Origin of the sequence: Microbacterium sp., assembly GCF_049661145.1 — a bacterium.
Taxonomy (GTDB): Bacteria; Actinomycetota; Actinomycetes; order Actinomycetales; family Microbacteriaceae; genus Microbacterium.
The window spans coordinates 1-49140 of sequence record NZ_JBASZT010000403.1 but is presented as its reverse complement, the minus strand read 5'-3'; the positions used below and the strand labels follow the sequence as shown (position 1 = coordinate 49140).

General features: G+C 68.5%; 48 protein-coding genes, 3 tRNA genes and 1 other RNA gene. 25 read left to right on the top strand and 27 right to left on the bottom strand.

Annotation, left to right across the window (positions count from 1 at the left end; genetic code table 11):
- A partial coding sequence (sucB, locus tag WBP48_RS16845) for a 2-oxoglutarate dehydrogenase, E2 component, dihydrolipoamide succinyltransferase (RefSeq protein ID WP_424441892.1) occupies positions 1 to 1013 on the top strand: 1013 nt, incomplete at its 5' end.
- Positions 1014 to 1029: 16 nt separating this feature from the next.
- Here sucB and WBP48_RS16840 read toward each other — a convergent pair.
- A complete protein-coding gene (locus WBP48_RS16840; RefSeq protein ID WP_424441891.1) occupies positions 1030 to 2373 on the bottom strand; it encodes a hypothetical protein in 1344 nt (447 codons plus the stop codon).
- Positions 2374 to 2510: 137 nt separating this feature from the next.
- On the opposite strand from WBP48_RS16840, the gene WBP48_RS16835 reads away from it, so the two are divergent.
- Positions 2511 to 3221, top strand: a complete 711-nt coding sequence (locus tag WBP48_RS16835) for a DUF4191 domain-containing protein (protein WP_424441890.1) — start codon at positions 2511 to 2513, stop codon at positions 3219 to 3221.
- A gap of 21 nt (positions 3222 to 3242) precedes the next feature.
- Here WBP48_RS16835 and WBP48_RS16830 read toward each other — a convergent pair whose 3' ends face one another.
- Positions 3243 to 3596 carry an RDD family protein gene (locus WBP48_RS16830; RefSeq protein ID WP_424441894.1) on the bottom strand — a complete coding sequence of 118 codons (354 nt, stop codon included), beginning with the start codon at positions 3594 to 3596 and terminating at the stop codon, positions 3243 to 3245.
- A gap of 178 nt (positions 3597 to 3774) precedes the next feature.
- Between WBP48_RS16830 and glnA (WBP48_RS16825) the strand changes: the two genes are divergently transcribed.
- Positions 3775 to 5199: a type I glutamate--ammonia ligase gene (glnA, locus tag WBP48_RS16825; protein ID WP_424441889.1), complete on the top strand. Its 1425-nt coding sequence runs from the start codon at positions 3775 to 3777 to the stop codon at positions 5197 to 5199.
- A gap of 380 nt (positions 5200 to 5579) precedes the next feature.
- Here the strand turns inward: glnA (WBP48_RS16825) and WBP48_RS16820 are convergent, their stop codons facing one another.
- The gene (locus WBP48_RS16820; protein ID WP_424441888.1) at positions 5580 to 6041 is read right to left on the bottom strand and encodes an SRPBCC family protein; all 462 of its coding nucleotides are present in this window, start codon (positions 6039 to 6041) and stop codon (positions 5580 to 5582) included.
- Positions 6042 to 6097: 56 nt separating this feature from the next.
- On the opposite strand from WBP48_RS16820, the gene WBP48_RS16815 reads away from it, so the two are divergent.
- Genes WBP48_RS16815 through WBP48_RS16805 form a run of 3 tightly spaced genes read left to right on the top strand, consistent with a single transcriptional unit; the run spans position 6098 to position 8303 of the window.
- Complete coding sequence (locus WBP48_RS16815; RefSeq protein WP_424441893.1) at positions 6098 to 6613, top strand: MarR family winged helix-turn-helix transcriptional regulator; 516 nt, start codon at positions 6098 to 6100, stop codon at positions 6611 to 6613.
- A 40-nt stretch (positions 6614 to 6653) separates the two neighbouring features.
- Complete coding sequence (locus WBP48_RS16810; RefSeq protein ID WP_424441887.1) at positions 6654 to 7436, top strand: MerR family transcriptional regulator; 783 nt, start codon at positions 6654 to 6656, stop codon at positions 7434 to 7436.
- Between the two features lie 33 nt (positions 7437 to 7469).
- Positions 7470 to 8303 carry a CPBP family intramembrane glutamic endopeptidase gene (locus tag WBP48_RS16805; RefSeq protein ID WP_424441886.1) on the top strand — a complete coding sequence of 278 codons (834 nt, stop codon included), beginning with the start codon at positions 7470 to 7472 and terminating at the stop codon, positions 8301 to 8303.
- Between the two features lie 375 nt (positions 8304 to 8678).
- On the opposite strand, the gene WBP48_RS16800 is transcribed toward WBP48_RS16805, so the two are convergent.
- Entirely contained in the window at positions 8679 to 9101 is a 423-nt protein-coding gene (locus tag WBP48_RS16800; protein ID WP_424441885.1) for a winged helix-turn-helix transcriptional regulator, read from the bottom strand.
- A gap of 103 nt (positions 9102 to 9204) precedes the next feature.
- Between WBP48_RS16800 and WBP48_RS16795 the strand changes: the two genes are divergently transcribed.
- From WBP48_RS16795 to WBP48_RS16785, 3 genes are read left to right on the top strand one after another with little or no spacing between them, the layout of a single operon-like run.
- Entirely contained in the window at positions 9205 to 10269 is a 1065-nt protein-coding gene (locus WBP48_RS16795) for an LLM class flavin-dependent oxidoreductase (RefSeq protein WP_424441884.1), read from the top strand.
- Entirely contained in the window at positions 10266 to 11318 is a 1053-nt protein-coding gene (locus tag WBP48_RS16790) for an LLM class flavin-dependent oxidoreductase (RefSeq protein WP_424441883.1), read from the top strand. Before WBP48_RS16795 ends, WBP48_RS16790 begins: the two co-directional genes overlap by 4 nt.
- The gene (locus WBP48_RS16785; protein WP_424441882.1) at positions 11315 to 11950 is read left to right on the top strand and encodes an NADPH-dependent F420 reductase; all 636 of its coding nucleotides are present in this window, start codon (positions 11315 to 11317) and stop codon (positions 11948 to 11950) included. The genes WBP48_RS16790 and WBP48_RS16785 overlap by 4 nt, the downstream gene beginning before the upstream one ends.
- 12 nt (positions 11951 to 11962) lie before the next feature.
- Here WBP48_RS16785 and WBP48_RS16780 read toward each other — a convergent pair whose 3' ends face one another.
- The 3 genes from WBP48_RS16780 to WBP48_RS16770 are packed head-to-tail and all read right to left on the bottom strand — an operon-like array spanning position 11963 to position 12996.
- Positions 11963 to 12145: a hypothetical protein gene (locus WBP48_RS16780; RefSeq protein ID WP_424441881.1), complete on the bottom strand. Its 183-nt coding sequence runs from the start codon at positions 12143 to 12145 to the stop codon at positions 11963 to 11965.
- A gap of 54 nt (positions 12146 to 12199) precedes the next feature.
- Positions 12200 to 12661 (bottom strand): SRPBCC family protein, encoded by a 462-nt coding sequence (locus tag WBP48_RS16775; RefSeq protein ID WP_424441880.1) that lies wholly within the window; start codon positions 12659 to 12661, stop codon positions 12200 to 12202.
- The gene (locus WBP48_RS16770; protein WP_424441879.1) at positions 12658 to 12996 is read right to left on the bottom strand and encodes an ArsR/SmtB family transcription factor; all 339 of its coding nucleotides are present in this window, start codon (positions 12994 to 12996) and stop codon (positions 12658 to 12660) included. The genes WBP48_RS16775 and WBP48_RS16770 overlap by 4 nt, the downstream gene beginning before the upstream one ends.
- 152 nt (positions 12997 to 13148) lie before the next feature.
- Between WBP48_RS16770 and WBP48_RS16765 the strand changes: the two genes are divergently transcribed.
- From WBP48_RS16765 to WBP48_RS16750, 4 genes are read left to right on the top strand one after another with little or no spacing between them, the layout of a single operon-like run.
- Positions 13149 to 14732, top strand: coding sequence for a sensor histidine kinase (locus WBP48_RS16765; protein ID WP_424441878.1), 1584 nt, complete (start codon positions 13149 to 13151; stop codon positions 14730 to 14732).
- The gene (locus WBP48_RS16760; RefSeq protein WP_424441877.1) at positions 14729 to 16189 is read left to right on the top strand and encodes a hypothetical protein; all 1461 of its coding nucleotides are present in this window, start codon (positions 14729 to 14731) and stop codon (positions 16187 to 16189) included. Before WBP48_RS16765 ends, WBP48_RS16760 begins: the two co-directional genes overlap by 4 nt.
- 26 nt (positions 16190 to 16215) lie before the next feature.
- Entirely contained in the window at positions 16216 to 17736 is a 1521-nt protein-coding gene (locus WBP48_RS16755) for a sensor histidine kinase (protein ID WP_424441876.1), read from the top strand.
- On the top strand, positions 17727 to 18371 hold the full coding sequence (locus WBP48_RS16750) for a response regulator transcription factor (RefSeq protein WP_424441875.1): 645 nt from the start codon (positions 17727 to 17729) through the stop codon (positions 18369 to 18371). The genes WBP48_RS16755 and WBP48_RS16750 overlap by 10 nt, the downstream gene beginning before the upstream one ends.
- A 40-nt stretch (positions 18372 to 18411) precedes the next feature.
- On the opposite strand, the gene WBP48_RS16745 is transcribed toward WBP48_RS16750, so the two are convergent.
- Genes WBP48_RS16745 through WBP48_RS16735 form a run of 3 tightly spaced genes read right to left on the bottom strand, consistent with a single transcriptional unit; the run spans position 18412 to position 22989 of the window.
- Positions 18412 to 21411, bottom strand: a complete 3000-nt coding sequence (locus WBP48_RS16745; RefSeq protein ID WP_424441874.1) for a bifunctional [glutamine synthetase] adenylyltransferase/[glutamine synthetase]-adenylyl-L-tyrosine phosphorylase — start codon at positions 21409 to 21411, stop codon at positions 18412 to 18414.
- Positions 21412 to 21416: 5 nt separating this feature from the next.
- Complete coding sequence (gene glnA / locus WBP48_RS16740; RefSeq protein ID WP_424441873.1) at positions 21417 to 22754, bottom strand: type I glutamate--ammonia ligase; 1338 nt, start codon at positions 22752 to 22754, stop codon at positions 21417 to 21419.
- Positions 22755 to 22803: 49 nt separating this feature from the next.
- Complete coding sequence (locus WBP48_RS16735; protein ID WP_424441872.1) at positions 22804 to 22989, bottom strand: SPOR domain-containing protein; 186 nt, start codon at positions 22987 to 22989, stop codon at positions 22804 to 22806.
- Positions 22990 to 23061: 72 nt separating this feature from the next.
- On the opposite strand from WBP48_RS16735, the gene ppgK reads away from it, so the two are divergent.
- The gene (gene ppgK / locus WBP48_RS16730) at positions 23062 to 23880 is read left to right on the top strand and encodes a polyphosphate--glucose phosphotransferase (protein ID WP_424441871.1); all 819 of its coding nucleotides are present in this window, start codon (positions 23062 to 23064) and stop codon (positions 23878 to 23880) included.
- Positions 23881 to 23889: 9 nt separating this feature from the next.
- Here ppgK and rnpB read toward each other — a convergent pair.
- The 3 genes from rnpB to WBP48_RS16715 all read right to left on the bottom strand — a co-directional run bounded on the left by rnpB (position 23890) and on the right by WBP48_RS16715 (position 26778).
- Positions 23890 to 24265: RNase P RNA component class A (gene rnpB, locus WBP48_RS16725), an RNA gene on the bottom strand.
- A 45-nt stretch (positions 24266 to 24310) separates the two neighbouring features.
- Entirely contained in the window at positions 24311 to 26089 is a 1779-nt protein-coding gene (locus WBP48_RS16720) for a bifunctional 3'-5' exonuclease/DNA polymerase (RefSeq protein WP_424441870.1), read from the bottom strand.
- Positions 26047 to 26778: a zinc ribbon domain-containing protein gene (locus tag WBP48_RS16715; RefSeq protein WP_424441869.1), complete on the bottom strand. Its 732-nt coding sequence runs from the start codon at positions 26776 to 26778 to the stop codon at positions 26047 to 26049. The genes WBP48_RS16720 and WBP48_RS16715 overlap by 43 nt, the downstream gene beginning before the upstream one ends.
- A gap of 68 nt (positions 26779 to 26846) precedes the next feature.
- Here WBP48_RS16715 and WBP48_RS16710 point away from each other — a divergent pair.
- Both WBP48_RS16710 and WBP48_RS16705 read left to right on the top strand, forming a co-directional pair.
- Positions 26847 to 26922 (top strand) — tRNA-Val (locus WBP48_RS16710).
- A 115-nt stretch (positions 26923 to 27037) separates the two neighbouring features.
- Entirely contained in the window at positions 27038 to 27496 is a 459-nt protein-coding gene (locus WBP48_RS16705) for a hypothetical protein (RefSeq protein WP_424441868.1), read from the top strand.
- Between the two features lie 68 nt (positions 27497 to 27564).
- On the opposite strand, the gene WBP48_RS16700 is transcribed toward WBP48_RS16705, so the two are convergent.
- Entirely contained in the window at positions 27565 to 28047 is a 483-nt protein-coding gene (locus WBP48_RS16700) for a nuclear transport factor 2 family protein (protein WP_424441867.1), read from the bottom strand.
- Complete coding sequence (locus WBP48_RS16695; protein ID WP_424441866.1) at positions 28044 to 28916, bottom strand: oxidoreductase; 873 nt, start codon at positions 28914 to 28916, stop codon at positions 28044 to 28046. Before WBP48_RS16695 ends, WBP48_RS16700 begins: the two co-directional genes overlap by 4 nt.
- Before the next feature lie 93 nt (positions 28917 to 29009).
- Here WBP48_RS16695 and WBP48_RS16690 point away from each other — a divergent pair, with 93 nt between their 5' ends.
- Complete coding sequence (locus WBP48_RS16690) at positions 29010 to 29948, top strand: LysR family transcriptional regulator (protein WP_424441865.1); 939 nt, start codon at positions 29010 to 29012, stop codon at positions 29946 to 29948.
- A 72-nt stretch (positions 29949 to 30020) separates the two neighbouring features.
- Here WBP48_RS16690 and WBP48_RS16685 read toward each other — a convergent pair whose 3' ends face one another.
- The gene (locus WBP48_RS16685) at positions 30021 to 30656 is read right to left on the bottom strand and encodes a GyrI-like domain-containing protein (protein ID WP_424441864.1); all 636 of its coding nucleotides are present in this window, start codon (positions 30654 to 30656) and stop codon (positions 30021 to 30023) included.
- 253 nt (positions 30657 to 30909) lie between these two features.
- Between WBP48_RS16685 and aceE the strand changes: the two genes are divergently transcribed.
- From aceE to WBP48_RS16655, 6 genes are all read left to right on the top strand, one after another.
- Positions 30910 to 33654: a pyruvate dehydrogenase (acetyl-transferring), homodimeric type gene (aceE, locus tag WBP48_RS16680; RefSeq protein WP_424441863.1), complete on the top strand. Its 2745-nt coding sequence runs from the start codon at positions 30910 to 30912 to the stop codon at positions 33652 to 33654.
- A gap of 8 nt (positions 33655 to 33662) precedes the next feature.
- Positions 33663 to 34883: a PucR family transcriptional regulator gene (locus tag WBP48_RS16675; protein WP_424441862.1), complete on the top strand. Its 1221-nt coding sequence runs from the start codon at positions 33663 to 33665 to the stop codon at positions 34881 to 34883.
- 95 nt (positions 34884 to 34978) lie between these two features.
- On the top strand, positions 34979 to 35899 hold the full coding sequence (locus tag WBP48_RS16670) for an ACP S-malonyltransferase (protein WP_424441861.1): 921 nt from the start codon (positions 34979 to 34981) through the stop codon (positions 35897 to 35899).
- Entirely contained in the window at positions 35896 to 36930 is a 1035-nt protein-coding gene (locus WBP48_RS16665; protein WP_424441860.1) for a beta-ketoacyl-ACP synthase III, read from the top strand. Before WBP48_RS16670 ends, WBP48_RS16665 begins: the two co-directional genes overlap by 4 nt.
- Positions 36931 to 37056: 126 nt before the next feature.
- Positions 37057 to 37305: an acyl carrier protein gene (locus WBP48_RS16660; RefSeq protein ID WP_424441859.1), complete on the top strand. Its 249-nt coding sequence runs from the start codon at positions 37057 to 37059 to the stop codon at positions 37303 to 37305.
- 53 nt (positions 37306 to 37358) lie between these two features.
- Positions 37359 to 38597, top strand: a complete 1239-nt coding sequence (locus WBP48_RS16655) for a beta-ketoacyl-[acyl-carrier-protein] synthase family protein (RefSeq protein WP_424441858.1) — start codon at positions 37359 to 37361, stop codon at positions 38595 to 38597.
- 161 nt (positions 38598 to 38758) lie between these two features.
- Here the strand turns inward: WBP48_RS16655 and WBP48_RS16650 are convergent, their stop codons facing one another.
- The 3 genes from WBP48_RS16650 to WBP48_RS16640 form a co-directional block, all read right to left on the bottom strand.
- On the bottom strand, positions 38759 to 39268 hold the full coding sequence (locus WBP48_RS16650; protein ID WP_424441857.1) for a DUF3145 domain-containing protein: 510 nt from the start codon (positions 39266 to 39268) through the stop codon (positions 38759 to 38761).
- Positions 39269 to 39390: 122 nt separating this feature from the next.
- Positions 39391 to 39464 (bottom strand) — tRNA-Ile (locus WBP48_RS16645).
- 14 nt (positions 39465 to 39478) lie between these two features.
- Positions 39479 to 40573: a DMT family transporter gene (locus WBP48_RS16640; RefSeq protein ID WP_424441856.1), complete on the bottom strand. Its 1095-nt coding sequence runs from the start codon at positions 40571 to 40573 to the stop codon at positions 39479 to 39481.
- A gap of 178 nt (positions 40574 to 40751) precedes the next feature.
- On the opposite strand from WBP48_RS16640, the gene def reads away from it, so the two are divergent.
- A complete protein-coding gene (gene def / locus WBP48_RS16635) occupies positions 40752 to 41318 on the top strand; it encodes a peptide deformylase (protein ID WP_424441855.1) in 567 nt (188 codons plus the stop codon).
- 33 nt (positions 41319 to 41351) lie between these two features.
- Here def and WBP48_RS16630 read toward each other — a convergent pair.
- From WBP48_RS16630 to dusB, 5 genes are all read right to left on the bottom strand, one after another.
- Positions 41352 to 41424: transfer RNA gene (locus tag WBP48_RS16630), tRNA-Asn, on the bottom strand.
- An 82-nt stretch (positions 41425 to 41506) separates the two neighbouring features.
- Positions 41507 to 42280, bottom strand: coding sequence for an ATP-binding cassette domain-containing protein (locus tag WBP48_RS16625; protein WP_424441854.1), 774 nt, complete (start codon positions 42278 to 42280; stop codon positions 41507 to 41509).
- Between the two features lie 61 nt (positions 42281 to 42341).
- The gene (dnaG, locus tag WBP48_RS16620; protein ID WP_424441853.1) at positions 42342 to 44219 is read right to left on the bottom strand and encodes a DNA primase; all 1878 of its coding nucleotides are present in this window, start codon (positions 44217 to 44219) and stop codon (positions 42342 to 42344) included.
- On the bottom strand, positions 44219 to 45589 hold the full coding sequence (locus WBP48_RS16615; RefSeq protein WP_424441852.1) for a deoxyguanosinetriphosphate triphosphohydrolase: 1371 nt from the start codon (positions 45587 to 45589) through the stop codon (positions 44219 to 44221). Before WBP48_RS16615 ends, dnaG begins: the two co-directional genes overlap by 1 nt.
- The gene (dusB, locus tag WBP48_RS16610; protein ID WP_424441851.1) at positions 45582 to 46745 is read right to left on the bottom strand and encodes a tRNA dihydrouridine synthase DusB; all 1164 of its coding nucleotides are present in this window, start codon (positions 46743 to 46745) and stop codon (positions 45582 to 45584) included. Before dusB ends, WBP48_RS16615 begins: the two co-directional genes overlap by 8 nt.
- A 63-nt stretch (positions 46746 to 46808) precedes the next feature.
- Here dusB and WBP48_RS16605 point away from each other — a divergent pair, with 63 nt between their 5' ends.
- The gene (locus WBP48_RS16605; RefSeq protein ID WP_424441850.1) at positions 46809 to 47312 is read left to right on the top strand and encodes a glutathione peroxidase; all 504 of its coding nucleotides are present in this window, start codon (positions 46809 to 46811) and stop codon (positions 47310 to 47312) included.
- Positions 47313 to 47319: 7 nt separating this feature from the next.
- On the opposite strand, the gene WBP48_RS16600 is transcribed toward WBP48_RS16605, so the two are convergent.
- The 3 genes from WBP48_RS16600 to WBP48_RS16590 all read right to left on the bottom strand — a co-directional run.
- Entirely contained in the window at positions 47320 to 47994 is a 675-nt protein-coding gene (locus tag WBP48_RS16600; RefSeq protein WP_424441849.1) for a DsbA family oxidoreductase, read from the bottom strand.
- Positions 47995 to 48023: 29 nt separating this feature from the next.
- Entirely contained in the window at positions 48024 to 48836 is an 813-nt protein-coding gene (locus tag WBP48_RS16595; protein WP_424441848.1) for an isoprenyl transferase, read from the bottom strand.
- Positions 48833 to 49140, bottom strand: a 308-nt coding sequence (locus WBP48_RS16590; RefSeq protein ID WP_424441847.1) for a DNA repair protein RecO C-terminal domain-containing protein, incomplete at its 5' end; no start/stop codon positions are given. The genes WBP48_RS16595 and WBP48_RS16590, both read right to left, overlap by 4 nt.

The window sequence follows — 49140 nt, the reverse complement described above, 5'->3', positions numbered from 1 at the left end:
CCCCAGCACCGGCGCCGGCTCCCTCTCCTGCTGCAGCTCCCGCGCCGGCTCCGGCACCCGCGCCGACTCCCGCGCCTGCGGCCGCGGCGGACGACGAGGTCACGACCTATGTCACCCCATTGGTGCGACGTCTGGCGCAACAGCAGGGCATCGACCTGGCCACGGTCACCGGCACGGGGGTCGGCGGCCGTATCCGCAAGGAGGACGTCCTCAAAGCCGCCGAAGCCACCAAGGCCGGCCAGAGCGCTCCGGTTACCACTTCGGCGCCGGCCGCGCCGGCTGCCGTGGAGGTGTCGCCGTTGCGCGGCACGACCCAGCCGATGTCACGTCTGCGCAAGGTGCTCGCCGAGCGGGCCGTCGCTTCGATGCAGCAGACGGCGCAGCTGACAACGGTCGTCAAGGTGGATGTCACGAAGGTCGCGGGTTATCGCAGTGCGGTGCAGGCCGACTTCGTCGCCAAGACCGGAGGTAAGCTGTCGTTCCTTCCGTTCTTCGTGCTTGCCGCCGCCGAGGCCCTGCAGGCATACCCCGTCATCAACGCGACCGTCAACGGTACGGACATCGTGTACCCGGCGACCGAGAACATCTCGATCGCCGTCGACACCGAGCGTGGACTGCTCACGCCGGTGCTGAGAGACGCCGGCGGCAAGTCTCTCGCCGACATCTCGAAGGAGATCGCTGATCTCGCCGCGCGCACGCGCGACAACAAGCTGAAGCCCGACGAGTTGGCGGGCGGAACGTTCACGGTCACGAACACCGGTTCGCGCGGCGCGTTGTTCGACACCCCGGTCGTCTTCCTGCCGCAGTCGGCGATCCTGGGCACCGGTGCCGTCGTCAAGGAACCTGGCGTCGTGAGGGTCGACGGCGTCGACGCGATCGGCATCCGTTCCTACGTCTATCTCGCACTTTCCTACGATCACCGGATCGTCGACGGCGCCGACGCGGCGCGCTTCCTCGGGGCTGTCAAGACGCGACTCGAGACCGCACAGTTCGAGGCCAATCTGGGCGTCTGATCTGCAGGTCCACGGCTCAGGGCTGGTCCGCGAGGTCATAGACGTCGCGGACCAGCCCTTTTCCGTCGACCGTGACCAGCACGAGAACCTGTGATGGTCTGTCCGGTGCGTCGACGCGGTAGACCGCGACGCCGCCGTACTCATCCAGCAGCGTTGCGGTCCGGTCGGCCGCTCCACCGCTGGCGACTCCCGTCGGAACCGGCGTCGCGGGATCTTCGAGCACTTCGCAGATCGCCGGCGCTTCGCGCGCGCACGTGTCGAGCGCGGCAAGCGCACGCACTGCGGGTCCCGAAGACCCCTCACTCGGTGACGCGGTCGGTGTCGTCTCCGCGGTCGTCTCGACGGCGCCGGAGTCGTCGTCGATGTGCACATGGGGCGAGGATGCCGTGGCATCGGAGCTCTGCGGAACAACGGCTTCTGCCGGGTCCTCCTCATGCGGCAGAGCAAGTCCGCCCGCCACGGTGATCACACCGACCGCCGCGGCCACGATCAGCGGCGCGCGGCGCCGAGGCGGTCGCACCGTGCGATCTGCATGAGCGGGGCGCACCGCCGGGCGTCGCCGCGGCGGATCGGTGGGCCTTCTTCGCCGGCGCATGCCGGCGAACACGCTCGTCGCCGCCCCTGTCACCGAGCGCACGCCCTGAGCCGCGCGGTCGACGACATCGTCGTCGACGAACCGTGCGTACCACAGTGGTGTCGGCTTCGGGTGCGGGTCCGCAGCGCTGCTGAGCGAGCGGGCGCGCCTCGGCATCGGTTCGACGGCAGCCGGGGCGAGACGACGAATCAGCGGTGCCGGCTCGGCGGCGTCGAACAACAGATCCTCGCAGCGCTCGACATCGCGCTCGATGAGCGGGCCGGCAGACAGGGCGCGGACGACCTCGGCGAGGGCGTCGGCCAGTGGGCCTCGCGCGTCCTCGGCAAGCTCCGCCAGCACGGAGAGAGCAGTATCCACCCAGGGGGCAGCGCCGCCTGCAGCGAGGACGGGTCTGCCATCGGCATCCACCCACCACGTTCCGGTCTCGATGCCGACACTCTGCGCCGTCGTCGCCGCGCGCAGGATGCTGACGGCGATCGTGACCGCCTCCCCCGGGGTCGGCGGCACTCCAGCAACTCGGCGTGCCAGCGGAGCGTCGCACGGGAGCAGAAGAGCCATATGACCGCCGTCGACGCGCGCGATGTCGTGCGGTATCAGGATGTGGGAGTCCAAGGGCACCTGCCATACCTCCATCGGGAGAGCATCGACGCGGACCCAGACCATCGGTGGGTCGCCGGCGCGCAGGATGCCGGGGTAGGGCGCTTCATCGGGGCGCAGCCGCCGTAGGGCCGGAGGCGGTTCGATCGGAGACTGTGATGGGCTCATCCCCCGAGTGTGCGACGCGTGGGCACGCCGTGGTGGTGGATCGGCAAGAACTGTGGACAACCGTGCAGACTGCGGCCGTGTGCAGAAGGCGACGGACACCGCCATGCGGCATCGGCGGCGCCGGTAGGCTTGATGCCATGGCCTCCCGCAGTACCGCACCCGAGAAGCGTCCCGGCTTCTTCTCGCAGCTCCGCTCCCTGTACACCTTCACGAAGGCCGAGTTCTCGTGGCTGCCGTGGGTGCTCATCGCCGTGCTCCTGGTCGGCATCGGCATCGGCGTGGCCGTCGGGTTCCTGATCCCGCCCGTCGCGTTGTGGAGCATTGTTCTCTGGGGCGTGACCGGACTCATGTTCGGCCTGTTGGGCGCCATGATCTTGCTGACACGGCTGTCCACGCGCGCGATGTACATCAAGCTCGATGGTGTGCCGGGGGCAGCCGGTCACGTGCTGTCGACCTCGCTCGGCCGCAGTTGGGTGGCCTCCGACACGCCCGTGGGCGTGAATCCCAAGTCGCAGGACGCCGTGTACCGAGTTATCGGCCGTGGCGGTGTCGTGATCGTCGGAGAAGGCGCCCGCGGGCGGCTGACACGGCTCGTGAACGACGAGAAGATGAAAGTGCAGCGCGTCGCCTCGGGCGTACCGATCAACGTGTTGTATCTCGGCCACGGTGAGGGCGACGTACCGATCTCGAAGCTGGCAGGGACGATCAAGTCGCTGCCGAAGAAAGTCGATCGCGCGACCATGGCGGCCGTCGTCAAGCGTGTCGACTCGGTGTCGCAGTCGGTGACTTCGCTGCCGATCCCGAAGGGCATCGACCCTATGCGAGCCCGCGCCCCGCGCCCGCGGTAGTGCCCACCCGCGGCCGCGGACTCAGGAACGGACGAGAACTGTTCCTGCCCCCTTGTCGTGGAGGCCGCGCTGATCGGCATCCCAGATGACCGCCGGAATCACCAGGACGAGCAGCGTCGTTCGTACGATCGGGCGCCAAAGACCGACCCAGCCGCCGTCGAGCGGGCGTAGACGCAGGCCGACGAGGCGGTGCCCGGGACTGCCGCCGAGGGTCGGCAGAAAGAGTATCTGGACTGCGGAGAAGATCGCGAGAGTCGCAATCGAGTCGTAGGCGAAGAAGGCTACGGAGACGATCACCGCCGCGGCCCAGTCGATCGCAAGCGCCGCGATCCGCCGTCCCGGACGTGCGATGCTCCCGGGACCCGACTCGGGCATCCCCAGGCGCTCGCCAGGATAGCTGTGGTCGATAGCGTCCGCCGTCACCGGATCAGCCTACCCGCGGCGCCGTAACATCCCCGAAACACGAGCGATACTGCCGGGCAACCGGCCGCCGATAACTTCAATGGGAGCCTGGCCCCGTCAGGCGTGTTCCGCACCCGATCTTGGAGACTGCATGTTCAAAGATTCATCCGAGGTGCTCGCGTACATCAAGGACGAGGACGTCAAGTTCCTCGACATCCGTTTCACGGATCTGCCTGGTGTGCAGCAGCACTTCAACATCCCCGCTTCGACTGTCGACGAGGAGTTCTTCACGGTCGGCCAGCTGTTCGACGGCTCGTCGATCCGCGGCTTCGCCAACATCCACGAGTCGGATATGCAGCTCATCCCGGATGTCACGACGGCGTACCTCGATCAGTTCCGTGAGGCGAAGACCCTCATCATGATCTTCGACATCTACAACCCGCGCACGGGTGAGATCTACCACAAGGATCCGCGTCAGGTCGCCAAGAAGGCGATCAAGTACCTGGAGTCCACCGGCATCGCCGACACCGCGTTCTTCGCTCCCGAGGCAGAGTTCTACATCTTCGACGACGTCCGCTACGAGGTGAAGCAGAACTCCAGCTTCTACAGCGTCGACTCCGAGGAAGGCGCGTGGAACACCGGCCGCGTCGAAGAGGGCGGCAACCTCGCCAACAAGACCCCGTACAAGGGCGGCTACTTTCCCGTCAGCCCGGTCGACAAGACGGCGGACCTCCGCGACGACATCACGCTCAAGCTCATCGAGGCGGGATTCATCCTGGAGCGCTCGCACCACGAGGTGGGCACCGGTGGTCAGCAAGAGATCAACTACCGCTTCGACACGATGGTGCACGCGGCCGACGACATCCTGAAGTTCAAGTACATCGTCAAGAACGTTGCTGAGGCGTGGGGCAAGGTCGCTACCTTCATGCCCAAGCCGCTGTTCGGCGATAACGGCTCGGGCATGCACACGCACCAGTCGTTGTGGCTTGACGGCAAGCCGCTCTTCTATGACGAGAAGGGCTACGGCGGGCTCTCCGACGTCGCTCGCTGGTACATCGGCGGCCTGCTCGCCCACGCCCCGTCGGTGCTCGCCTTCACCAACCCGACGCTGAACTCGTACAAGCGTCTCGTGAAGGGCTACGAAGCACCGGTCAACCTCGTGTACTCGGCCGGCAACCGCTCCGCGGCCATCCGCATCCCGATCACCGGATCGAACCCGAAGGCCAAGCGCATCGAGTTCCGCGCGCCCGACGCCTCCGGCAACCCGTACCTCGCCTTCGCAGCGCAGATGATGGCAGGGCTGGACGGCATCAAGAACCGCATCGAGCCGCACGAGCCGGTCGACAAGGACCTCTACGAGCTGCCGCCTGAGGAAGCCAAGAACATCCCGCAGGTGCCGAACTCGCTGCTGGACTCGCTCGACGCGTTGCGTGCAGACAACGAGTTCCTGCTGGCGGGCGGCGTCTTCACGCCCGAGTTGATCGAGACCTGGATCGAGTACAAGATCGAGAACGAGATCAAGCCGCTCGCGGCGCGCCCCCACCCGTTCGAGTACGAGCTCTACTTCGGGGTCTGATACTCAGAAGCAGCAGAGAACCCCTCCCCTCCCCCGGTTTTCGCGGGAGCGGAGGGGTTCTCTCATGTCAAGGTGTCCGAAAACTCAGGCGGGGGTGTCCGAAAACTGTCCGAGAACCGCCTCGAAAGGCGGTTCGAGAGGGCCTGCGGCACGCCTTGCCCTCATCCACCCTCACTGGAAACGCCATGGCGCGCATAGGGCACGAGTGCCCAACAGCGATAGCAGCATCAGCCTCCCCGAACTTCTCACCGACCAGGCGCTGTCGGACTACCTCGGTGTCCCCGTCCGGACGCTGGAACGCTGGCGCAGCGAAGGCAACGGGCCCTCCTCTTGTGAGGTTCGGCCGCAGCCCGGCCCACAGGATCTCGCGTCAACCTGGCTCACCCGATGACCTCCGAGCCGTTCCTGGCCAGGACGAGCGCGGCGGCGCGGGCCAGATCTGCGCGCTCGGCGCGGGCCATGACCCAAGATACGAGCGGCTGCAGCAGCCGGTCGGCGCCCGTGAGGCCGATGCGGCGCTCAGTACGAAGTGCGCAGCGCCCGTCGTCGAGGGGGACGATGGCCCGGGTGCCGTGGGCATCGGTGCCGTCGACCGCCCGCCAGGCGAAGGAGCGCCCGGGGAGGACGTCATGCAGCTCGACCCGGGTGACGACGGTGCGTCCGAGCGTCTGCAGCTCCTCCACCGCCTGCGCTCCGTCGTGCACGATCCCGGGTGGGGTCTGCTCCATCCGGCTCACCGCGCGCCGCCACAGCGGGTCGTTCGCATAGTCGCCGAGCACCGCCCACGCGGCGTCCGCGGGCGCCTCGATGACGGCGCTCGCCCGAGTCAGGACCGTGGTCATGGTTCCTCCAGATTCGCATATATGATTCATGATGATACTATTTCTACGTGAACTATATGACGAATGGAGCCGATGCGCCAGACGATGTCACCGATCGCGCGGTCGCGCAGTGGCGGGCGCAGCGACCCGACCTCGACTTCTCCGCGATGGGGCCGCTCGCCCGTCTGGCGCGGCTCGCCATCTTCGGCGGACGACTCGTCGACCGCGTGTTCGAGACGGAAGGGCTCGACCGCGGCGACTTCAACGTGCTCGCAGGCCTGCGGCGCAGCGGCCCGCCCTACCGGCTCACCCCGTCCGAGCTCGCCGACGCGCTGCTGACCACCCGCGGTGCGATGACCAAGCGCGTGGACCGGCTCGAGGCGCTCGGTCTCGTCAAGCGCACCGCGAACGGCGCGGATCGACGCAGCCTTCACGTCGGCCTCACGGACGAAGGGCTGCGCCGGATCGACGCGCTCATCGTTCACCATGTCGAGAACGAGTCGCGACTACTCGCCGTCCTCGCCCCGCGCGAGGTCGCCGCGCTGGACTACGCACTGCGGAAGCTGCTGCACTCCATTGGCGACGGCGCCTGATCGAGAGTCGTAGAGTACGAATGCCGGAAGGGGACCGCCGATGCGCAGCAGCGAACTCGCCCGGCTCGGCGGCGTCACGGTGCGGGCACTGCGGCACTACCACCAGATCGGACTGCTCGACGAGCCGGAGCGGCGGGCGAACGGCTACCGCGAATACGGTCCCGAGCAGCTCGTCCGCGTGCTCCGCATCCGGCATCTCGCCGCACTCGGCATCCCACTCGACCACATGGGCACCCACCTCGACTCGACCGACGGCGACCGCGCGACACTGCTCGACGAGCTCGATGCCGGCTTCGCATCGGAGATCGAGCGACTCACCGCGCAGCGCCGACTCGTCGCGCAGCTGCGGGCGCAGGCCGGACCGCTCGACGCGCCACCGGAACTCGCGCCTTTCCTCGCCGCCCTCGCCGCCGCGGAATCCACCGACCTCGCCGCACTCGACCGGGACCGGGCCGTGCTGCTCGCCGGGCTTGCCGGGAACGCGCGGATGCCCGACCTGGTGCGACTCTACGAGCGCCTCGCCGCCCCGGACCTCGCAACGGCGACCGCGGAGCTCGGGGAGCGATTCGCGACGCTCGACCCCGAGGCGTCCGCCGCCGCCTCGGACGCACTCGTCGCCGACTTCGAGGCGGTCGTACTCCCCCTGATCGCCGACCTCGCGACCGCCGACCCACCACTCGACCTCGACGCGGTCGCGCCGGCGTTCCGGTCCCTCGCGGTCGGGGACCTGAACGCGGCGCAGCGGGCGGTCATGGACCGACTGGAGGCGTCGGCCGCGGCAGAGCACGCGCGAATCCGCGGCTCTTCGGCAACCGGGGCTTGACCCTGCCGCAGCGTCATAGTTTTCACTGGGGACATGCCGTTCCTCGCACTCGCCCTCCTCCTCGCGAGCATCCTGCTCGTCCGAGCCTTCGGGGTCGAGCGGGCGGACTATCGCCGCTTCGATCTCGCCGAGCGGGAGCCCCAGCGCCTCGACTTCTATCGCCGCTGGCTCCGCGACCTCGTCCTCGTCTACGGGGGTCTGAGCCTCGTCGGTCTGCTCGCGCTCTTCGTGCCGCAACTGCTCCGCGGGAACTGGGGCGGTCTACCGACGCTGCCGACGTTGGTCGCCGCATGGCCGGAACTCGATGCGATGCTCGTGGACGCGCAGGCCCGGGGGCCGTTCCCGTGGCTCCGCGGGGAGCACGGACCGCTCGGGCCGATTCTCATCGCCGCGGTCGGCGGGCTCATGCTCCTCGTGCTCTTCGCGGTGCTCATCCCGGTCGCACTCGGGCGAGTGGATGCGGATGCCGTGTACGCGGCGGAGGCGATGATCCCGCGGACACGCACCGAGACCCGGTACGGCGCGGCAATGTCCGTCGGCGCCGGCGTGCTCGAGGAGGCGCTGTTCCGTCTCGCCCTGCCCGGACTGCTCTACGCCGCGCTCGGGGATGCCTGGCTCGCCTTTCTCCTCGCCGGCGTCGTCTTCGCCCTGGTGCACGTGTATCAGGGGTGGGTCGGCACGCTCGCGGCCGGCAGCATCGGCATCATCTTCGCCGGGCTCTACGCGGTCACCGGCTCGATCCTGCTCGTCATGCTCATCCACGCGGTCATCGACGTGCGCTCGCTGGTGCTGACGCCGATGCTGCTGCGCCGCTCCGCAAGCCGACGGCCCGCGGCCATCCGGTCCATCGCCCAGCAGGACCGGTAGAACGACAGGAGACCCTGACCATGACCGGCACGTCGCCGCTCGCCATCGACCTCGACGCCATCCCGTGGACGGAGAACCCCGACGGGATCAAGTCCGCCACGCTCGAAAGGAGCCGACAGTCCGGCGAGCTCTTCAGCTGCGCCTCATTCATCGACCCCGACGCGCTCATCATCGCCCACTCTGCCGGCACCTTCCTCCGGGTTCCGGGCGGCGCGGTTCACGTCGACGGCGTCGACGAGAGGACACCGTCTGCATCGGCCCCGCGCTCGGCCCGTGGGGATCCGACTACGCGGCCGACAAGGAGAGAAATCGCACGTGTCGGTGACTCGGGTGATGGATGCCTCAGCGGGCGCGCCGCGCCACCGCCACTCCCCTTCAATCGGCCTCAACACCGACGGCATCGAATGCCCGCCGGTTAGTGACGATCTGCTGCTGGTGACCTGCGACCCAGCCCGCGAGGATGCGGATCGCCTCGCCGAGCGACACGCCCAGGTCGGTCACGGCGTACTCGACGCGCGGGGGGACTTCGGCGTAGATCGTGCGGGTGATGATGCCGTCGCGCTCCAGTGCGCGCAGGGTGACGGTGAGCATCCGGCGGGAGATGCCGGGGACGATGCGCAGCAACTCGGTGAAGCGGTGAGGGCGTTCGCCGAGGATGCCGATGACGAGCAGGCTCCACTTGTCGCCGACCCGCTCCAGCACGGAGCGGAACACGTCGGGGTCGTGGTCGTCGAGGCAAAGCTCGCTCATCGTCGGCAGGGACCGGATCAGTTGCTCGGACTGCTGCGCGCGGGTCATAGCGTCTCCTTGGGTCGGTCCCCGACCCGGTCGCGTGCTGGTTACCGCGGAGTGACCGGGGCTCGCTTGAAGTGACCAGTTACCGTAGCGTACACCAGTCACTATGAGTAACCACATCCTTGATCCAGACGCCTTCGAATTCGGGCTCGACACGCCTCTACACGTCACGGCGGATGCCGACGGGAACGACCTGCCCGGCGATCAGGTCATCCGCAACGCCATCGAGGAGGCCGTGCTCGCAGACTCGGTCGGCATCGACTCCTTCAACATCAGCGAGCACTACCGCGACAAGTTCATGGATTCTGCAGGCGCCGTCGTGCTCGCCGGGATCGCGACCCGCACCCACCGCATCCGGCTCGGCACCGCGGTGACGGTGCTCAGCACGCAAGACCCGGTGCGTCTGTTCACCGAGTTCTCGACCCTGGATGCGCTCTCGAGCGGGCGCGCGCAGATCGCGCTCGGCCGGGGCTCACTCACCGAGTCGTTCCCGCTGTTCGGCTACGACCTGCGCGACTACGAGACGCTCTTCGAGGAGAAGCTCGACCTGTTCACGAAGCTCATCCGCGAGCAGCCGGTCACCTGGGCGGGCACGGTGAGAACGCCTCTGGACGAGCAGTACGTCTATCCGCCGCTGCCCTCCGGCCACCTCCCGACCTGGATCGCCGTCGGCGGCAGCCCGCAGTCCGTCGTCCGCGCGGCTCGCTACGGCCTCCCCCTCATCCTCGCCGTGATCGCGGGCGACCCGATCCGCTTCGCCCCTTACGTCGACCTGTACCACCGCTCCCTGGCGCAGTTCGGGCAGGCGCGCCAGCCGGTCGGGATGCACTCGCACGGGTTCGTCGCCCGCACCGACGAGGAGGCCAAGGCCATCCAGTTCCCCTACTCCCGCGAGATGTGGGCCGGCGACGAGCGCCGCCCCGCGCCCTCGATGGGCTTCTTCGAGAACGAGGTGGAGCACGGAGCGCACTTCATCGGCTCCCCCGAGACGGTCGCGCAGAAGCTCGCGCACCACATCCGCGCCCTCCGCCTGGAACGCTTCGACCTCGCCTACGCCACCGGCCGCGTGCCCCACGAGCACCGGATGGCGACCATCGAGCTGTTCGGCCGCGAGGTCGTCCCCCGGGTGCGCGAGCTGCTGCACGAGAACCCCGCGGAGGTGCCCGCATGAACGTCGATCCGGCAGACATCGAGTTCGGGCTCAACTCCTTCGGCGAGGTCGCCACGGACGACGACGGCCGCATCCTCAGCGACGCCGAGACCGTCCGGCTCATCATCGAGGAGGCGGAACTGGCCGAGTCGGTCGGCGTCGACTCCTTCAGCGTCGGCGAGCACTACCGGGCCGGGATGGTCGACTCGGCGAACCACGTCATCCTCGCCGCGATCGCCGGCCGCACCTCGCGCATCCGGCTCGGCACCTCGGTCACGGTTCTCAGCACCCAGGACCCGGTGCGCCTCTACGCGGAGTCCGCCACCCTGGATGCCGCCTCCGACGGGCGGGCGCAGCTCATCGTCGGCCGCGCCTCCTCCGTCGAGTCGTTCCCGCTGTTCGGCTACGACCTGGCCGACTACGAGACGCTCTTCGAGGAGAAGCTCGACCTGCTCACCCGCCTCATGCGCGACCAGCCCGTCACCTGGGAGGGCACCGTCCGCTCCGCGCTCGACCAGCAGATCGTCGTACCGGGCATCGAGCCGGGCAGCATCCCCACCTGGGTCGGAGTCGGCGGCAGCCCGCAGTCCGTCATCCGCGCCGCCCGCTACGGCCTCCCGCTCATGCTCGCCATCATCGGCGGGCACCCCGGCCGCTTCGCCCCCTACGCCGACCTCTACCGCCGCAGCCTCCACGAGTTCGGCCACCCCGAGCTGCCCGTCGGCGAGCACTCCCTCGGACTGATCGCACCGACCGACGAGGAGGCCCGCGAGGCGCACTGGCCGCTCTGGCACCGCGTGATGACCACGATCGGCACCGAGCGCGGGTTCCCTGCTCCCACGCCCGAGCACTACCTCGCCGACACCCAGGGCGGGGCGCTCTTCGTCGGCGCGCCCGAGACCGTCGCCGCGCGGATCGCCGACGCGATCCGCACCCTCGGCCTTGGCCGCTTCGACCTCAAGTACGATCTCATGCACGCACCGCGCGCCCTGCGCGAGCGCACTATCAGGCTCCACGGCACGCACGTCATCCCGCGAGTCCGCGAACTGCTCGCGGAGGGCCGGCGATGAGCGCGCGGGAACGGCTCGGCATCGTCGGCGCGGGGAAGATCGGCACGACCATCGCCCGCGCCGCGTTGGACGCAGGGTACGACGTGATGCTGTCTGGCTCGGGCACAGTCGAACGCCTCGCGCTGACCGCGGAGATCCTCGCGCCCGGCGCGACGCCCGCCGTCACCGCCGATGTCGTCGGCCACGCCGAGCTGATCGTGCTGGCGGTGCCCACTCACCGCTTCCGCGAGCTGGACCGCACCCTGTTCGATGGCAAAGTGCTCATCGACACCATGAACTATTGGGAACCGATCGACGGGCACGACCCCGAGTTCGCCGCAGACCCCGCCGGATCGAGCCTCGTCGTCCAGCGATGGTTCAGCGGCGCATCGGTCGTGAAGAGCCTCAACCAGCTCGGCTATCACGAGTTCGACGAACTCCGCCGACCACACGGTCGCCCCGACCGCCTGGCTCAAGCGGTCTCCGGGAACGACGGCGAAGCACGCACCGCGGTGATGCAGCTCGTCGACCGACTCGGCTTCGACGCCATTGACGCCGGGCCGCTCACGGCGGCAACACCTCTCGGTACCGGCGGAGCAGCTTTCGGCATCGGGCTGAGTGCCGGTGCGCTCTCGCTCCTGCTCGCGGCATGATCGCAAGCACGCTTAGAACAGCGTCGGTGCGTCTGGCCTCGTTGGGGTCGAGAAGCCGAACGCCTCGACGGGGCTCAGCTCGAGCTGCGGAGAGCTGACGCGGAACCGCTGGAGCAGGACGGCCTTCGCCTCCGTCCCTGATGTGAGGTCGCACGATGCCCGCATCGCTTCGCTGTCGTCGATGGGGTCATCCAAGAAGCGATGCGGCGGTCGAGCATAGGGAGCTGTTCTCGCTGAGAGGGCGCGCCGCTACGCGTCGCGCCTCGACGCCGCCGCGATCAGCGCGAGCTCGTCGACGAAGGACTGCCAGCCGGCGAGGACCCCGGCCTGCTGTTCGGGCGAGAAGCCCGGGGTCTGCTGGGTGAAGTGCATCCGAGTGCCCTGGTCGATGGCGGTCAGTTCTACGACGATACGTGCGCGCTCCGGTTCCGCGGGGCGGTCGGTCAGCGTGAACACGAAACGCTCGTTCGGGGTGACCTCGAGGAACTCACCCGTCCAGTCGATCGTGCTGCCGTTCGGCAGCACCATCTGAGCAGTCCAGATCCGGCCAGGCTCAGCGACAAAGTCGAGGCTGTCGAGCGCCACCTGTACGTCCTTCCCGCCGAACCATCGAGCGAAGTGCTCCGGGGTCGTCCACGCAGCGAACACCGCTTCAGGTGGAGCGGCGAAGTCGCGATCTATCTCAATGCCTTCGGGGTTGATTCCGGTCATCGTGGTTCTTTCGTCGAGCGGGTGGAGAGGTGGGTGTCGAGAGCGTCGAAACTATCGGTCCAGAAGCCTTGGAAGTTGTCTATCCAGGCGGAGGCGGTCCGCAGCGGGCGGGCGTCCAAGGAGGCTGGTCGGTACTGTGCGTCGCGTCCACGATGGACGAGCCCCGCATTCTGCAGGACCCCGAGGTGCTTCGACACCGCGGCGAGTGTCATGTCGAACGGAGCTGCGAGGTCGCCGACCGTGGCGGATCCCTCGCAGAGACGAGCCAGCAGCGCCCTTCGCGTCGGGTCGGCGAGCGCGGCGAAGGTGCGACTCAGTTCGTCGGCCTGTGGCATTGGCGCTCCTCCTGCATTTTCTTGCTCAACCGATCAGAATTATACTGCTAGGTTGAATATGAGCTACAGACGCAAGTCGTCAAGATCGCTGGAGCTCCGCTCGCGCATGCTGGCACTGTCACCTCGATCCCCGTCGGGAGTACCGTTTCGACATGCAGACGCCGCCGGTGGTGCGTAACGTCGCCGTGGCTATCAGCGCGGCCGTCGTGACGTTGCTCGCTGCCGCGAGCCCCGCGATCCTGACCGGGTTCCCCCACACGCCGACGTCGAGTCTCTTCGTCGGTCCCGTCTTCGTTGCGGCCGCGACCTTCGCCGCAACCGCGAAAGCCCGCACTTTGGCATGGCTGTTCGGTCTCGCGGGCGCGATCTGGGTGGCCGTCGGCCTGGCGGTCGTCTTGCCGCCGCCCCTCGACAGTGTGGTGGAGCGCGCCGCTCTCGTTCCCTGCGCGCTGGTGATCGGGGCGGTGGGCGCGATCCCTACGGGAACGCTCGTGCGGAGATCGGCCCGGGTGACCTTCGCCGTCGCCGTCGCCATCGCCATCGTGTCCGGAACCGGTGCACTGTCCCTCGCCGTCGCGGGGATGGCGGCGACCGTCGTATTCACGCTCTCGCGCCGCGGAGAGTTCGTCGTCACGCTGTCGAAACTCACGTGGGCACTGGCTCTCGTGGTGGTGGATCTGGCGCGCCTCGCACCGCTGGTCCCCGTGTCTGTCGCGGCAGCGCTTTTCGACATCCTGCTCGTGATCGGCTCGATCATGTGCCTCCTGCTCCTCGAGCGCTACCGCATGCTGTGGGCTGCGTATCCGAGGATCACCGAGACCAACGCCGACGAATACGGTGCACGCCTTGCCCGCGCGCTCGACATCCCCGCCATCCGCGTCGTGCTGCCGACGCAGGCGGGCAGGTTGCTCGATGCCCGGGGGCGCATCGCACAGCCGATCACGGATGCCGTGGTCGTCGTCGATCGAGACGGTACGGACCTCGCCCACCTATCCCCCGGGGTGCTCGACGCCCCGGTGACGGTCGAAGCACTGCGCCCGGTGCTGCGCCGCGTGTCGGCCCTCGCTCGGTCACGGCACGACGCCAGGCGGGTCGCGGCCACACTTCGCCGTTCGCGGGCTCTGCTCTTGGAAGTCGCCGACCGGGAGCGTGCGGACCTCGACCGACTGCTGTCGACGACGGTCATCCCGCGTGTCCTTGCTGCGGCAGACCTCGCTCGCAGAGCGCAACGCTCCGATCTCGCCGATCACGGCGTGAGCGCGGCCGAATCGGTGCGGAGCGTATCCGAGTTGGTGCCGGAGGCCGCCACTCTTGCTGGGTTGCTCTCGGTGCTCGAGCGTCCCGGCGTCGAGGTCGAGGTTACGGGTGACGCGCCGCTCTCGCGGAGCGCAGCGCGCTCGCTGTGGTACTTCTGCAGCGAGGCGCTCGCGAATAGCGCCAAGCACTCGGGCGTCGCTACCGCCTGCGTGCGCGGCGAGTGCGAGGGCGACACAGTCGTCATCTCGGTCGCCGACGACGGTGTGGGCGGGGCGGACACGGCCGGCAGCGGCATCCGCGGGCTCTTCGATCGCGCGGCGGTTCTCGGAGGACGGGCGCGCATCGATAGCCGTGCGGGAGCGGGAACCGTTGTCGCGCTGGTGACGACGGCATCCGCCCTCTCGCGGGAACCCGCAACGTACTCTGCGGCCATCCCGGATGAGTCCGAGGTGCCCCGGCTCCTAGCCTCACGTGCATGAGCACACGAAGCAGATCCACGCTGGGCGTGGTCGTCATCGGATCAGCGATCTTCGCCCTCGCGGCTTGCGGACAACCGCTCGGCCGATCGGGAGCGACGGTCGACCCCGTCACCATCTCATCGACGTGGGGCAACGGTCCCGGCGGCATTGGCTCCGACGTCCTCGACGCGATCGTTGCATCAGATGCGGCGCCGGCCATCGTCGTGACGGCTCCGTCCGAGGATGGCCGCGCTCCCGTCGACGACTACGAAGGCGCGACGATAACGCTGCTGCAGGAGGGCGCCGTCGACTTCTCGGTCGTCCGGGCCGACAGACTCGTCCAGGCGGGCGCGAGTTCGCTCGCGCCGCTACAGGCGCCTCTCGTCGTGAAGGGCCCCGAGCATGCCACAGCCATCGCGGCAGATCCGGTGAGCGAAGACCTCATGTCCGGGCTTGACGAGATCGGCTTGGTCGGCGTCGCGCTTGTTCCGGGCGGAACCCGCCGCATCTTCGGTTACCGCGACCCCGTGCTCGGCCCCGAAGATTACGCAGGAGCAGTCTTCAATACCCGGACCGGAACGGGCGTCGATGACTTGTTCGCCGCGCTGGGCGCCACAACGGAGCATTCGACAGGAGACGAACGCACCAAGCGCGCAGCGTCGGGCGCATCCCGCGGCATCGAGGTGTCGCTTCAGCAGGCGGGGGCAGCAGACCTTCCCGCGGTCATGACGACGAACATCGACCTGTATACGAAGTTCGACGTCGTCGTCGTGCGTAAGGAGGTGTGGGAAGGTCTCACCTCAGCCCAGCAATCAGCCCTTTACGAAAAGGTGCAAGACGGGGCGACCACCGCACAGGACGAGCGGCCGACGGACGCCGAGGCGCTCGCGGGTTGGTGCGCCTCGCCTGGCGCGGGCACCGCGACGGCGACGGACGCGCAGGTCGCCGGGGTGCACGCTGCACTCCAGACCGTCGTCGACCGGATCTCGAAAGACCCGGACGCGAAGGCAGCGATCGCACGTATCAGCGCCCTCGCGCCCGCTGAAGAGCCGGCGGCGCTCAGCGGATGCGACGGGGTCTCGGAGAGTCCGACGGAACACTCCATCACACCGTCCGGCGATCAGACCGTGCTCGACGGGACGTGGCGCCTCGAGATCACGCTGGAGCCGCTACTGGCCGCCGGGATGTCGCGCAGCGAGGCACTCGCGAACGTGGGCGTGTGGACGTGGCGCGTCGAGAACGGGCGCGCGGTCGTGAACCAACCGCACGGCTCCGACTGCACAGTCCAGTTCGTCTTCGCGGATGACGAGTTCTCGATGGACTGGGGCGCGGAAGGAAACCAGGCGTGCTATGGAGCCGGCCGCGGGACATATCGACTCAATGGCAACCGGGCCTACCTCGACTTCACGGCCGAGCGTGACTACGACCCGTCCTGGGACGACGCGCTCTTTGCTGGCGGGTTGGTACGCATCGAATGATCCGTGCCCGTGCGCGCGTCGCGACGGTGAGGACGATACCCATCGCCTTCACCGTCGCGGCGTGCGCCGTGAGCCTCGCCGCGATCGGCGCACGGCCGACGGTGTCCATCAGCGTGTGGGTCGGCATCGGGACAGCGATCGTCGCACTCGTCACGGTTTCGGGTAGCCGGTCTTCTGCCACCGCAGCCTTGGCTCTTGCGGGCGCCGCGCTCACGTTGTCCGACGGAGGAATCGGCACGTCGCCGCAATGGGATGCGGGACTCTCGACGGCGCTCCCACCGATCGTGGTCGCCAGCGCGGCCAGCAGCATTTCGACGCGGCCGCGCCTCGCTCTCGCGCTCGCCTTCGTCGCGGCGATCCTCGGCGGCCCGGTCGCCGCTGTGCTCGAGGACCCGCTGGCACACCCGAACTGTGACTCGTGCGCGAGCAGTGCCTTCTCGCTGTGGCCCGATGCCGCCGCTTCCGTCCTGTGCGCAACGATCGGCGCCGGGGCTCTCGCCGGAGCGCTCTGCGGGCTCACTCTCGGTACCCGACGTGGGCGCGTGTTCGCGGGGCTCACCGCACTCGCCGCGGTCATCCTCTTGATCCCGAGCGCATCGGCAGTCCAGTGGGGCGCCTCCGTGGCGGCGCTGACCGCGTCGACGGCCGCCGTCGTACGCTTCGCGCAGAGCGCTCGCGCCCGACGGCGGCTCGCGCTCCTGTCCGCGAGCACCGGTGGCCGCAACACGAGTGGGGCGCTCCGCGCCGCGCTCGACGACCCCGCGCTGCGCATCATCTATCCGCAGCCCGATGGTACGTGGGCGGACGAGGCCGGAGCGATCACGCAGCCGCACGGGGCGGGGCGAAATCTGGAGAGCGAGGGCATGCTCGTCGCACGCATCGAAGGCGACAGCACCGACCGGATCGACACCGTCCTCACCCCCGAGTTGTTGGCCGGCCTCGAAGAAGGCCGGCTCAGCGCCGCGCTCGCCGCCGACATCGTCGAACTCCGCGCTTCTCGCCTCCGCGTGGTTCGTCACGCCGATGACGAGCGGCGCGCATCGGAGCGCGACCTGCACGACGGGTCGCAGCAGCATCTGCTGGCGTTCGGACTGGCTCTGCGCGCGGCGGCAGCAACGTCGACGCCGCCGCAAGCGCAGGGGATGTTGCAAGAGGCGGTCGCTGAGATCGAGGTGGCGCTGGGTGAGCTTCGGGAGGTGGCACACGGGCTGTACCCGCCGGTACTCACTGCCTCGGGCGTGGAGGCCGCAGCAAGCGATCTCGCGCGGCGGATGCGGGCGAGAGTGAGTTTCTCGAACTCGCTGCCTCGCTTCGCGCCGGTCGTCGAGCGCACGCTCTACCTCGCGATCGCGGCGGCGCTCACCTCTCACGAGGACATTGCAGTGGAAGGCACTGTCGACGGCGACGACGTGATGCTTCGGGTCATCACGCCTTACCCCCAGCCGTCGCCGATTCTGGTGGAGCGTGTCGCCGCCGTCGGTGGAATACTCGGCGCGTCCCCGTCGGGACAGACCCATGTGTGGACGGTGAGAATGCCATGCGCGTAGCCGTCGTTGATGATCAGTTCCTCACGCGGGAGGGGGTCATCGCCATCCTGCGGGCCGAGGTCACGCCGGACGTCACGGGATACCCGGACGGGTCGAGCTTCGTCGCGGCTCTCGCAGAGGAGACCTTTGATGTCGTGGTGTTGGATGTGCGGATGCCGCCGACCTTTACGATCGAGGGCGTCGAACTCGCCGGCTCGCTTCGGGCCACACATCCAGGCATCGGCATCCTGGTGCTTTCGCAGCACGCGGAGCTGGAGTTCGTCGAGAGTGTGCTGACGGGCAAGGACCGCGCGATCGGGTACATCCTGAAAGACTCCCTGCTCGGTGCTGACACGCTCAGCGCGTCGGTCCACCGCGTCGCCGCAGGCGAGATCGTCGTGGACCCCGTCGTCGTGCAGAAAGTGATCGAACGGCGTACCGAGACCCGCGACCCCCTCACGACGCGAGAGCGCGACGTCCTCGCGGCCGTGGCGGAGGGTCTCACCAACACCGGCATCTCGAAGAAGCTCTTCCTGTCAGAACGCACCGTCGAGTCCCATATCCAGCATCTGTTCGAGAAGCTCGGTCTCGCGGAGCACCCGCACTCCAACCGCCGGGTGCTCGCGGCCCTGCGCTACATGGACGACGGGCGCTAGATGCACCGTATGCCGCTGCCAGGCTGGAGCGACACGCCACTCACCCGTAGAAGAGCTTCTCGAAGACGCGGCGGGCGCGGCGCGCAGCGCGCAGCCACTCCTCCTCCACGAGCGTCGCCGAGCGGGGCGGGTGCTCCAGCAACCGGCCGATCCCGTCGAGCTTGCCGCGGTCGACGGGTAGGACGTCGCTCGTCTGCCCCGACAGCAGCGTGTTCGCCGAGCGCAGCCGGCTGGCCAGGCGCCACGCCTCTCGGAGACGTTCCGCGGCGGCATCCGGCACCAGCCCCGCCTCACGCGCGGCTTCGAGCGCGTGCAGCGTCGACGTGGTCCGCAGCGCCGGAATGCGGTGGGCGTGCGCATGCTGAAGCACCTGGACGAGCCACTCGACGTCGCTCAGTCCCCCCGGGCCGAGCTTCAGATGACGGGCGCGATCGATGCCCTGGGGCAACCGCTCGTTCTCAACGCGCGCCTTGATGCGCTTGATCTCGCGGAGGTCCTGCGTCGCGACCGCAGCGGGATAGCGGACATCGTCCGCGAGGGCGATGAACCGTTTGCTGAGCTTCACACTGCCCGCGACACCACGAGCGCGCAGCAATGCCTGCGCCTCCCAGGAGAGCGACCAGCGCCGGTAGTACTCGGCGTACGAGTCCAGCGACCGCACGAGCGGCCCGCTGCGGCCCTCCGGACGCAGGTCGGCGTCCAGGTCGAAGGGCACGCGCTGATCCTCGGAGTAGGTGCGGATGCCGGTGACCAGCCGCAGCGCCAGATCGTGGGCGCGCTGCGGGTCGACGCCGTTGGGGTCGTACACGTAGAGCACGTCGGCATCCGACCCGAAGCCGAGCTCTCTCCCACCGAAGCGACCCATCGCGATGATGGAGAAGTCGAGAGCGTTGTCCTCGGGCGGCACCACCTCCCGACGCACCGCCCGCAGGGTCGCCTGGATCGTGACCTCGCTGATGGTCGTCAGCCCCGCGGCCAGCTCATCGATCGTGAGCGTTCCGAGGATCGACCCGAACGCGAGCCGCAGCAGTTCACGGCGACGCAACGTCCGCACGGCTCGCATGGCGTCGCCGATCTCCTCGTGACGCGACTGAATGGCTCGTGCCTCCTTCTGCAGGAGCACTCCCCCGCGCGGCCTCAGGAGTTCGTCGGAGTCGAGCCAGGCCACCGACTCGGGGATCCACTCCATCAGCTCCCCGACATACCGCGATCCCGACAGCAGGCGCGTCAGCCGCTCCGCGGCACCCGAGGAGTCGCGGAGCATCCGCAGGAACCATGGCGTGTCGCCGAGACGCTCGCTGATGCGGCGGAAAGCGATGAGTCCGTAGTCGGGATCGACACCGTCGGCGAACCAGCGGATCATGACGGGCATGAGGTGGCGCTGGATCGTCGCCTTGCGACTGAGGCCTCCGGTGAGCGCGCCGATGTGGCGCAGCGCTCCGGCGGGATCACGGAACCCGATCGCCGCGAGGCGGTCGTGCGCCTGCGCCGCCGTCAGCTGGAATTCGTCGGAGGTCAGCGCCGCCACGGCCGACAGCAGCGGGCGGTAGAACAGGCGGACGTGGATTTCGCGGACCTCACGCTTGATGCCCTCCCACAGCCGCCAGATCCCCTCGCCGCTATCGGCGAGGTGGGAAGCCCGTGCCAGTACCCGCTGCCCATCGGAGTCGGACGGCATGAGGTGGGTCCGCCGTAGGTCGCGCAGCTGCACGCGGTGTTCCAGCACCCGCAGAACCCGGTAGTCGCGCGCGAACGCGGCGGCATCACCTCTCCCGATGTATCCCGCGGCGACCAGTGCGTCGAGCGCGTCAAGGGTGCCGCGCTGCCGGATCGTGTCGTCACTTCGCCCGTGCACGAGCTGCAACAGCTGCACGGTGAACTCGATGTCGCGGATGCCGCCCGGTCCGAGCTTCAGTTGATACGGCACATCCGCAGCTGGGATGTGGTCGGTGACGCGTTCGCGCATGCGCTGCACGCTGTCGACGAAGTTCTCCCGGGCCGCACTCGTCCACACTTTCGGCTGGACAGCCGCAATATATGCCTCGCCAAGAATGCGATCGCCCGCGAGCGGTCGTGCTTTGAGCAGGGCCTGGAACTCCCAGCTCTTCGCCCAGCGCTCGTAGTAAGACAGGTGGGAATCGAGACTGCGCACGAGCGCGCCCTGCTTGCCTTCAGGACGGAGGTTGGCGTCGACCTCCCACAGCGGAGGCTCGATCTCCATGCTCGAGATGCCGCGCATGGTCTGCACCGCCAGCCGCGTCGCGATATCGATGACGCGACTCTCCCCGAGTTGCGCCGTGAGCTCGTCGGTACCGCCGCCCACGAAGATGACGTCCACATCGCTGACGTAGTTGAGCTCGCGGGCACCGGTCTTGCCCATGCCGATGATCGCGAGTCGCGTGTCCGCGACCTGCGCACGCGGGAACAGCCCGATTCCCGGGCCTCCGGCCGCGACCCGGGTTCGCGCCACGCACAGCGAAGCCTCGAGTGCGGCGCCGGCGGCATCGGCCAGTGCCGCGGCGACCTCCGCCAACACCGCCACCGGGTCAAGGGCGCCGAGGTCGTGGGCCGCGATCCGGGCGAGCATCCGGCGATAGCGCACCCGGAGGGCGACCCACGCGCTCTCGTCGCCGATGGAGGCGAAATCGTCGGCATCCGCGCCCACCGCGTCTCGGAGTTCATCACGCAGTTCGTCCGCCGTGGGCAACGGCATATCGGGAGGCGCAACGTGCGCGAGCTCGGCGGGATGCCGCAGGTAGAAGTCACCGAAGCCCTTCGACGCGCCCAGCAGCAGCCACAGCGTCTCACCCGTGCGGCGGAGCGTCGCGGCTACCGCGCGCGCGTCGCGGCGGGCGACCCGTACGAGCGCGGTCAGTGCCGCGTCGGGGTCGGCGGCGCGCTCGGCACCGGTCAGCAACTCCTCACGCGGAAGCGAGACCAACTCGGCGAGCTCGGCCACCAGCCGGTCAGCCTCGCCGAGTTCGCTGAAGCCGTCGCGCGCCAGCACGGTCCGGAAGGACGTGCGTTCGCTCGCGCTCATTGCGACTAGAGCATCTCCAGGTTGCTCTTCAGCTCGAAGGGTGTGACTTGGGACCGGTACTCCTGCCATTCGCGGCGCTTGTTCAGCAGCACGTAGTTGAAGACCTGCTCCCCGAGCGTCTCGGCTACCAGCTCTGAGTCCTCCATGGCTTCCAGTGCTTGGTCGAGGCTCGCAGGCAGTTGCTCGTAACCGAGCGCCCGACGTTCCGCGTCGGTGAGCGACCACACGTTGTCCTCGGCCTCGGGCGGAAGCTCGTATCCCTCTTCAATGCCCTTGAGTCCGGCCGCCAATACCAGCGCGAAGGCGAGGTAGGGGTTCGCGGCGGAGTCCAGCGCGCGGTATTCGACCCTCGTGGATTGACCCTTGTTCGGCTTGTACATCGGCACGCGGACGAGTGCAGAGCGGTTGTTGTGCCCCCAGCAGATGAAGCTCGGCGCTTCGTCGCCGCCCCACAGACGCTTGTACGAGTTGACGAACTGGTTGGTCACCGCCACGATCTCGTTGGCGTGGGTCAACAGACCCGCGATGAACTGGCGACCGGTCTGCGACAGCTGGTACTGCGCACCCTCCTCGTAGAACGCGTTGACATCCCCTTCGAACAGCGACATGTGCGTGTGCATACCACTGCCCGGGTGGCCGCTCAGCGGCTTCGGCATGAACGTCGCATAAACGCCCTGCTCGATCGCGACCTCCTTGACGACCGTGCGGAACGTCATGATGTTGTCGGCCGTGGCGAGCGCGTCCGCGTAGCGCAGGTCGATCTCGTTCTGTCCCGGGCCGCCCTCGTGATGGCTGTACTCGACCGAGATGCCGAGATCCTCCAGCATCCGCACGCTCCGCCGCCGGAAGTCGTGCGCGGTGCCGCCCGGCACGTTGTCGAAGTAACCAGCCGAGTCCACCGGCTCAGGGCCATCGGGACCGAAAGAGGAGGACTTCAGCAGATAGAACTCCACTTCCGGGTGTGTGTAGAACGTGAACCCGGCATCCGCCGCCTTGGCGAGCGTGCGCTTGAGGACGTGCCGCGGGTCGGCAACGGCGGGCTGACCGTCGGGCGTCGTGATATCGCAGAACATGCGCGCGGTCGGGTCGATCTCACCGCGCCACGGCAACACCTGGAACGTCGTGGGGTCGGGGTGGGCCAGCAGGTCCGATTCGTATGAGCGCGTGAGCCCCTCGATGGCAGAACCGTCGAAGCCGAGCCCCTCGGTGAAAGCGCCCTCCACCTCTGCGGGTGCAATCGCGACGGACTTCAATGTGCCGATCACGTCGGTGAACCAGAGGCGTACGAACTTCACCCCCCGCTCTTCGATCGTGCGCAGTACGAAGTCACGCTGCTTGTCCATCGCGTCCTCTCACCAGCGGCCTCGCCGGGAAGCCGAGTCGAAGACCAGACTATCGGTCCTCCTCGGCATCCTCCTCCGCCCACGCGCGCGAGCGCTCGGCGATCACCTGCAGCGCCTTCGCCGCCTCTTCCGCAGTGTCGAACGGACCCGCCCGGTCCGGCGCAGGGGATTCGAAACCGCGCTCGACCTCGCCGGTCTTCAGGTTGTACCAGAACTTGTCTTCGCCACTCGACATCGCGAGGCTCCTTCCGAGAACTGTCGGTCCGATCCTAACGAGCCGGACGCGTCGGCTGGGTAGGCTAGAAGCATGACGACGAAGGCGACCCGTGCGGTCGGAGTGGACATCGGCGGCACCGGCATCAAGGGGGCATTGGTCGATCTGCAGGAGGGCAAGCTTCTCAGTGACCGGGTGAAGGTCAAGACCCCGGCCGGCGCCGAGCCCGACGACGTGCTGGCGGCCGTTCGCAGCGTGCTGGACACGCTCGGGGTGACCGACGACGCCGTGCCCCTGGGCGTCGCCTTCCCGGCGATCGTGAAGAATGGGCGCACCCTGTCGGCCGCGAACGTCGCCGACACGTGGATCGGGTTCGAGGCGGAGAAGTTCTTCGAGGATGGACTCGGGAGAGAGATCCACTTCGCGAACGATGCCGATGTCGCCGGCGTCGCGGAGGCACGCTACGGAGCGGCGCGCGGGGCGGACGGCCTCGTGCTGTTGACGACACTCGGAACCGGGATCGGTACCGCGATGCTGCACAACGGCATCCTGATCCCCAACGCCGAACTGGGCCATCTGCAGCGCGCCAACGAGGCCAGCGACTTCGAGGCGTGGACGGCCTATTCCGCCGTCGAGCGCGAGCGGCTGGACTGGCCGACATGGGTCGCACGCCTGCAGGTGTACTACAGCCACCTCGAGTTCTTGCTGAGCCCGGATCTGTTCGTCGTGGGCGGTGGCGTATCGAAGCACTCCGACGAGTTCCTGCCGCTGCTGAAGCTGAACACCCCGATCGTCCCCGCCGTCCACCGCAACAACGCCGGAATCATCGGTTCGGCGGCGCTCGCGCTCGCGCAGGAGACCGGCACCGACGCCGGAGGCGTCGCGCAGGATCTGGTCGACACGACCAGCTGACGACGGAGGCGAATGGGCCGGCCTGTACGCCGGGTTCTGTCTCAGAGCCTCGACACGGAGGTCGAGGTCCCGTGGACGGTCATCTCTCTCGGCGACACGTTGCCGTGCCGCTCCAGCGGCCTACCCGGGGACTCGGCGGGCGGCGTCGGCATCCCCTGTCTGGCCTTGCTCCGGGCGAGGTTTACCCTGCGGGCCGTGTCACCACGCCCCCGGTGGTCTCTTACACCACCCTTTCACCCTTACCCCGGCTGAGCCGGGGCGGTCTGCTCTCTGTGGCACTGTCTCGCGGATCGCTCCGGGTGGGTGTTACCCACCGCCCTGCCCTGTGGAGCCCGGACGTTCCTCGGTGCGGGCATGCCCGCAACGCGACCGTCCAGCCGACCCATTCGCATCACGATTGTAGCGATCGGCGGGATGCTGTTGGTCACCCCTACTTGGAGGCGTCGACGGCGATGCGCAGATCCAGCGGGAAGTCGAGAGGAAACTCACCGAACAGCAGCGTCCCCGCGCGCGCAGCGCTGTTGCGGACCGCGCGCGCGACGGCATCCGCGTGGTCGGCGGGAGTGTGGACGATGATCTCGTCGTGCAGAAAGAACGCGAGATGCGCCCGGGCGCCGAAGACCGGTCCGGATGCCGGGGCCCGCGCCGCCGCGTCGACGGTCGGCATTGCGGCAAGCCGCCCCCGCAGGTCGGCGAGCCACGCAAGCGCCCACTCCGCCGCCGTACCCTGCACGACGAAGTTGCGTGTGAACCGGCCGCGGTCACGCGCCGACCGGCGGGCGTGCGTGCGGTCGGAATCCGTCGCGTCGGGCTCGCCCGCGGCCGCCTGGATCTGATGCCACCTCGCATCCGCAGGAGGGGAGGAACGTCCGAGCCAGGTCGTCACTACCCCACCCTGCTCGCCGATGGCCGCGGCGGCGTCCACGAGCGCCATGGCCCGCGGGTAAGCGCGGCGCAGCGCCGGCACGAGACGCCCGCTGTCGCCAGTGGTCGCGCCGTACATCGCACCGAGCAGCGCGATCTTGGCCTCCTGCCGCGTCGAGACGACGCCGCTGCCGACGATCCCCTCGTAGAGGTCGCGGCCGCGTGCGGCCTGTGCGAGCGCGGTATCGCCGGACATCGCAGCGAGCACTCGGGGCTCCAGCTGCGCGACATCGGCGACCACCAGCATCCAGCCTTCGTCGGCACGCACCGCCGGTCGCAACTGCCGCGGGAGTTGGAGCGCTCCTCCCCCGGACGACGCCCACCGTCCGGTGACGACACCGCCCGGCACATATACAGGGCGGAATCTCCCCTCGGCGGCCCACTCGTCCAGCCACGCCCACCCGTTGGCGCTCAACAGCCGGGTGAGCTTCTTGTATTCGAGCAGCGGAGCGATGACCGGGTGATCGTACTCGGCGAGCTCCCATCTGTTCGTGGACTGTGCCAGCACGCCGACGCGATGCAGGCTCCGCAGCAGCTTCGGCTGTGAGTCCAGGCTCGCCGCCGGATCGCCGAGGGCCAGGCGCACGACCTCGGCGAGCTCCCGCACCCGGGCTGGGGCTGCGCCGGGGGCGGGACGCGGTCCCAGCGCCTCGTGGAGGAGCATCTCGTGGACCTCTCGACTCCAGGGCACACCTGCCGCGTGCAGTTCCACGGCCAGCAGGGCTCCCGCCGACTCCGCCGCCAGCAGCAGCCGCAGCCGCACGCGCTCCGGCGCAGCTTCGATCGCACGCTGCTGCCGCACGAACTCGGCGAGAACCGCATCGGGGTCGTCCGGCACGCCGCGCACCGCGTCGTCCACGTCGAAGAGTGCGGGAGTGGATGCGGCCGGAGGCTCCGCTGACGACGCATCCCAGTCGATCGCCTTGCGAAGCGCCGCCGCGTTCGATTCGGGGACGAGAGTACTCCCCCGCAGCAGAGCGTGTCCCAGACGCAGATCCCAGCAGCGGGTCACGATGTGCCCGGTGGCGAGAATGCTTGGATACCAGCGTGTCGTGTCGCTCCACACCCACCTCACGTCGGGTCCCGCGGTGGCGACGACCGCGCCGAGTTCCGCCGTCGAACAGCGCTCTCGCATGAGCACGCCGAGGTCATCACCGACGGTGAGAAGCACAGCGTCATCGCCCTCGCGGGCCAGCAGCCGCCGATGTGTCGGCGCGGCGGCACGCGCCGCGCCGGGTGGGATCACAGTCCGGATTCGTCGGTGCGCACGAGGATGCAGCCGCATTCCGGACACATGACGACGTCGTCCTCGGTGGCCTGGCGCAGAGCGTTCAGATCGGTGCCGGCGAGCACCATGTGGCATCCCTCGCATGTGCGCCGGCGCAACAGCCCCGCTCCGACGCCCCGCGCGGCGAGGCGCTCATACAGGGCCAGCAGGTCTGCCGGGACCCGGCTTGCGACGGCGGCGCGATCCCGCGTGGCGCCTTCCCAGGTCGCGGTAGCGGCGGCCACGGCATCCTTGCCCTCGGCGCTCAGCCTCGCGCCTTCGGCATTCGTTTCGGCGATCGCCGCCTCCTGCGCGGCGACAGCAGCATCCGCGTTCTCGAGTCGTTCCATGATCTCGAGCTGCGTGTCTTCGAGGTCGCTCTTGCGCCCCGCGAGCGCGGCGAGCTCGCGCTCGAGACCTTGCGCCTCCTTGACGTTGGAGGTTGCCGCGAGCCGCTCGTTGTCGCGCGCGGCTCGGGCATCGACGAGAGAGACATCGGACTCGAGACGAGCAAGCTCGACGCGGGCATCGTCGCGGGCACCCAGGAGTGTCGTGAGTTCGGCCGACTGCGTCTGCCGCTGCGTCAGCAGAGCCTGCACGCGAGCGGTCTGCTCAGGGTTGCGACGTGCGTGGTCTGCGCGGCTGATCGCGGCATCGAGGCTCGCAAGCTCGAGCACGAGCAGCTGGTCAGCGTGGCTGGACTTCACGCCACCAACCTATCGCGCCTGCCCTGGCAGAGGATGGTGGGCTGGGGCTCGTAGACTGTAGGGCGCACGGGCCTTTAGCTCAGCTGGTAGAGCGCCACGTTTACACCGTGGATGTCGTCGGTTCGAACCCGGCAGGGCCCACCACGTGAAGCCCAGGTCATCCCGGCGACCAGGCTCGACCAGTACCCCGAGGTCGGCTTGTCGCTGCAGACCGTAGATGCGAGGCTTGAGATCGCCTCGAACTGCAGAGGAGACGTCCATGAGCGATGCAGCGCCGTTCTCCGGCCCCGGCTACCCTGTTGCGGGCGTCCGAGTCATTCCGAGGGGACGCGCGACGTACCGCTCGGAACCCGAGGCCGATTCCACGCCGGTCAGACATCTCGCGGGGTACGAGCCATTCTCGGCCTTGTGCCGCGTCTCGGGAGTGAACCCTCGGGATCTCGCGTCCGACGTCGCGCGTATTGGCGACTTTGTGCGACAACGGCGGGAAGCGATCCGGTCAGGTGGTTTGGAGGAAGCCGCGGCCACGTTCCTGGGCAACGTGCTCGTGGGTCTTCGCGAAGATGCCGCCTGGACGAGATACGGCGACGAGTTCCCGAGCGCTGGCACCGAGCAACGACACTACGAGGTTCTTCTCCTTCTCGACCTCCTGATGGACTCCGACGACGCCACGTATCGAACGTGCCTGGACATGATCGAAGAGTGGGGCCGGTCGTAGCCGGGCCCACCCCGTCCCGATACAAGACGCTCTCGTCTGTGCACGAGGTCACTCGCACCTGGAGTGATCTACTCGGCGTATTGCAGGTCGGCGAGTGTGATGCGGTCGCCATCGGTGGTGAAAGTGTAGTCCGCGGCCCATCCATCCGAACCCGCCGGCGCCCAGTGGACCCGGATGCGCTGCGTGGCCGGGTCGATGTCGGCGACGTCGTCGACTCGGAGGGTACCGCCGATGACCTCGCTGTCCGCCCAGGTGCGGATCGCGTCGGCGCCCGTGACGCGCCTGCTGACGTCGACGATTGCTGCGTCGGCGGTGAAGGAGTCCACGAGAGCTTCGAGGTCGCCGCTATTGACCGCGTCGATGTACCGTTGCGCGGCCGTCGAGACGGATGCGCCCTGCTCCGGCGATGCGGTGGTGCTCGGGGAGGCGGCGGGCGGAGGGGAGGCCTCGGACGTGCCCGCGGGGTCGCCAGCCCCGCTCGCGCACCCGGTGAACGCGAGTGCGGTGAGTACGACGAAGGTGGGACCGAGCAGTGCGGTGGGGAGTCTCATGTCGATGCCTTTCGGGTGTCGAAGTCGGTGGAGCGTGACAGCGACTCCCACGCACGAAGCTCCTGCTCCACGTCGTGGAGGTGGCCGGTGATACCGTCGACCGCGTCATTGCCGAGGGGCAGCCGAAGCGGCACGCGGTCGCTGTCGATGGCGGTGAGCACGGCCGCGGCCGCGCGTGTGGGGTCACCGGGCTGCGTGCCGTCGATGCCCGTGATGTAGGCGCGGGTCGGGCCGACGGTGTCGGCATAGGCGTCGATCGGAGTGCTCTCGCCAAGACTGCCTCCAGAGAAACCGGTCCGGAACGCTCCGGGTTCGACGATGAGCACGTCGATGCCCAGCAGCCCCACTTCGAGCGCCAACGCTTCGGAGTAACCCTCCAGGGCGAACTTCGTCGCCGCGTAGGACGAGAATCCCGCAGCCGCGACCTGCCCGCCGTACGACGACATTTGTACGATCACGCCGGTACCGCGCTCGCGCATCCCGGGCAGCACGGCTCGGATGAGCGTCGCCGGACCGAAAAAGTGCAGCTCGAAGAGCGAGCGCAGGTCCTCATCGGTCGTCTCCTCGGCGGCGCCGACGTGGCCTCGCCCAGCGTTGTTCACGAGCACATCAATCCGCCCGTAGCGCGCCTCGACATCCCGGATGGCGGCCTGCGCCGCGGCAGGGTCGGTGACGTCCAGCGGGATCGCCTCCACCCGGTCGGGGGTGTCGGCGACGAGCTGCTGGAGCGCCCCGGTGTTCCGGGCGGTGGCGATGACGACGTCTCCCGCGGCGATCGCCGCGACGGCGAGAGCATGACCGAATCCGCTCGACGCGCCCGTGATGAACCACACGCGGGGGCTTCCGCCCGCACCCGACTGGTCGCTCATTGCGCCCTTCCCTCCGCTCGTTGTGCCGAACATGCTTCCAGCGTGCGCGGGATGACACGCTGCGTCCAAGACACGCTGTCATTACCATCAGCTATGGACGTTCACCTTCGAGACCTGAGGTACTTCCTCGCGGTCGCGGAGCGGCTGCACTTCACGCGAGCTGCCGAAGACCTCTACATCAGTCAGCCGGCACTGTCGAAGCAGATCCGCACGCTCGAGTCCCAGCTGGGTGTCCCGCTGTTCGTACGATCCGGAAAGACCGTGACGTTGACGCCCGCAGGGCTGGATCTCCTCCCCGAGGCGCAGCGCACCGTCGCCGCGTGGTCCGAGGCGGAGCGAGCGCTCGATCGTGGAAGAGAGGATCGCGACAACTCCCTCGTGATCGGCTTCAGCACCGGCCTCGGCCGCGGAATCGTGCCCGCGCTCCGCGCGCGTCTGGGTGCCCTCGCCCCCCGGCTCACCCTGTCGCTCCACCAGGTGAGCTGGTCCGACCCCACCGGCGGCTTACGATCCGACGCCGCCGCACCGACGGACGCCGCGTTCGTCTGGCTCCCGATCCCGGCAGGTCTGGGACTCGACTCAATGGTCGTTGCCACCGAACCCCGCCTGGTGGCGCTCCACTCCGACCATCCCCTCGCGACAAGGCCCGAGGTCGCCTTCCGGGACCTCCTGGACGAACCGTTCATCGCGCTCCCGCACGCCAGCGGCGCCCTCCGTGAGCACTGGCTCGCCCTCGACGCGCGCGACGAGCATCCCGTGATCATCGGCGCCGAGGCAGCGAGCACCGAAGAGACTGTCGAGGCGCTCGCCGCGGGGCTCGGGGTATGCCTCATCGCAGCCGGCAACGCCCCACTCATCGCACGAGACGGTGTCACGGTCCGCCCGGTCACCGGGGTCACCCCCAGCCGGCTCGCTCTCGTCTGGCGCGACGACGACACCCGATGGAGCATCACACAACTGCGGCTGGCACTCCGTCAGGTGCTGGAGGTGTCGTCGCCGCGGCATCCGGACCAGAGTCACGAGCGTGGGTGAACCAACTCGGCGCGGATACCGTGCGTCTTCACGCGATCGTGGAAACCGGACACACCACCGGGAAGATCGTCGTCACCTCGGACTAGCGCTTTCGGATTCGACAGGCTGACGGAGGATGGTTCGGAGCTTGTCCGGAGGCACCGCGCGGAAGTCGCTGAAGTAGATCTCGTGGTGCTTGCCCGCCGGGCGGAGGCCGTTCTCGGGGATGAACTCGTGGTGCATCCGCGCCAGGACGGGTGCCTCGTCCTCGAACGAGCCGACGTGGAGGGTCTGCGCGCTGCGGCCTTCGGAGAGCAACTGGAGGCGGACGTCGCCGAGCCGCGTCGGGGCCTTCTTCGTTCCGGCCCGCGCGACGGCCCTCTCGAACATGTCCTGGTCGATCCAGTCGGGGACCATCAGCATCATTGTCCAGTCCCAGCGCGACTTGTCGAGCCGACCGGTGAACGAGCCCATGTCGTCCGCCCACCACAACCCTTCCAACGGCGGGACGACGTAGTCGCGTCCGAGCTCGCGTTTGCTGCCGAACTTGAGCTTGTAAGCGACGGGGTACAGCGCAGCCAGCGCATCCGCGAAGGTGGACGACGTGTTGGGATCGCCGTGTCCGTCAACCATGACGTACTGCATGTCGGGGACGACGATGATTTCGAATCGGCCCCGCGGAGCGCGGTAGGTGTCGAGAGTCTTCTTGAAGTCGAGCTTGTCAGTCATCGGAAACCCCTCGCATGCCGCTCATGGAAACGCCGCTTGTGTCAGCCGAGTATCCCAGGCTGGAAGGTGCGACTTCGTCGCTGTCGGTCTGCTCGAGGATGCCGGCGAGCGCGGTCCTGGCGCTCATCTCGGCGGGCCCGTGACCCCGGGATATGACTAGGCTGAGGGCGGTGCGTTGTACCCGCCGTACAAAAGGCCGAGCCCGTCCGAAGCCCCGTCCTGGCATGATCTGCCAGATGAAGAAAGGTCTCCCGTGACTGTCAACGATCAGGATCCGTACTCCCAGGGCCCGCAGGACAGCGATCCCGAAGAGACCCATGAGTGGCAGGAATCGCTGCAACAGCTCGTCGACAGCAAGGGCGCCGGACGCGGCCGCGAGATCATGCTGAGCCTTCTGCAGACGTCGCACGAACTGCAGCTGAACGTGCCGCAGGTTCCCACCACCGACTACATCAACACGATCGCGCCCGAGAACGAACCCGCCTTCCCCGGTGACGAGGAGCTCGAGCGCCGCTACCGCCGGTGGATCAGGTGGAACGCCGCACTCACCGTGCACCGCGCGCAGCGGCCCGGGATCGGCGTCGGCGGCCACATCTCCACCTACGCGTCGTCCGCGTCGCTGTACGAAGTCGGGTTCAACCACTTCTTCCACGGTCTCGACAACCCCAGCGGGGGTGACCAGGTCTTCATCCAAGGCCACGCCTCTCCCGGCATCTACGCGCGCTCGTTCCTCGAGGGGCGTCTGTCGGCCGATCAACTCGACGGCTTCCGTCAGGAGAAGTCGAAGGCATCGCTCGGCATCCCTTCGTACCCCCATCCCCGCCTCATGCCCGAATACTGGCAGTTCCCGACCGTCTCGATGGGCCTCGGCCCCATCAACGCGATCTACCAGGCGATGACGAACAAGTACCTCACCAATCGCGGCATCAAGGACCTGTCGAGCGCCCGCGTCTGGGCCTTCCTCGGCGACGGTGAGATGGACGAGGTCGAATCGCGCGGCCAGCTGCAGGTCGCCGCCAACGAGGGCCTCGACAACCTGACCTTCGTCGTCAACTGCAACCTGCAGCGGCTCGACGGCCCGGTCCGCGGCAACGGCAAGATCATCCAGGAGCTCGAAGCCTTCTTCCGCGGTGCCGGCTGGAACGTCATCAAGGTCGTCTGGGGCCGTGGCTGGGACTCGCTGCTCGAGAAGGATGCCGACGGCGCCCTGGTCCGCCTCATGAACACGACGCCGGACGGCGACTTCCAGACGTACCGCGCCGAGGACGGCAAGTTCATCCGCGACCACTTCTTCGCCCGTGACGAGCGCACCGCCGCGATGGTTGCGGACTGGTCCGACAACGACATCTGGGGCAAGCTCCGCCGCGGTGGCCTCGACTACCAGAAGCTGTACGCCGCCTACAAGGCCGCGACCGAGCACAAGGGCCAGCCCACCGTCATCCTCGCCAAGACCATCAAGGGCTATGGCCTCGGGCACCACTTCGAGGGCCGCAACGCGACCCACCAGATGAAGAAGATGACCCTCGACGACCTCAAGCACTTCCGCGACTCCATGCGCATCCCGGTGACCGACGCGCAGCTCGAGGAGAACCCGTACGAGGCCCCGTACTACCACCCCGGCATGGCGGACGAGACGATCCAGTACATGGTCGAACGTCGGCGCGCCCTCGGCGGGTTCCTGCCGGAGCGCCGTACGCACCACGTTCCCATTTCCCTTCCCGACGACAGCGCCTACGCGCTGCCGAAGAAGGGCTCAGGAACGCAGGAGGTCGCCACGACGATGGCCTTCGTCCGCTTGCTGAAGGACCTGCTGCGCTCGAAGGACTTCGGTCACCGGATCGTCCCGATCATCCCCGACGAGGCCCGCACGTTCGGCCTCGACGCCTTCTTCCCGACGGCGAAGATCTACAACCCGAACGGCCAGAACTACACGTCGGTCGACCGTGAACTGCTCCTGGCCTACAAGGAGAGCCCGCAGGGTCAGATCCTGCACGTCGGCATCAACGAGGCCGGTGCCGTCGCGGCGTTCACCGGCACCGGCACGTCGTACGCAACGCACGGCGAACCACTGATCCCCGTGTACATCTTCTACTCGATGTTCGGCTTCCAGCGCACCGGCGACGCGCAGTGGGCGGCGGGCGATCAGATGGCGCGCGGCTTCATCATGGGCGCGACCGCGGGGCGCACGACGCTGACCGGGGAAGGACTGCAACACGCCGACGGCCACTCGCACCTGCTGGCCTCGACCAACCCTGCGACGGTGTCGTACGACCCGGCCTACGGCTACGAGATCGCGCACATCGTCCGTTCCGGCCTGGACCGCATGTACGGCGGCAACCATCCCGACCCGAATGTCATGTACTACATCACGCTCTACAACGAGCCGCTCGTGCAGCCGGCCGAGCCGGAGGGCGTCGACGTCGAGGGCATCGTTCGCGGCATCCACCGGATCTCCGAAGGTCACTTCGCAGAGGGCCAGAGCGACGGGAATCGCGCCCAGCTGCTCGCGTCGGGGGTGGGAGTGCCGTGGGCGCTCGAGGCGCAGCATTTGCTGCGCGAGGACTGGGGCATCGCCGCGGACGTGTGGTCGGTCACGAGTTGGACGGAGTTGCGTCGCGACGGCCTCGCCGCAGACGAGCACAACTTCCTCAACCCGCTCGCCGAGCCGCGTACGGCGTACCTCACCGAGAAGCTGCGCGACACTGCGGGGCCCGTCATCGCGGTGAGCGACTTCATGCACGCCGTGCAGGACCAGATCCGTCCCTGGGTGCCGCACCGCTTCGCCACGCTCGGCGCCGACGGCTTCGGCTTCTCGGACACCCGCCCCGCCGCACGCCGGTTCTTCAAGATCGACGGTCCGTCGATCGTCGTGCGCACACTTCAGGCCCTCGCCGACGACGGGCTCGTCGATCGCGGGCTGTCCGCGCAGGCGATCGACAAGTACCGGCTGCACGACGTCACCGCAGGAACCAGCGGTAACGCCGGCGGCGAGAGCTGACAGGCTCAATGCCGTCTCGACCCACGCCGCAGGAGAAGGCGGAGACGCTCGCGTGGCTCCGCCGGATTTCGGGCGAGTTGGCGACGGCGACGATCAAGCGGCTCGAGGAGTCGCTGCCGTGGTACGCCGACATGCCGCCGGCGCGCCGCTCCGCGGTGGGTCTGGTGGCGCAAGCGGGTATCGCCTCGTTCATCCAGTGGTACGACGACGCGGGTTCGGCGCCGTGGATCGCAGCGGACATCTTCGCCGCGGCTCCTCGCGAACTGCTGCGCAGCGTCAGCCTGACCCAGACGCTGCAGCTGATCCGCGTCACCGTCGCCGTCACGGAGGAGCGGGTCGCAGGTCGGGCGGAGGATCTGCGAGAGAGCATCCTGCTGTTCTCGCGCGAGGTCGCCTTCGCCTCGGCGGACGTCTACGCGCGCGCCGCGGAGGCTCGTGGGCTGTGGGATGCCCGCCTGGAGGCCCTGGTCGTCGACTCGATCCTCACCGGCGAGGCCGATGAAGAACTACCCAGCCGCATTGCAGCCCTTGGCTGGCATGGCCATGGCGAGGTCGCCGTCGTGGTCGGCACGACGCCTCCGCAGTTCGATGTCGATCAGCTGCGCCGACTTGCCCGAAAGCTCGGCGTCGACGTGCTCATCGGGGTGCAGGGATCTCGCCTCGTCGTCGTCATCGGACGCGCTGAGCTGCCTGGACGAGACGCGGCTGACGAAGACCTCCCTTTCTCCGCGATCGCGCTTCGGCTCGAACCGGCGTTCGGTCGGGGTCACCTCGTCGTCGGTCCCGCCGTCCCGGCGCTGGTGGATGCCGGGCTCAGCGCCCGTGCCGCTCTCGCGGGGTTCGCCGTCGCCGGCGCGTGGCGGAACGCACCCCGACCCGTGGAGGCGGACGACCTGCTGCCCGAGCGCGCACTCGCCGGGGACACTGTGGCCAAGGCCACGCTCGTCGAGCGGATCTATCGCCCGCTGCAGGCCCACTCGGCAGACCTCGTGACGACCCTGTGGAGCTACTTCGACAACGGCCGGTCGCTCGAGGCGACGGCGCGTGAACTTTTCGTGCATCCGAACACCGTGCGCTACCGGCTCAAACGCGTCTCCGACGTCATCGGATGGGATGCGACCGGTCCACGTGAGGCACTCATCCTGCAGACCGCGCTCATCATCGGCTCCATCGGCACCGAGGTCACCCGGCGGCGCAGTGTCGGCATGCGCAGGGCCAGCGGCGCATGATGCCGGGGGGCTCTGTAGGGCACGTACAAAGCAAACCGCGTTTGTTGTGACGCCTTCACCAGCGAGTGGCCCCGAGAAGTTGGGAGGATAGGCAGGTGATCGTCACCGTCTTTCCCGGACAAGGCTCCCAGACGCCCGGATTCCTCGCGCCCTGGCTCGAGCTCGACGGTGTGCGTGAGCGCCTCGATGAGTACTCGGCGGCCGCCGAGGTCGACCTCATCGCCGCGGGCACCCAGTGGGATGCCGAGCGCATCCGCGATACCAGCGTGGCGCAGCCCTTGATCGTCGCGGCGAGCCTCGTCTCCTACGATGCGCTGACGGATGCCGCCGGCACCTCCCCCGGCGGCGTCGCAGGCCACTCCGTCGGGGAGATCGCCGCCCTCGTCGCGGCCGGAGTGATCACCGCTTCCGACGGCATGCGTCTCGTAGGACTGCGCGGTCGGGCGATGGCCGCGGCCGCCGCCCTCGAGGCAACGGGCATGGCGGCCGTGCTCGGCGGCGACCGAGATACGGTGCTCGCACTGCTCGACGAGCTCGCGCTCACGGCGGCCAACCACAACGGTGCCGGCCAGATCGTCGCGGCCGGCGCCCTCGACGCGCTCGCCGAACTCGCCGCGCACCCCGCCTCGGGCAGCCGCGTCATCCCGCTTCAGGTCGCCGGCGCCTTCCACACGTCTTACATGGCGCCCGCAGTAGAGACGCTCCGCATCGCCGCGGCTGACGTCGCGGCATCCACCCCGGAGATCGCGCTGTGGACCAATCGCGACGGGTCACTCGTCGAAGACGGTCGCACCGCACTCGATCTGCTCGTCGACCAGGTGTCTTCACCCGTGCGGTGGGATCTCTGCATGGGGGCCTTCGCGGACGCGGGCGTCACCGGGATCATCGAGGTCACCCCCGCGGGAACCCTCGTCGGCCTCGCCAAGCGCGCCCTGCGCGGGATCCCCGCCGTTGCCGTGAAGACGCCAGACGATCTCGCGGCCGCAGCCGCCTTGCTGACAGGAGGCGACGCGTGACCGACGCGCCCACCATATCCAGCCGCCCCGGCCGCCCCGTCCTCACGCAGGCGACGGGTGCTGCTCACACACGCATCTACGCGTACGGTGCCGCGCGTGGCGAGAACGCGGTTCCCAACGACGATCTGGTGGGTCCGATCGACTCCAGCGACGAGTGGATCCGCCAGCGCACCGGCATCGTCACGCGCACTCGTGCGAACGCCGGGACCACCGCGGTGGACCTCGCGGCGGATGCCGCGGCGGAAGCCGTCTCGCGCTCCGGCATCGACCCGTCGCAGGTCGACGCCGTGATCGTGGCGACCGTCTCCAACCCCAAGCAGACTCCGTCCGTGTCGGCGATCGTCGCCGACCGCATCGGGGCGAACCCTGCCGCGGCATACGACGTCAACGCGGCGTGCGCCGGCTTCGCCTACGCGGTCGCACAGGCCGATGCCCTCATCCGTTCGGGCGCCGCACACTTCGCCGTCGTCGTGGGGGCCGAGAAGCTCAGCGACATCGTCGATCCCGCCGACCGCTCCATCTCGTTCCTGCTGGGCGATGGCGCCGGCGCCGTCGTCGTGGGGCCGAGCGAGTTCCCCGGCATCGGTCCGACGGTGTGGGGCTCGGACGGCTCGAAGGCTGACGCGGTCGGGATGAACCACACCCTGGTCGAGTTCCGTGACGGGCTGTCCCCCTGGCCGACCCTGCGACAGGAGGGCCCGACGGTGTTCCGCTGGGCGGTGTGGGAGATGGTCAAGGTCGCCCGACAGGCGCTGGAGGAGGCGGGCGTCACGGCCACGGACCTCTCCGCGTTCGTTCCGCACCAGGCGAATATGCGTATCATCGACGAGTTCGCCAAGCAACTCGGTCTTCCCGAGACCGTCGTGATCGCCCGAGACATCGAGACGACCGGCAACACGTCGGCAGCATCCATTCCCCTCGCCACCCACCGACTGCTCGCCGAGCATCCGGAGGTGTCGGGGGGTCTCGCCCTGCAGATCGGATTCGGCGCCGGACTCGTCTTCGGCGCGCAGGTCGTCGTCCTTCCATAACTTCCCACGAGCGCCCGGACTTCGGGTGCAAGAGCGCCGCACCTAGACTGAACTCCGGCCCGGCGCAGCCGGTCCGTACCGACAACAGATCCCGAACAACAAGTCCCGAACAACAAGGAGAATCCCATGGCATTCAGCAACGACGAGGTCCTCGCAGGGCTCGCCGAGCTCGTTACCGACGAGACCGGCATCTCCGCCGAAGAGGTGGAGCTTTCGAAGTCGTTCACCGATGACCTCGACATCGACTCCATCTCGATGATGACGATCGTCGTCAACGCCGAGGAGAAGTTCGGGGTCACGATCCCCGACGAAGAGGTCAAGAACCTGAAGACCGTCGGCGACGCCGTCGACTTCATCACGTCCAACCAGGCCTGATACCTGCACCCCGGTGGGGGCGGCCAGCCCCCACCGGAGCACGCGAGGAGACCATGAGCATTCCCCGAATCGTCGTCACCGGCATCGGCGCCTCCAGCCCTATCGGCGGCACCGCACCGGACAGCTGGGCCGCCCTCCTGGCCGGCGCCTCCGGTGCGCGCACACTCGAGTACGACTGGGTCGAGCAGTACCAGTTGCCGGTCACGTTCGCCGCGCAGGCGGCGGTGCGCCCCGACGCCGTTCTGGAACGCCCCGTTTCCAAGCGTCTCGACCCCTCCTCGCAGTTCGCGCTCGTCGCGGCCCTGGAGGCGTGGGCGGATGCCGGGAGTCCCGAGGTCGACCCGGAACGCCTCGGTGTCGACTTCGCGACCGGCATCGGGGGTGTGTGGACTCTGCTGGACGCTTGGGACACGCTGCGCGAGAAGGGGCCGCGCCGCGTCATGCCCATGACGGTGCCCATGCTCATGCCGAACGCGGCCGCCGGCAACCTGTCGCTGCACTTCGGTGCGCGCGCCTTCGCGCGGACCGTCGCGAGCGCTTGCGCCTCGAGCACGGAATCGATCGTGAACGCGGTCGAGCACCTGCGCGACGGGCTGGCGGACGTCGTCATCGCCGGCGGCACCGAATCGGCCATCCACCCGATCACGATCGCCTCCTTCTCATCCATGCAGGCGCTGTCCAGGCGCAACGATTCACCCGAGACGGCGTCGCGCCCCGGCAGCGTCGACCGCGACGGGTTCGTCATGGGCGAGGGCGCCGGCGTTCTCATCCTCGAGGCCGAAGAGCATGCCAAGGCGCGTGGAGCGAAGATCTACGCGGTCGTCGCAGGCGGCGGTGTGACCGCGGACTCGTATCACATCACGGCGAACGATCCCGAGGGCACGGGCGCGGCGCGCGCTGTGCGCCTCGCCCTAGCGATGGCGGACGCCTCCCCTGACGACGTCACGCACGTCAACGCACACGCGACCTCCACACCGGTGGGCGACCCCAACGAGTACATCGCCCTCAAGACGGTCTTCGGCGATCGGATCGACGAGATTCCGGTGTCGGCGACCAAAGCCTCGACGGGACACCTGCTCGGTGGCACCGGAGCCCTCGAGGCGATCTTCACGGTGCTCGCCATCCGGGACCGCGTCGCTCCACCCACGATCAACATCACCGAGCAGGACCCCGCGGTCCCGTTCCGGATCACTGGTGAGGTGCAGCCGCTCGGCGAAGGTCCGCAACTCGCGATCAGCAACTCCTTCGGTTTCGGTGGACACAACGCCGTCGCCGCGTTCGCTTCGGCCTGACCCCGCATCCGCGCCCGCCCCCGCATCCGCCTACTTCGCGAGACCCGCTCTGCGGGTCGAGACCTCACGCAATTGCGTGAGGTCTCGACCCGAGTAGGGGGTCTCGCTTCATGACGGGTGCTTCCGCGCAGCCAGGTCCGTGGGGTATCGGTGGCGAGGCGTCAGCCGACCTTGTGCAGCCAGACGACGGAGGTGTCATCGCTGGCGTGGCGGAAGGGTTCGAGCTCGTCGTCCCAGGCAGTGCCGAGGGCGACGTGGAGTTCACGCTGCAGATCGAAGGCGTCGCCCGCGGCGATCTCCATGGCGTACCGGACGCGATCCTCGCCGATCACGACGTTGCCCGCTGTGTCGGTCAGTGCGAAGTGGATGCCGAGGTCCGGCGTGTGCATCCAGCGGCCGCCGTCGCTCCGGGGGGTCGGATCCTCGCTCACCTCGAAACGCAGATGTTCCCACCCGCGGATCGCCGTCGCCAGCGCCGCGCCAGTACCGGCCGGGCCCTCCCAATAGAACTCGGCGCGCCGACTGCCGGCGAGCACGGGCTGGTCGGCCCAGTCGAAGTTCACTGCGCGCCCGAGGGTGCGCCCGACCGCCCACTCCAGGTGGGGGCACAGCGCTCGTGGCGCGGAGTGAATGTAGATCACTCCGCGCGCCAGGATCGACGTAGCCGCCATCACGTTCTCCGTTTCTTCAGGTTCGTCTTCCCCTACGACCTGCCGGAGTGCGGTGGCGAGTATGCGGTTGTGCGCCCATTATGACGGATGCCGGCGCCGAATCACAATCGTGTCATTTGCGGTGGGGCGGGTGGGACTTGAACCCACGATCGTCGGGTTATGAGCCCGCTGCCTTGACCGGCTTGGCCACCGCCCCCTGTGGGATCGAGCCTACCGGCGCTCGGGGTCGTCCTTGTCACGCACCGGCGGGTCGGGCCACACCTTCGCGACCGCCTCGGTGATGCGCACCGAGCCGGGCTTGTGGTGCTCGGCATCCGAAGCCGCGTCCACGGCCCCGCCGCTGCTCCCTCGCGTGATCGGGAGTTCCTGGCTCTCGCTGATGACCTGCGGGTGATAGCGCGCGAGTTGAAAGACTCCCGCAACGGCCAGGGCTCCCGCCACGACGAATCCCACGTACGCGCCCCACGGCGCGTTCTGCGCCTCGTGCAGCACCGTCAGACCGATGAGGATCGCGACGATCGGATCGATGACGGTCAGCCCCGCGATCACGAGATCGGGCGGCCCGGACGCATAGGCGGTCTGCACGAAGTAAGCGCCCATCGCGGTGCCGGTCAGCAGTCCGATGATGCACACCACCGTCAGCCACTCGAAGTTGTCGTTCTGGATGCGGTTGATGACCACTTTCGCGAGGGTCGCCACGAAGCCGTACACGATTCCGGCACCGACGATGTAGAAGAGGGCGCCGATGCGGGACCGCAGCCACAGCCACAGCCCGGTCAGCACGACCGCCACGACCAGCAGGATGACGAGCACGGTGATCAGCTGTGCGTCGCTGATGGCGGTCTCCGTCGCATAGAGCGCCGCGATCGTCACGAAGATGAGGATGCCGACGACGCACAGCGAGATCGCGGTGATCGAGCGCCCGGTCGGCTTGTGACCACTGATACGGGCGTTCAGCAGAGTCGTGATGACGAGCGAGATGGCTCCGAGCGGCTGTACCAGGATGAGCGGAGCATAGGAAAGCGCCCACAACTGGCAGACGATCGCGAGCCCGAGCATGGCGGTGCCGACCACCCAGGACGGCCGGCGCAGCAGGTTCCAGAGCTGCCCGCCCGTGAGACCCGAGCCCCCGTCGGTGGCCGTCAGGCGTTCCACCTTCTGCACGCCCCGGTGCTGATACTGCGCGCCGAAAGACATGAACACAGCGCCCAGCAGTGCCAGCGGGATGCCGATGAGGATGCCGGGATCGGCGAAGACCCCGACCAGCTGATCGGCGACGTCATCGAGTGAGGGCGCGGCATCCACCCCTCGACACTAACTCGAAAGTCCCGCCACCATGGGCAGGTTTCCTTGCCCCATGGCGCGGCAGCGCCCCTGAAAAGCCAACTCGAAAGTCTCGCGGCATGAGCCAGACCTTCTCGCTCCGCGGCGCGACAGCGCTCCTGGATCGCTAGCGGCCGGGCGCGCTCGATAGGCTCGGGACGTGGCCGTTCTTCCGATTCGCATCATGGGCGATCCCGTTCTCCACTCGGTCGCCGAGTCCGTCGGCGAGATCACCGACGAGATCCGAGAACTCGTCGCGGACATGTTCGAGACGATGGATGCCGCCCCCGGCGTAGGCCTTGCCGCACCGCAGGTCGGCGTCCCGCTGCGGATCTACACGTACGCGTACGCCGACGACGACGGCACCCCGTGGCGCGGCGTCGTGATCAACCCGGAGCTGTGGATGAGGCCCCTCGTGCCTGGGGCTCCCGATCCCGACGACGAATCGGAGGGATGCCTGTCGTTCCCCGGCGAGCGGTTCCCGCTGCGACGCTCCGACGAGGTGATCGTGACCGGCACGGACCTCGACGGCGAGCCCGTGCGCATCCGCGTCGATGGCTGGCGCGCGCGGATCATGCAGCACGAGTTCGACCATCTCGACGGCATCCTGTACATCGACCGCCTCGACGACGGAGACTGGAAGACGGTGCAGAAGCTCGCCCGCAAGCGCGGCTGGGGACGACCCGGCGCCTCGTGGACGCCGGGCGTCGACGATATCGACGCATGAAGAACGCCCCAGGGGTGGAGCCCTGGGGCGTCGCTCCCCGGCTTGGACTCGAACCAAGAACCTGCCGGTTAACAGCCGGCTGCTCTGCCAATTGAGCTACCGAGGATCAGTCACCCGCGGGCGGGCAACCCGTCTATCCTAGCAAAGCCGAACGAGTACACGTGACGCGTGGGGGTCGTCGGCACCCGTCACGTGACAGGGCGCATGCCGCCGTCGGGAGTCCACAGCAGATCGGTCGTACCGTGCCCGTAGGCGACCGGTCGGCCGGCCCGCAGCACGAGCACATCGGCATCGATCTCACGCACGGCATCGGCGTCGTTGGTCACCATCAGGATCGCCATCCCGTCCTCGTCGCGGCGGCGCAGCAACGCGTTGCGCGCCGCCTGACGCACCTCGAGATCGAGGTTGGCGTAGGGGTCATCGCCCACGAAGACCCGCGGCTGCAGCACGAGCGCCCGCGCCAGCGCGACCCGCTGTCGCATACCCGAACTGAGCTCATAGGGATAGCGGGCAGCCGCGCCTAGCGGCAGCTCGAACTCATCGAGCAGGCCAGCGACGCGAATCGCCAGCGCCCGCTGGTTGACACGCCGGTCACGGCGCGTGATCGGCTCCCCGATCACCTCGCCCACGGTCATGCGCGCGGGTAGCACGGCTCCCGCACGCTGCGCCAGATATCCCGTGTGGTACGCCCGCACCCTCCCCTGGCGGCCCTTCTTTCGGACAGGGATGCCCACGACCCGGGCGTCGCCTCCGACGACACTGAGGGCTTCGGATTCTCCTTGATGACCGCTGGCCAACAGCGCCGCCAGCGTCGACTTCCCGGAGCCGGTCGCGCCCATGACGGCGAGCGCCCGTGCAGGGGAGAGCCGGAAGCTCACACCGTCGACCACGCGCACGCCGCCACGCGCGACCGACAGGTCATCGCAGTACACGGCGAGGTCGGCATCGAGACGACGTGGCATGGGCCTCATCCTGCCCCTTCCGGTGCCCGTGCGCCAGCATGCGACCGACGGCACCCGACGTTCAGGCGAGCTCCTCCGTCAGCGCGCGCCGCCGGGCATCGAGATCGCGCAATGCCACACGCACCGCACGACCTTCCTCGGAGTCGGCGGGAACACGCTGAATCGCACCCAGCAGCTCGTTCTTCTCGGCGTCCACCGCCCGCACCCGCAGCCTGCGGGCGAGAGAAACGGTGGATGCTGCGGCCTCGGCCTCGGTGAGCGCCGGAAAGTCCGCCGTCAACAGTTCGACCGCCAATGACCGGTAAGGCTCTCGAGTGGCGTCCACCGCGGTCGACGCCCAACCGATACGGGTGCGATCCCGCTGTGCTGCGATCGCCTGCCGGACGGCGTCGAGTGCCGGCGTGCGCAGCGGCAGCGCGAGCGCGGCATCGAGCTCGTCGGCGTCCACGAGGTGGCCGTACTGCAGAACGCCCATGAGCGCGTCGCGCTCCAGCATGACTTCGGGGGTGCGCGGCAGCGTGTGCAGGGTCACCCGAGCAGGAGCGGGGGCGGCATCCGTCTCTCCCGATGCTGCACCGCCACCCGACGAAGAGTCCGGCGCGGGGGTTGCGGCGCGGCGCGCGCTCTCTCGGCCCGCACGCCCCACCTCACGACGCACCGGCTCGGTATCCATACCGAGTCGCCGCGCAAGCACCCGCACATACTCCGGTTGCAGCAGCGGGTCGCGCAGCTCCGCCACCACCGGCGCCGCAGCGCGCAGCGCACCGACACGGCCTTCGACGGTCGCGAGATCGAACCCCGCCAGACGCTGGTCGATGACGAACTCGAACATCGGCACCTTGCGCTCCACCATGCCCCGCACGGCGGCATCCCCCCGCTCCAACCGCAGATCGCACGGGTCCAGCCCCTCTGGCCCGGTGGCGACGTAGGTCTGCGCGTTGAATCGCTTTGCGTCCGCGAATGCGCGCAGCGCCGCCTTCTGGCCCGCGGCATCCGGATCGAAGGTGAAGATCACCTCGCCTGCCGCGTTGTCATCGCCCATCACCCGCCGCAGCACCGTGATGTGGTCGGAGCCGAACGCCGTGCCGCAGGTCGCGATCGCCGTCGTCACGCCCGCCAAGTGGCACGCCATGACGTCGGTGTACCCCTCGACGACGACGACCCGGTGCGAGCGCGACACGTCCTTCTTCGCGAGATCCAGACCATACAGCACCTGGGCCTTCTTGTAGATCGTCGTCTCGGGGGTGTTGAGGTACTTCGGGCCCTTGTCGTCGTCGTACAGTCGCCGCGCCCCGAACCCGATCGTCTGCCCGGTGACGTCGCGGATCGGCCACACGACTCGTCCGCGGAAGCGATCGTACACGCCGCGCTGGCCCTGCGAGACGAGGCCGGCGGCCGACAGCTCATCGTCGCTGAACCCCTGTGCTTTCATGGCGTCGCGAAGACCGTTCCACCCTTGCGGCGCGTATCCGACGCCGAAGTACGCGGCCGCGCCGGCATCGAATCCCCGCTCGCCCAGGAACCGCCGTCCGGCCTCCGCCTGGGAGCTGGACAGCTGAGCACGGAACCAATCGGCGGCCGCGGTGTTCGCCTGGTACAGGCGGGCACGACCACTCGTCTCCGGGGCTGCGCCCCCGTCCTCATAGTGCAGGGTGTATCCGATGCGGGCGGCGAGGCGCTCCACCGCCTCGGTGAAGGTCAGATGGTCCATCGCACGCAGGAAAGAGTAGACGTCGCCGGATTCCCCGCACCCGAAGCAGTGATAATAGCCGACCTGAGGGCGCACGTGGAAACTGGGGCTGCGCTCGTCGTGGAAGGGGCACAGACCCTTCAGCGACCCGACGCCGGCAGACTTGAGCGCCACCCGCTCGCCGATGATGTCGGCGATGTTGGTACGCGCCTTGACCTCGTCGACGTCCGCCTGCCGGATCCGCGCCATCAGAGACCCTCGATGGTTTCCGGCAGCGCGAAGCCGCTGGGGGCCACGATGCGTCCGTCAACGGACGACAGGCCGAGCTCCCGCAGATCGACGGGACCGACCAGGCGCGCGTGCCAGTCGATCGCGAACCGGTCGGTGAGGCTCGCGACCTGATCGACGACGGCGCGCTTGCGCTGTGCGTCGGTGGATGCTGTCGCGAAATCCTCAGCGTGCAGTCGGTCAAGCCGTTCCGGCCGTTCCCACAGCGCGGTCGCGAGTCGCTTGAGTACCCGGCGCTGCTCCTTGTACAGTCCGCGCCGGCCATCGATCGTGACGACGAAGGCGCCGGTGATACCTTTCAGCGCCGCCATCTCGGCCTCGATGATCCGGGGAACGACGACGCGGCCGCGGAACCGGGTCAGCACCGGCACGTCGTACTGCTCTCGCGTCGCCGAGGTCGCGGCACGTGCGAAGCGTCCGATGAGGTCCGAGGTCAAGTTCTTCAAGCCGGCCACCGCGACGCGCGACCCGTCGAATGTCGTGAGCCACTCGGGAAGTCGGGTGAGCCGGTACAGCGCGTCGGCGAGTTCGTCGCGGGCGTAGCCGTACCCGACCCAGGCCTGCATCGCGCTCAGCAGCGCCTCGTGTTCTCGCCGATCGGCGAGACGGGCTGGGTCGAGGTAGCCGTTCAGCACGGCGTCTTCGAAGTCGTGCACCGAGTAGGCGATGTCGTCGGAGAGATCCATCACCTCCGCCTCGATGCAGCGCACGCGCCCCGGCGCCCCCTTGCGCAACCACACGAACACGGCCTCGTCCTCGGGGTAGACGCCGAACTTATCGCGGCCACCGGGTTCGGGGATGGCGTGCTCGACCGTCCAAGGGTACTTGCACGTCGCATCCAGGCTCGCCCGGGTGAGGTTGAGCCCGGCACTGGCGCCGTCGGGTGCGATGACCTTCGGTTCCAGCCGGGACAGGATGCGGAGGGTCTGCGCGTTCCCCTCGAACCCGCCGATGTCCTCAGCCCACTCGTTGAGCGCACGCTCACCGTTGTGACCGAAGGGCGGATGGCCGATGTCGTGGCTCAGGCACGCGGTGTCCACGACGTCCGGAGACAACTGCAGAGCGATCGCGAGCTCGCGGCCGACCTGAGCGACCTCCAACGAATGCGTGAGCCGGTTGCGTGCGAAGTCGGCCGGGCTCACCGGGCTCAGGACCTGGGTCTTGGATGCGAGGCGCCGCAGCGCCGCGGAGTGCAGCACGCGGGCGCGATCGCGAGCGAAGCTGTCGCGCTGGGACCGGTGCTGCTCCGGGACGTACCTCTCCGCGTCGTGCGCGTCGTAGCCGGCGGGTCGGCCCGGTGCGACCTCGATCCCGGCGGGCGGCTCAGCCACCGCTGTGATCCAGTTCTGCCTCGGCGAGGAAGTGCGTCGCGTCGACGCCGAGCTCACGGGTCGCGAGCCAACCGTCGGGAAGCGCAGGCCGCTTCGGAGTCCCGGCGCGTCCACGCTGCCCCTCCGCGGCCTGACCCGGGTAGGGAGCGTCCAGGTCGAGCGTGGCGAGGATCGAATCGATCCCGGTGAGGCTCGACGCCGTCGCCAGCCTGGCACGAGTCCCACCGCCGACGGGATATCCCTTGAAGTACCACGCGACGTGTTTGCGGATGTCGCGGCATCCGCGTTCTTCATCGTCGAAGAACTCGACCAGCAGCTCCGCGTGGCGGCGGAAGGCTCGGGCGACGAACCCGAGCGTCGCGTCGACCGGGGCCGCGGAGGCGGCAACGGGACCACCCAGCGCGCGCGCCAGGTCGCCGAACAGCCACGGTCGGCCGAGGCAGCCACGCCCGACGACCACGCCGTCGCAGCCTGTCTCGGCCATCATCCGGATGGCATCGTCCGCCGACCAGATGTCGCCGTTGCCGAGTACGGGGATGCTCGTGACGGCCTGCTTCAGCTGCGCGATGGCATCCCAGTCGGCAGTGCCGGAGTAGAACTCCGCCGCCGTCCGGGCGTGGAGCGCGACCGCGGCGACCCCGGCATCCTCGGCGACGCGCCCCGCGTCGAGGTAGGTGAGGTGGTCACCGTCGATGCCCTTGCGCATCTTGACGGTGAGCGGGACGTCCCCCGCGGCACGCGCGGCGCGGGTGACGATCTCGCGGAACAGGCCGAGCTTCCACGGCAGCGCCGCTCCCCCGCCTTTGCGAGTCACCTTCGGGACGGGGCACCCGAAGTTGAGATCGATGTGATCGGCGCGATCCTCCTCGACGAGCAGCCGCACGGCCGCCTCGGTCGTCGCAGGATCGACGCCGTACAGCTGTATCGAGCGCGGCGTCTCGGATTCGTGATGGGTGATGAGGCGCATCGTCGTCGCGTTGCGTTCGACCAGAGCACGGGTCGTGATCATCTCGCTGACGTAGAGACCGGCACCGTACTCGCGGCAGAGCCGGCGGAAGGCAGTGTTCGTGATGCCGGCCATCGGTGCCAGCACGACCGGCGCATCGAGTGCGATGGGCCCGATGCGTAGCGGGGTGGGGACGACGAGGGTGGACATCCTGCCCATTCTCCCAGACTCGTGCCGGGCCGCAGGCGTGAGGAGAGGCTTATCGTGGACAACATGGCCGAAACCCAGACTGTGGAAATCCGCGACATCCCCTACATCGATGCGCACGGCGCCGAGCACACGCTCGCGGAGTTCGAGGGCAAGGCGGTGCTCGTCGTCAACGTGGCGTCCAAGTGCGGGTTGACGCCGCAGTACGAGCAGCTCGAGCAGTTGCAGCGCACATACGGCGAACGGGGGCTGCAGGTGATCGGGTTCCCGTGCAACCAGTTCATGGGTCAGGAGCCGGGCTCGATGGAGGAGATCCTCGACTTCTGTTCCACGACCTACGGGGTGACCTTCCCCGTGATGGACAAGATCCGCGTGAACGGCTCGCACGCCGCTCCCCTGTACAAAGCGCTCAAGAAGGCGAAGAACGCCGAGGGCGCAAGAGGCCCGGTGAAGTGGAACTTCGAGAAGTTTCTACTGACACCGACGGGCGAGGTCCATCGATTCCGCCCGCAGACCAGGCCCGACGACCCCGAGGTGATCACCGCGATCGAGGCGAGCCTCTCCGCCTGATCGTTCCTCAGACCTTCGGGGTCTGCTGCTTGTCCGCCCAGACCTGCCGGGCGATCTGCGCGAACGCGTCGGCCGGCTGGGCACCGCTGACGCCGTACGTGCCGTCGATGACGAAGAACGGCACACCCTGGATGCCGTAGGCCTGCGCCTGCGCCTGATCGGCGCGCACGTCGGCAAGGTACCGATCCGTCTCCAAGGCGTCACGCGCCGCGTCGGCATCCAGTCCCGCCTCTTCGGCAAGGGCGGCGAGATCATCTATGCGGCCGACGTGCCGACCCTCGGTGAAATACGCCGACATCAGTCGCTCGGCCATCTCGTGCTGGCGCCCCTGGACCTTCGCGAAGTGCAGCAGTTCGTGTGCCTTTACGGTGTTGGTGTGCTGCAGCAGGTCGAACCGGTAGCTCAGGCCGGAGTTCGCGGCAACGCCCGTGACGTGGTCGAGCATCTCCTGTACCCGTTCACGCGGCATGCCCTTGTGCCCCGACAGAAAGTCGAGTTCATCGCCGTCGAAGTCGACCGGGGTGTCCGGTGACAACTCGAAGGAGTGGAAGGTCACCTCGACCTGCGGAGCGTCGTCATCGTCCGCCGTCTGTGCGAGACCGCTCTCCAGGTTGCGCTTCCCGATGTAGCACCACGGGCAGGCGACATCGCTCCATACGTCGATCTTGATCTTCTCCGTCACATCGAGTGCAACGGCACGGGGCGCGGCCTCTATTCCGGAGCACCGGCGGGCGTATCGACCGCACCGCCGAAGCGACGACTGCGCCCCAGGTACAGCTCGATCGCGCCCCACAGCTCGGTGCGCGAAAAGTCGGGCCAAAGCGTGTCGAGAAACACCAGCTCGGCGTATGCGGATTCCCACAACAGGAAGTTCGAGGTGCGCTGCTCGCCGGAGGAGCGCAGGAACAGGTCGACGTCGGGCATGTCGGGCACGTAGAGGTGCCGTCGGATCGTCTTCTCGGTGATCGCGGCGGGCTTCAGCCGTCCCGCCGCGACGTCCTCGCCGATGCGGCGCACGGCGTCGACGATCTCGTGGCGCCCGCCGTAGTTGATGCACATCGTGAGTGTGAGCGTGTCGTTGCCGCGCGTCAGCTGCTCGGCGAACTGCAGCTCCTTGATGACCGAGCCCCACAGTCGCGGCTTGCGACCCGCCCACCGGATGCGCACGCCCCACTCGTTGAGCTGATCGCGACGCCGATGCAGCACGTCGCGGTTGTACCCCATGAGAAAGCGCACCTCGTCGGGAGAGCGCGCCCAGTTCTCGGTCGAGAACGCGTACACCGACAGGTGCTTCACGCCCGCCTGGATCGCCCCGGCGACGACGTCGAGCAGCACCTCCTCGCCCGCGCGGTGACCTTCGATCCTGGTGAGCCCGCGGCGATTGGCCCAGCGGCCGTTGCCGTCCATGACGATCGCGACGTGGTTCGGCACGCTCCCTTTCGGGAAGGCGGGCGGGTGGATGCCGGTCCAGTCGAGCGGTCGGTACGGCACCGCGTCGCGGTGCGTGTACGGCTTCGGGCTCATCGCGCGGCTTCCGCGCGCGGGGTGGAGGGCTGATCCGCGCGGTGGTCGGGGTATCGACGCTGCGGCGGGTCGACCATAGGCAGCGAGCGGATGCCGTGCTCCAGGTGCCACTGCGTGTACGCCGCGACCAGGCCGGATGCCGAGGAGGATGCAGCGTCGGTCGCCGTGTCCACCGCATCCCACTCCCCCGCGATGAGGGCCCGTAGCAGCGCGCCGGTCTCGGGACGCACGCGCGCCGACCCGGCGGGAGCGCAGTCGCGGCAGACGACGCCGCCGAGCTGCGCGACGAACCAGTCGTGGGGCC

What these genes read in the sequence shown, in the direction of transcription:
- WBP48_RS16840 (WP_424441891.1), bottom strand. Translation starts at nt 2,373, where the DNA reads ATGAGCCCATCACAGTCTCCGATCGAACCGCCTCCGGCCCTACGGCGG.
- WBP48_RS16835 (WP_424441890.1), top strand. Translation starts at nt 2,511, where the DNA reads ATGGCCTCCCGCAGTACCGCACCCGAGAAGCGTCCCGGCTTCTTCTCG.
- WBP48_RS16830 (WP_424441894.1), bottom strand. Translation starts at nt 3,596, where the DNA reads ATGCCCGAGTCGGGTCCCGGGAGCATCGCACGTCCGGGACGGCGGATC.
- glnA (WP_424441889.1), top strand. Translation starts at nt 3,775, where the DNA reads ATGTTCAAAGATTCATCCGAGGTGCTCGCGTACATCAAGGACGAGGAC.
- WBP48_RS16820 (WP_424441888.1), bottom strand. Translation starts at nt 6,041, where the DNA reads ATGACCACGGTCCTGACTCGGGCGAGCGCCGTCATCGAGGCGCCCGCG.
- WBP48_RS16815 (WP_424441893.1), top strand. Translation starts at nt 6,098, where the DNA reads ATGACGAATGGAGCCGATGCGCCAGACGATGTCACCGATCGCGCGGTC.
- WBP48_RS16810 (WP_424441887.1), top strand. Translation starts at nt 6,654, where the DNA reads ATGCGCAGCAGCGAACTCGCCCGGCTCGGCGGCGTCACGGTGCGGGCA.
- WBP48_RS16805 (WP_424441886.1), top strand. Translation starts at nt 7,470, where the DNA reads ATGCCGTTCCTCGCACTCGCCCTCCTCCTCGCGAGCATCCTGCTCGTC.
- WBP48_RS16800 (WP_424441885.1), bottom strand. Translation starts at nt 9,101, where the DNA reads ATGACCCGCGCGCAGCAGTCCGAGCAACTGATCCGGTCCCTGCCGACG.
- WBP48_RS16795 (WP_424441884.1), top strand. Translation starts at nt 9,205, where the DNA reads ATGAGTAACCACATCCTTGATCCAGACGCCTTCGAATTCGGGCTCGAC.
- WBP48_RS16790 (WP_424441883.1), top strand. Translation starts at nt 10,266, where the DNA reads ATGAACGTCGATCCGGCAGACATCGAGTTCGGGCTCAACTCCTTCGGC.
- WBP48_RS16785 (WP_424441882.1), top strand. Translation starts at nt 11,315, where the DNA reads ATGAGCGCGCGGGAACGGCTCGGCATCGTCGGCGCGGGGAAGATCGGC.
- WBP48_RS16775 (WP_424441880.1), bottom strand. Translation starts at nt 12,661, where the DNA reads ATGACCGGAATCAACCCCGAAGGCATTGAGATAGATCGCGACTTCGCC.
- WBP48_RS16770 (WP_424441879.1), bottom strand. Translation starts at nt 12,996, where the DNA reads ATGCCACAGGCCGACGAACTGAGTCGCACCTTCGCCGCGCTCGCCGAC.
- WBP48_RS16765 (WP_424441878.1), top strand. Translation starts at nt 13,149, where the DNA reads ATGCAGACGCCGCCGGTGGTGCGTAACGTCGCCGTGGCTATCAGCGCG.
- WBP48_RS16760 (WP_424441877.1), top strand. Translation starts at nt 14,729, where the DNA reads ATGAGCACACGAAGCAGATCCACGCTGGGCGTGGTCGTCATCGGATCA.
- WBP48_RS16750 (WP_424441875.1), top strand. Translation starts at nt 17,727, where the DNA reads ATGCGCGTAGCCGTCGTTGATGATCAGTTCCTCACGCGGGAGGGGGTC.
- WBP48_RS16745 (WP_424441874.1), bottom strand. Translation starts at nt 21,411, where the DNA reads ATGAGCGCGAGCGAACGCACGTCCTTCCGGACCGTGCTGGCGCGCGAC.
- glnA (WP_424441873.1), bottom strand. Translation starts at nt 22,754, where the DNA reads ATGGACAAGCAGCGTGACTTCGTACTGCGCACGATCGAAGAGCGGGGG.
- WBP48_RS16735 (WP_424441872.1), bottom strand. Translation starts at nt 22,989, where the DNA reads ATGTCGAGTGGCGAAGACAAGTTCTGGTACAACCTGAAGACCGGCGAG.
- ppgK (WP_424441871.1), top strand. Translation starts at nt 23,062, where the DNA reads ATGACGACGAAGGCGACCCGTGCGGTCGGAGTGGACATCGGCGGCACC.
- WBP48_RS16720 (WP_424441870.1), bottom strand. Translation starts at nt 26,089, where the DNA reads ATGCGGCTGCATCCTCGTGCGCACCGACGAATCCGGACTGTGATCCCA.
- WBP48_RS16705 (WP_424441868.1), top strand. Translation starts at nt 27,038, where the DNA reads ATGAGCGATGCAGCGCCGTTCTCCGGCCCCGGCTACCCTGTTGCGGGC.
- WBP48_RS16700 (WP_424441867.1), bottom strand. Translation starts at nt 28,047, where the DNA reads ATGAGACTCCCCACCGCACTGCTCGGTCCCACCTTCGTCGTACTCACC.
- WBP48_RS16695 (WP_424441866.1), bottom strand. Translation starts at nt 28,916, where the DNA reads ATGAGCGACCAGTCGGGTGCGGGCGGAAGCCCCCGCGTGTGGTTCATC.
- WBP48_RS16690 (WP_424441865.1), top strand. Translation starts at nt 29,010, where the DNA reads ATGGACGTTCACCTTCGAGACCTGAGGTACTTCCTCGCGGTCGCGGAG.
- WBP48_RS16685 (WP_424441864.1), bottom strand. Translation starts at nt 30,656, where the DNA reads ATGACTGACAAGCTCGACTTCAAGAAGACTCTCGACACCTACCGCGCT.
- WBP48_RS16675 (WP_424441862.1), top strand. Translation starts at nt 33,663, where the DNA reads ATGCCGTCTCGACCCACGCCGCAGGAGAAGGCGGAGACGCTCGCGTGG.
- WBP48_RS16660 (WP_424441859.1), top strand. Translation starts at nt 37,057, where the DNA reads ATGGCATTCAGCAACGACGAGGTCCTCGCAGGGCTCGCCGAGCTCGTT.
- WBP48_RS16655 (WP_424441858.1), top strand. Translation starts at nt 37,359, where the DNA reads ATGAGCATTCCCCGAATCGTCGTCACCGGCATCGGCGCCTCCAGCCCT.
- WBP48_RS16650 (WP_424441857.1), bottom strand. Translation starts at nt 39,268, where the DNA reads ATGGCGGCTACGTCGATCCTGGCGCGCGGAGTGATCTACATTCACTCC.
- WBP48_RS16625 (WP_424441854.1), bottom strand. Translation starts at nt 42,280, where the DNA reads ATGCCACGTCGTCTCGATGCCGACCTCGCCGTGTACTGCGATGACCTG.
- dnaG (WP_424441853.1), bottom strand. Translation starts at nt 44,219, where the DNA reads ATGGCGCGGATCCGGCAGGCGGACGTCGACGAGGTCAAGGCGCGTACC.
- dusB (WP_424441851.1), bottom strand. Translation starts at nt 46,745, where the DNA reads ATGTCCACCCTCGTCGTCCCCACCCCGCTACGCATCGGGCCCATCGCA.
- WBP48_RS16605 (WP_424441850.1), top strand. Translation starts at nt 46,809, where the DNA reads ATGGCCGAAACCCAGACTGTGGAAATCCGCGACATCCCCTACATCGAT.
- WBP48_RS16595 (WP_424441848.1), bottom strand. Translation starts at nt 48,836, where the DNA reads ATGAGCCCGAAGCCGTACACGCACCGCGACGCGGTGCCGTACCGACCG.